The sequence below is a fragment of the Nitratireductor sp. ZSWI3 genome (genome assembly GCF_024655565.1).
GTDB lineage: Bacteria > Pseudomonadota > Alphaproteobacteria > Rhizobiales > Rhizobiaceae > Nitratireductor.
In genome coordinates, this window is record NZ_JANKOF010000028.1 from 1 (window position 1) to 52,371 (window position 52,371).

53 protein-coding genes are annotated in these 52,371 nt (G+C 66.1%); 34 read left to right on the forward strand and 19 right to left on the reverse strand.

Features of this window, described 5'->3' with window-relative positions:
- A partial coding sequence (locus tag NUU27_RS11035; RefSeq protein ID WP_374566456.1) for a hypothetical protein occupies positions 1-333 on the reverse strand: 333 nt, incomplete at its 3' end.
- Between the two features lie 220 nt (positions 334-553).
- On the opposite strand from NUU27_RS11035, the gene NUU27_RS11040 reads away from it, so the two are divergent.
- From NUU27_RS11040 to NUU27_RS11050, 3 genes are all read left to right on the forward strand, one after another.
- A complete protein-coding gene (locus tag NUU27_RS11040; RefSeq protein ID WP_257762153.1) occupies positions 554-1,510 on the forward strand; it encodes an L-threonylcarbamoyladenylate synthase in 957 nt (318 codons plus the stop codon).
- 21 nt (positions 1,511-1,531) lie between these two features.
- Entirely contained in the window at positions 1,532-2,947 is a 1,416-nt protein-coding gene (locus NUU27_RS11045) for an FAD-binding oxidoreductase (RefSeq protein WP_257762154.1), read from the forward strand.
- A 225-nt stretch (positions 2,948-3,172) separates the two neighbouring features.
- The gene (locus tag NUU27_RS11050; protein ID WP_257762155.1) at positions 3,173-3,736 is read left to right on the forward strand and encodes a DUF6101 family protein; all 564 of its coding nucleotides are present in this window, start codon (positions 3,173-3,175) and stop codon (positions 3,734-3,736) included.
- 69 nt (positions 3,737-3,805) lie between these two features.
- Here NUU27_RS11050 and ubiA read toward each other — a convergent pair whose 3' ends face one another.
- Positions 3,806-4,789 carry a 4-hydroxybenzoate octaprenyltransferase gene (ubiA, locus tag NUU27_RS11055; RefSeq protein WP_257762156.1) on the reverse strand — a complete coding sequence of 328 codons (984 nt, stop codon included), beginning with the start codon at positions 4,787-4,789 and terminating at the stop codon, positions 3,806-3,808.
- Positions 4,790-5,024: 235 nt separating this feature from the next.
- Between ubiA and purD the strand changes: the two genes are divergently transcribed.
- Positions 5,025-6,299, forward strand: a complete 1,275-nt coding sequence (gene purD / locus NUU27_RS11060) for a phosphoribosylamine--glycine ligase (RefSeq protein WP_257762157.1) — start codon at positions 5,025-5,027, stop codon at positions 6,297-6,299.
- Positions 6,300-6,319: 20 nt separating this feature from the next.
- Here the strand turns inward: purD and NUU27_RS11065 are convergent, their stop codons facing one another.
- Entirely contained in the window at positions 6,320-6,559 is a 240-nt protein-coding gene (locus tag NUU27_RS11065; protein ID WP_257762158.1) for a hypothetical protein, read from the reverse strand.
- A 330-nt stretch (positions 6,560-6,889) separates the two neighbouring features.
- Between NUU27_RS11065 and NUU27_RS11070 the strand changes: the two genes are divergently transcribed.
- Complete coding sequence (locus tag NUU27_RS11070) at positions 6,890-8,659, forward strand: acyl-CoA dehydrogenase (RefSeq protein ID WP_257762159.1); 1,770 nt, start codon at positions 6,890-6,892, stop codon at positions 8,657-8,659.
- 24 nt (positions 8,660-8,683) lie between these two features.
- Positions 8,684-9,430: a crotonase/enoyl-CoA hydratase family protein gene (locus NUU27_RS11075; protein WP_257762160.1), complete on the forward strand. Its 747-nt coding sequence runs from the start codon at positions 8,684-8,686 to the stop codon at positions 9,428-9,430.
- A 32-nt stretch (positions 9,431-9,462) separates the two neighbouring features.
- Here NUU27_RS11075 and pdxH read toward each other — a convergent pair whose 3' ends face one another.
- On the reverse strand, positions 9,463-10,080 hold the full coding sequence (gene pdxH, locus NUU27_RS11080) for a pyridoxamine 5'-phosphate oxidase (protein WP_257762161.1): 618 nt from the start codon (positions 10,078-10,080) through the stop codon (positions 9,463-9,465).
- 171 nt (positions 10,081-10,251) lie between these two features.
- Between pdxH and NUU27_RS11085 the strand changes: the two genes are divergently transcribed.
- The 4 genes from NUU27_RS11085 to NUU27_RS11100 all read left to right on the forward strand — a co-directional run bounded on the left by NUU27_RS11085 (position 10,252) and on the right by NUU27_RS11100 (position 13,193).
- Positions 10,252-10,566 carry an RT0821/Lpp0805 family surface protein gene (locus tag NUU27_RS11085; RefSeq protein ID WP_257762162.1) on the forward strand — a complete coding sequence of 105 codons (315 nt, stop codon included), beginning with the start codon at positions 10,252-10,254 and terminating at the stop codon, positions 10,564-10,566.
- Between the two features lie 112 nt (positions 10,567-10,678).
- A complete protein-coding gene (locus NUU27_RS11090; RefSeq protein WP_257762163.1) occupies positions 10,679-11,617 on the forward strand; it encodes a DnaJ C-terminal domain-containing protein in 939 nt (312 codons plus the stop codon).
- Positions 11,618-11,773: 156 nt separating this feature from the next.
- Positions 11,774-12,592 (forward strand): enoyl-ACP reductase FabI, encoded by an 819-nt coding sequence (fabI, locus tag NUU27_RS11095; protein ID WP_257762164.1) that lies wholly within the window; start codon positions 11,774-11,776, stop codon positions 12,590-12,592.
- A 13-nt stretch (positions 12,593-12,605) separates the two neighbouring features.
- On the forward strand, positions 12,606-13,193 hold the full coding sequence (locus NUU27_RS11100; protein WP_257762165.1) for a histidine phosphatase family protein: 588 nt from the start codon (positions 12,606-12,608) through the stop codon (positions 13,191-13,193).
- 2 nt (positions 13,194-13,195) lie between these two features.
- On the opposite strand, the gene NUU27_RS11105 is transcribed toward NUU27_RS11100, so the two are convergent.
- A complete protein-coding gene (locus NUU27_RS11105; RefSeq protein WP_257762166.1) occupies positions 13,196-13,444 on the reverse strand; it encodes a DUF1344 domain-containing protein in 249 nt (82 codons plus the stop codon).
- Positions 13,445-13,831: 387 nt separating this feature from the next.
- Between NUU27_RS11105 and aroC the strand changes: the two genes are divergently transcribed.
- Positions 13,832-14,929 carry a chorismate synthase gene (gene aroC, locus NUU27_RS11110; RefSeq protein ID WP_257762167.1) on the forward strand — a complete coding sequence of 366 codons (1,098 nt, stop codon included), beginning with the start codon at positions 13,832-13,834 and terminating at the stop codon, positions 14,927-14,929.
- A gap of 134 nt (positions 14,930-15,063) precedes the next feature.
- Positions 15,064-16,164 (forward strand): 3,4-dihydroxy-2-butanone-4-phosphate synthase, encoded by a 1,101-nt coding sequence (gene ribB / locus NUU27_RS11115; RefSeq protein ID WP_257762168.1) that lies wholly within the window; start codon positions 15,064-15,066, stop codon positions 16,162-16,164.
- A gap of 145 nt (positions 16,165-16,309) precedes the next feature.
- Here the strand turns inward: ribB and NUU27_RS11120 are convergent, their stop codons facing one another.
- A complete protein-coding gene (locus NUU27_RS11120) occupies positions 16,310-17,530 on the reverse strand; it encodes an MFS transporter (protein WP_257762169.1) in 1,221 nt (406 codons plus the stop codon).
- A gap of 119 nt (positions 17,531-17,649) precedes the next feature.
- Here NUU27_RS11120 and NUU27_RS11125 point away from each other — a divergent pair, with 119 nt between their 5' ends.
- The 7 genes from NUU27_RS11125 (at position 17,650) to NUU27_RS11155 (ending at position 25,817) form a co-directional block, all read left to right on the forward strand.
- Positions 17,650-18,255, forward strand: coding sequence for a TetR/AcrR family transcriptional regulator (locus NUU27_RS11125; RefSeq protein WP_257762170.1), 606 nt, complete (start codon positions 17,650-17,652; stop codon positions 18,253-18,255).
- Positions 18,256-18,572: 317 nt separating this feature from the next.
- Complete coding sequence (gene ilvD / locus NUU27_RS11130) at positions 18,573-20,408, forward strand: dihydroxy-acid dehydratase (RefSeq protein ID WP_257762171.1); 1,836 nt, start codon at positions 18,573-18,575, stop codon at positions 20,406-20,408.
- A gap of 188 nt (positions 20,409-20,596) precedes the next feature.
- Entirely contained in the window at positions 20,597-21,523 is a 927-nt protein-coding gene (locus NUU27_RS11135) for a histone deacetylase family protein (protein ID WP_257762172.1), read from the forward strand.
- A gap of 3 nt (positions 21,524-21,526) precedes the next feature.
- Positions 21,527-21,778 carry an exodeoxyribonuclease VII small subunit gene (locus NUU27_RS11140; RefSeq protein WP_257762173.1) on the forward strand — a complete coding sequence of 84 codons (252 nt, stop codon included), beginning with the start codon at positions 21,527-21,529 and terminating at the stop codon, positions 21,776-21,778.
- Positions 21,779-21,925: 147 nt separating this feature from the next.
- Positions 21,926-23,842 carry a 1-deoxy-D-xylulose-5-phosphate synthase gene (gene dxs / locus NUU27_RS11145; RefSeq protein ID WP_257762174.1) on the forward strand — a complete coding sequence of 639 codons (1,917 nt, stop codon included), beginning with the start codon at positions 21,926-21,928 and terminating at the stop codon, positions 23,840-23,842.
- 5 nt (positions 23,843-23,847) lie between these two features.
- Positions 23,848-24,579 (forward strand): TlyA family RNA methyltransferase, encoded by a 732-nt coding sequence (locus NUU27_RS11150; RefSeq protein ID WP_257762175.1) that lies wholly within the window; start codon positions 23,848-23,850, stop codon positions 24,577-24,579.
- Entirely contained in the window at positions 24,576-25,817 is a 1,242-nt protein-coding gene (locus NUU27_RS11155; RefSeq protein ID WP_257762176.1) for a class I SAM-dependent RNA methyltransferase, read from the forward strand. The genes NUU27_RS11150 and NUU27_RS11155 overlap by 4 nt, the downstream gene beginning before the upstream one ends.
- A gap of 135 nt (positions 25,818-25,952) precedes the next feature.
- On the opposite strand, the gene NUU27_RS11160 is transcribed toward NUU27_RS11155, so the two are convergent.
- Positions 25,953-26,186: a hypothetical protein gene (locus NUU27_RS11160; protein WP_257762177.1), complete on the reverse strand. Its 234-nt coding sequence runs from the start codon at positions 26,184-26,186 to the stop codon at positions 25,953-25,955.
- A 262-nt stretch (positions 26,187-26,448) separates the two neighbouring features.
- Here NUU27_RS11160 and NUU27_RS11165 point away from each other — a divergent pair, with 262 nt between their 5' ends.
- Positions 26,449-26,661, forward strand: coding sequence for a hypothetical protein (locus tag NUU27_RS11165; RefSeq protein ID WP_257762178.1), 213 nt, complete (start codon positions 26,449-26,451; stop codon positions 26,659-26,661).
- An 18-nt stretch (positions 26,662-26,679) separates the two neighbouring features.
- Here the strand turns inward: NUU27_RS11165 and tldD are convergent, their stop codons facing one another.
- Positions 26,680-28,098, reverse strand: a complete 1,419-nt coding sequence (tldD, locus tag NUU27_RS11170) for a metalloprotease TldD (RefSeq protein ID WP_257762179.1) — start codon at positions 28,096-28,098, stop codon at positions 26,680-26,682.
- A gap of 141 nt (positions 28,099-28,239) precedes the next feature.
- Positions 28,240-28,710 carry an invasion associated locus B family protein gene (locus NUU27_RS11175; protein ID WP_257762204.1) on the reverse strand — a complete coding sequence of 157 codons (471 nt, stop codon included), beginning with the start codon at positions 28,708-28,710 and terminating at the stop codon, positions 28,240-28,242.
- Positions 28,711-29,219: 509 nt separating this feature from the next.
- Here NUU27_RS11175 and coxB point away from each other — a divergent pair.
- From coxB to rnhA, 11 genes are all read left to right on the forward strand, one after another.
- Positions 29,220-30,080: a cytochrome c oxidase subunit II gene (coxB, locus tag NUU27_RS11180; protein ID WP_257762180.1), complete on the forward strand. Its 861-nt coding sequence runs from the start codon at positions 29,220-29,222 to the stop codon at positions 30,078-30,080.
- A gap of 41 nt (positions 30,081-30,121) precedes the next feature.
- Positions 30,122-31,774 carry a cytochrome c oxidase subunit I gene (gene ctaD, locus NUU27_RS11185; protein WP_257762181.1) on the forward strand — a complete coding sequence of 551 codons (1,653 nt, stop codon included), beginning with the start codon at positions 30,122-30,124 and terminating at the stop codon, positions 31,772-31,774.
- Positions 31,775-31,848: 74 nt separating this feature from the next.
- The gene (locus NUU27_RS11190) at positions 31,849-32,790 is read left to right on the forward strand and encodes a heme o synthase (protein ID WP_257762182.1); all 942 of its coding nucleotides are present in this window, start codon (positions 31,849-31,851) and stop codon (positions 32,788-32,790) included.
- A gap of 4 nt (positions 32,791-32,794) precedes the next feature.
- The gene (locus tag NUU27_RS11195; protein ID WP_257762183.1) at positions 32,795-32,950 is read left to right on the forward strand and encodes a hypothetical protein; all 156 of its coding nucleotides are present in this window, start codon (positions 32,795-32,797) and stop codon (positions 32,948-32,950) included.
- Between the two features lie 10 nt (positions 32,951-32,960).
- Positions 32,961-33,575 carry a cytochrome c oxidase assembly protein gene (locus NUU27_RS11200; protein ID WP_257762184.1) on the forward strand — a complete coding sequence of 205 codons (615 nt, stop codon included), beginning with the start codon at positions 32,961-32,963 and terminating at the stop codon, positions 33,573-33,575.
- Between the two features lies 1 nt (position 33,576).
- Complete coding sequence (locus NUU27_RS11205) at positions 33,577-34,461, forward strand: cytochrome c oxidase subunit 3 (RefSeq protein WP_257762185.1); 885 nt, start codon at positions 33,577-33,579, stop codon at positions 34,459-34,461.
- Between the two features lie 176 nt (positions 34,462-34,637).
- The gene (locus tag NUU27_RS11210; protein WP_257762186.1) at positions 34,638-35,063 is read left to right on the forward strand and encodes a DUF983 domain-containing protein; all 426 of its coding nucleotides are present in this window, start codon (positions 34,638-34,640) and stop codon (positions 35,061-35,063) included.
- Positions 35,060-35,806, forward strand: coding sequence for an SURF1 family protein (locus tag NUU27_RS11215; RefSeq protein ID WP_257762187.1), 747 nt, complete (start codon positions 35,060-35,062; stop codon positions 35,804-35,806). Before NUU27_RS11210 ends, NUU27_RS11215 begins: the two co-directional genes overlap by 4 nt.
- Positions 35,807-35,858: 52 nt before the next feature.
- Complete coding sequence (ispH, locus tag NUU27_RS11220) at positions 35,859-36,872, forward strand: 4-hydroxy-3-methylbut-2-enyl diphosphate reductase (protein WP_257762188.1); 1,014 nt, start codon at positions 35,859-35,861, stop codon at positions 36,870-36,872.
- 1 nt (position 36,873) lies between these two features.
- Entirely contained in the window at positions 36,874-37,842 is a 969-nt protein-coding gene (locus tag NUU27_RS11225; protein ID WP_257762189.1) for a homoserine kinase, read from the forward strand.
- The gene (rnhA, locus tag NUU27_RS11230) at positions 37,839-38,282 is read left to right on the forward strand and encodes a ribonuclease HI (protein ID WP_257762190.1); all 444 of its coding nucleotides are present in this window, start codon (positions 37,839-37,841) and stop codon (positions 38,280-38,282) included. Before NUU27_RS11225 ends, rnhA begins: the two co-directional genes overlap by 4 nt.
- Positions 38,283-38,412: 130 nt before the next feature.
- Here rnhA and NUU27_RS11235 read toward each other — a convergent pair whose 3' ends face one another.
- Positions 38,413-38,898, reverse strand: a complete 486-nt coding sequence (locus NUU27_RS11235) for a peroxiredoxin (protein WP_257762191.1) — start codon at positions 38,896-38,898, stop codon at positions 38,413-38,415.
- 45 nt (positions 38,899-38,943) lie between these two features.
- Positions 38,944-39,741 carry a protein-disulfide reductase DsbD domain-containing protein gene (locus NUU27_RS11240; protein ID WP_257762192.1) on the reverse strand — a complete coding sequence of 266 codons (798 nt, stop codon included), beginning with the start codon at positions 39,739-39,741 and terminating at the stop codon, positions 38,944-38,946.
- A gap of 137 nt (positions 39,742-39,878) precedes the next feature.
- Between NUU27_RS11240 and NUU27_RS11245 the strand changes: the two genes are divergently transcribed.
- Positions 39,879-40,481, forward strand: coding sequence for a YqgE/AlgH family protein (locus NUU27_RS11245; protein WP_257762193.1), 603 nt, complete (start codon positions 39,879-39,881; stop codon positions 40,479-40,481).
- Positions 40,482-40,520: 39 nt separating this feature from the next.
- Here NUU27_RS11245 and NUU27_RS11250 read toward each other — a convergent pair whose 3' ends face one another.
- From NUU27_RS11250 to thrC, 4 genes are read right to left on the reverse strand one after another with little or no spacing between them, the layout of a single operon-like run.
- The gene (locus NUU27_RS11250; RefSeq protein ID WP_374566490.1) at positions 40,521-43,394 is read right to left on the reverse strand and encodes an EAL domain-containing protein; all 2,874 of its coding nucleotides are present in this window, start codon (positions 43,392-43,394) and stop codon (positions 40,521-40,523) included.
- Between the two features lie 18 nt (positions 43,395-43,412).
- Complete coding sequence (locus tag NUU27_RS11255; protein ID WP_257762195.1) at positions 43,413-44,015, reverse strand: GNAT family N-acetyltransferase; 603 nt, start codon at positions 44,013-44,015, stop codon at positions 43,413-43,415.
- A 14-nt stretch (positions 44,016-44,029) separates the two neighbouring features.
- Complete coding sequence (locus tag NUU27_RS11260; protein WP_257762196.1) at positions 44,030-45,322, reverse strand: pitrilysin family protein; 1,293 nt, start codon at positions 45,320-45,322, stop codon at positions 44,030-44,032.
- Positions 45,323-45,346: 24 nt separating this feature from the next.
- On the reverse strand, positions 45,347-46,750 hold the full coding sequence (gene thrC / locus NUU27_RS11265) for a threonine synthase (protein WP_257762197.1): 1,404 nt from the start codon (positions 46,748-46,750) through the stop codon (positions 45,347-45,349).
- Positions 46,751-46,986: 236 nt separating this feature from the next.
- Between thrC and NUU27_RS11270 the strand changes: the two genes are divergently transcribed.
- The gene (locus NUU27_RS11270; protein ID WP_257762198.1) at positions 46,987-47,574 is read left to right on the forward strand and encodes a hypothetical protein; all 588 of its coding nucleotides are present in this window, start codon (positions 46,987-46,989) and stop codon (positions 47,572-47,574) included.
- Positions 47,575-47,618: 44 nt separating this feature from the next.
- Here NUU27_RS11270 and NUU27_RS11275 read toward each other — a convergent pair whose 3' ends face one another.
- Both NUU27_RS11275 and NUU27_RS11280 read right to left on the reverse strand, forming a co-directional pair.
- On the reverse strand, positions 47,619-48,308 hold the full coding sequence (locus tag NUU27_RS11275; protein ID WP_257762199.1) for an HAD family phosphatase: 690 nt from the start codon (positions 48,306-48,308) through the stop codon (positions 47,619-47,621).
- A 99-nt stretch (positions 48,309-48,407) separates the two neighbouring features.
- Complete coding sequence (locus tag NUU27_RS11280; protein ID WP_257762200.1) at positions 48,408-50,048, reverse strand: VWA domain-containing protein; 1,641 nt, start codon at positions 50,046-50,048, stop codon at positions 48,408-48,410.
- Between the two features lie 147 nt (positions 50,049-50,195).
- On the opposite strand from NUU27_RS11280, the gene NUU27_RS11285 reads away from it, so the two are divergent.
- Positions 50,196-51,329: a site-specific DNA-methyltransferase gene (locus tag NUU27_RS11285; protein WP_257762201.1), complete on the forward strand. Its 1,134-nt coding sequence runs from the start codon at positions 50,196-50,198 to the stop codon at positions 51,327-51,329.
- Positions 51,330-51,423: 94 nt separating this feature from the next.
- Here the strand turns inward: NUU27_RS11285 and NUU27_RS11290 are convergent, their stop codons facing one another.
- Together NUU27_RS11290 and NUU27_RS11295 are read right to left on the reverse strand one after the other, a co-directional pair.
- Positions 51,424-52,035, reverse strand: a complete 612-nt coding sequence (locus NUU27_RS11290; RefSeq protein WP_257762202.1) for an HAD family phosphatase — start codon at positions 52,033-52,035, stop codon at positions 51,424-51,426.
- A gap of 15 nt (positions 52,036-52,050) precedes the next feature.
- Positions 52,051-52,371: NUDIX domain-containing protein (locus NUU27_RS11295; protein WP_257762203.1), on the reverse strand; the 321-nt coding region annotated here is incomplete at its 5' end.

Below are 52,371 nucleotides of genomic sequence, written 5' to 3' on the forward strand. Positions count from 1 at the left end.
CTCGCCACTGCCTTCCCCGGGCTCCGCTGCGCGCTGCGGCGCCGGCGCGCTGACCGGGGCGGTGGCGCTCTGCGCGCCACGAATGATCATCGGCGTTCGTGCTCCGCGGCGCGGCGCCTGCGTTGTGATGGCCGCCGTGGTGTCGTCGGTCGCAGGCGTCGTCCGTGGCGGCGCGCCGACCGCTATCATCGAGGGTGCGTGGCCGGTCAGCGCGGTCCGCGTCGACGGGTCATCACCTCCCGTGGACGGCGGGTCGAGGACAAGGATCGACGAGGCGGCGGCACTCGCCGTCGAGAACAGGCCGATGGCCAAGGCATGATGGAGCCGACGCATTTCCAGTTTCCCTGCCGATCCGGCCGTCATGTGCCGGTTTCCTGACCGAAGCGATAGCGCGCAAGGAATTAACAAACACGCAAGGAACTGACAAAAACAGGCCCGGCAACGCCTGCGGGGGTCGGGGAGGGCTGTCGCCTCCCGCAATTCGTCGCCGGGGAACTTGCCCTGCGGCGCATGGCGGGATAGGCGTTTTCCGGACGTTGAAAGGACCTGACGTTTGGCCGAAATCCTGCCGGAAAGCGAGGCGCTGCCGCGCGCCGTCGACCTGCTTGGCGCGGGGGCGGTGGTGGCGATCCCCACCGAGACCGTCTACGGGCTTGCCGCCGACGCCACCAATGGCGAGGCGGTGGCGCGCATCTACGAGGCCAAGGGCCGGCCTCGCTTCAACCCGCTGATCGCCCATGTGGCCGACCTGGCCATGGCCGAGCGCATCGCGGTCTTCGACCCGCTGGCGCGCAAGCTCGCCGCCGCCTTCTGGCCGGGACCGCTGACCATGGTGCTGCCGCATCGGGCCGATTCGGGCATCCACCCGCTGGTGACCGCCGGCCTCGACACGATTGCGCTGCGCTGGCCGAGAGGGTTCGGCGCCCGTGTGATCGCCGCCCTTGGGCGACCCGTGGCAGCGCCCAGCGCCAACACTTCGGGCCGCATCAGCGCGACGACCGCGGCGGCGGTGATGGCCGATCTCGGCCCGCGCATCCCGCTTGTCGTCGACGGCGGACCGACGCCGGTGGGGCTCGAATCGACCATCCTCAAGGTGGAGGAAGGGCGCCTGACGCTGCTGCGTCCGGGCGGCGTGGCGGCCGCCGACATCGAGCGAGTGGCGGGAACGAGCCTGGCGCGCGGTGCAAAGGCCATCGAGGCTCCCGGCATGATGGCTTCGCATTATGCGCCCGAAGCGCAGATGCGGCTCAACGCGCAGAGCGTAGGCGAGGGCGAGGCGCTGCTTGCCTTCGGTCCGCATCGCGCCGCCGGGGCGGACAGGGCGCTCGCCGTCAGGAACCTGTCGGAGCGCGGCGATCTGCGCGAGGCGGCGGCCAACCTGTTCTCGCATCTCCTGGCGCTTGACCGTTCGGGCGCTGCCACAATCGCCGCCGAGCCGGTGCCCCTTGAAGGGCTGGGCGAGGCGATCAATGATCGCCTGGCGCGCGCCGCAGCCCCCCGCAACACGTAACCATCCAGGGCCAGTCCTGCCATGACCATCGATTCCGCCGTGCTCGACCGTTTCGCCGCCATCGTGGGGGAGCGCCACGCGCTGCGTGATCCCGACGCGATCGCTCCCTATGTGACCGAGCCGCGCGGCCTTTTCGCCGGCGTGACGCCGCTGGTGCTGCGGCCGGGCACGGTGGAGGAGGTGAGCCGCATCATGGCGCTGGCGAGCCAGACCGGCACGCCGATCGTGCCGCAGGGCGGCGGCACCGGCCTCGTCGGCGGCCAGATGCCGGACGCGACGGGCGGCGAGATCGTGCTGTCGCTGGCGCGCCTCAACCGCATCCGCGAGATCGATGTCGGCTCCAACACCGCCACCGTCGAGGCGGGCGTGGTGCTGCAGACCCTGCAGGAGGCGGCGGCGGAGAAGGACCGGCTGTTCCCGCTGTCGCTCGGCTCGCAAGGCTCCTGCCAGATCGGCGGCAACCTGTCGTCCAATGCCGGTGGCGTCGGCGCGCTCGCCTACGGCACGGCGCGCGACCTCTGCCTCGGCGTCGAGGTGGTGCTGCCGACGGGCGAGGTGTTCGATGACCTGCGCAAGCTGAAGAAGGACAATACGGGCTACGACCTCAAGGACCTGTTCGTCGGCGGCGAGGGCACGCTCGGCGTCATCACGGCGGCGGTGGTCAAGCTCTTTCCGATGCCGAAGGGCCGGGAACTCGCCTGGGCCGCGCTCGGCTCGCCCGAGGATGCGCTGGGCTTCTTCGAGATGGCGAACGACAAGGCAGGCAGCGGACTGACCGCCTTCGAGCTGATCGAGCGCACGCCGCTGGCCTTCACGCTGGCGCATATTCCCGGCAGCGTCGATCCGCTGTCCGAGGCGCATCCCTGGTATGTGATGCTGGAAATCTCCTCCGGCCGTTCGGCCGACGACGCCAAGGCCCTGATGGAGGAGGTGCTGACGACGGCCTTCGAGGCCGCTCTGGTGGCGGATGCGGCCATCGCCCAGAACGAGGCGCAGGCGGGGGCCTTCCGCCATCTGCGCGAATCGATGTCGGAGGCGCAACGCCCGGAAGGCGGCTCGATCAAGCACGACATCTCGGTGCCCGTGGCCAAGATACCGGACTTCATCCGCCGTGCCGGCGCGGCGGCGCAGGAGGTCGCTCCGGGCTGCCGTCCGGTCTGCTTCGGCCATATGGGCGACGGCAATCTGCACTACAACATCACGCAGCCCGTCGGCGCCGACAAGCTGTCCTACCTCGCCCTCTACCGGCCGATGAACGATGCGGTGCACGCCATCGTCCGTGAACTCGGCGGCTCCTTCTCGGCCGAGCACGGCATCGGCCGCATGAAGCGCGAGGAACTGATCGCCACGCAGCCGGCCATCGCCACCGAACTGATGCGCAGGATCAAGAGCGCCTTGGATCCGACCGGCATCATGAACCCGGGGAAGGTGATCTAGCCGGCGGGCCGTGGCGTTAGCCGGCATTTACGTTTCGGTGATACCCCTTGCCAGGTGGTTACGCGGGGTGGAAATCGCTAACCATCTGTCTGATCAGCAAAATTTAACCGACTTTCTAAGCCTGACGGTAACGAGCCCACGCTAGGGTGACCTCCATAACGAGGCCGAAAACGGCCCGGCGAGAGACCGGAAAACCGGCTCTCAGGAGTGACAGGAAGGCTAACAATGAACAGTGGGCTTAAGCCAGTCTGGGCGGGCCGCGCCATGCGGCTCGACCCGTTTCGTCTCCCGCAGGCTGTCAGCTACGCGGCACAGGACGATTTCGGCGAGGTGTCCTTCACCATCGATCCGCGCGGCGTGCGCATGAAGCGTATCCTGAGCCGCAGCGGGCTGCCGGTGACCTTCGCCCTGCCGCCACGCGCCTTTCGCGGCATCGCCGCGCGCGCCATCGAGGACGAATTCGGCGACGTGACGGTGACGCTGGAACTGCACCACATCGACCCGATGCTGTGCGTGCCGCTGCTGGTGGCCGGCGATCTCGACGATGTGGCCGCCGACTGGCGCGCCTGGTCGGAAGCCTACCATCTGCCGATGCTGATGATCGAGGCCGACGGCCTTGCCTATCCGCTCGAGGAAGCGATCGGCGAGGTGAGGGCGGCGGCGCCCAAGGACCGCCGCCAGGGCCGCGCCGTGCGCGCCCGCCGGCCGCGCTTCCTGGCCCGCCGCAAATGCGGCAGCCTCGGCGTGCGCGTGGTCGTGGCGGGCGAGGAGATCATCGCTCGCGAATAGCGCATTTGCAGTCAGAACATCTGACATCCGCACAAAGGCGCAAGAACAGGCCCCGCGAAGAGGCAATGTTCAGAAACTGGGGCTGATCACCGCCCACACGCTGCCGCCGACAAGGCCGAGGAAGATCAGCCAGCCCACCATGTTGTTGGACTTGAAGAGCGCCAGGCACTGATCCGCGTCGTCGATGTCGAGGACGCGGATCTGGCGCGCCATATGCGCGCCGGCGGCGACGAGGCCGGCAAGGGCCGGCATCGGCACCTCGGCCAGGGCGAAAGCGACGGCGAAGAACAGCAGGGCGCCGCCGTAGAGCACGATCAGCCATTGCTTCGTCCGGGCGCCGAACAGGCGGGCGGTGGAGCGCACGCCGACGATCGCATCGTCCTCCTTGTCCTGATGGGCGTAGATCGTGTCGTAGCCGATCACCCACAGGATCGATCCGAAATAGAGCAGCAGCGGCGCCAGCGTCAGGCTCTCGAAGGTGGCCGCCCAGCCCATCAGCGCGCCCCAGGAGAAGGCGAGGCCGAGGAAGAATTGCGGCCAGTCGGTGAAGCGCTTGGCGAAGGGATAGACCGCGACGACCGCCAGCGAGGCGAGGCCGAGGGCGATGGCGAAGGCATTGAACTGGATGAGCACCAGGAGTCCGGCAAGCGCCTGGGCGACGAGAAACGCCCAGGCCTGGCCGCGCGACACCTGCCCGGAGGGCAGCGGCCGCGAGCGGGTGCGCTCCACCTCGTTGTCGATCTTCTCGTCGACGATGTCGTTGTAGGTGCAGCCCGCGCCGCGCATGGCGATGGCGCCGACCAGGAACAGGGCGAGATGCCAGGGCGAAGGTGCGACCTGGAGAAGAGAAGCCCCCGGCTTGGCAAAGGCGCCGGCGGCCAGCGCCGTCGACCACCAGCAGGGCCACAGGAGCAACTGCCAGCCGATCGGCCGGTCCCAGCGCGCGAGCTGCGCATAGGGCCAGACCGCGCGCGGCAGGACGCGATAGACCCAATGTCCCGACGGAGCATCGGAAACACGGCCTTGGCCCTGCCTGGACTGGATCTGTTCCATGATGCGCCTTTCCTGTTCGACATGATCTTAGCACGGAGTGGCAAGGCCCGCCGCCCACGTCAAGCGCTTCGGCCGGGATCGATGCTGCGGACGGGGCTGAGGAAAGATCGCGCGCGGCGGCCGGAAATGCGACGATCGCCGGCGGCGCAGCCTGGGGAACTTGTCGGTGATCCCTTGACCTGACGGGCGTTCGGCCATAGCCGGAAGCGATATTGAACCAATGGGGATCGACAGCATGAAGGTTCTTCTCATCGGGTCCGGTGGCCGCGAGCATGCGCTGGCCTGGAAACTGGCTGCCTCTCCGGTGCTGACGAAGCTCTACGCCGCGCCCGGCAATCCGGGCATCGCCGGCGAGGCCGAGTGCGTGGCGATCGACATTGCCGACCACGCTGCCGTGGCTGCCTTCTGCCGCAAGGAGGCGATCGATCTTGTGGTGGTCGGGCCGGAGGCGCCGTTGGTGGCGGGCCTTGCCGACGTGCTCTCGCAGGCCGGCATTCGTGTGTTCGGCCCGAGTGCGGCGGCCGCGCAGCTCGAGGGGTCGAAGAGCTTCACCAAGGAATTGTGCGACCGGCAGGGCATTCCGACAGCCGCCTATGGCCGCTTCGACAACGCGCTGGCGGCCCGCGAATATGTGCGCGAGCACGGCGCGCCGATCGTCATCAAGGCGGACGGGCTGGCGGCCGGCAAGGGCGTCACCGTCGCGATGACGGTGGACGATGCGCTGAATGCGGTCGAAGAATGCTTCGACGGCGGTTTCGGCGCCGCCGGGGCCTCGGTTGTGGTCGAGGAATTTCTGCAGGGCGAGGAGGCGAGCTTCTTCTGCCTGTGCGACGGCAAGACGGCGCTTCCCTTCGGCACGGCGCAGGACCACAAGCGCGTGGGCGAAGGCGACACGGGGCCGAACACGGGCGGCATGGGCGCCTATTCGCCGGCCCCGGCGATGACCGACGCGCTGATCGAGCGCACGATGCGGGAGATCGTCGAGCCGACGCTGAAGGGCATGGCCGAGATGGGCTTGCCCTTCACCGGCGTGCTCTATGCCGGGCTGATGCTGACCGCCGACGGGCCGAAGCTGATCGAGTACAACGTCCGCTTCGGCGATCCCGAATGCCAGGTGCTGATGCCGCGGCTCAAGGAAGACCTCTTGGTGCTAATGAACGCCGCCGTCGACGGGCAGCTTGCGCACATGTCGGCGCGCTGGCGCGACGAGGCGGCGCTGACCGTGGTGCTGGCGGCGGAAGGCTATCCGGCGAACCCGCGGAGGGGCAGCGTCATCCGTGGCGTCGACGAGGCGGCGAAGGGCGAGGACGTGGTGATCTTCCATGCCGGAACGGCGCTTAAGGACGGCGCGCTGGTCGCCAATGGCGGGCGGGTGCTCAACGTGACGGCGCTCGGCGGCAGCGTGAAGGAAGCGCAGGCCCGCGCCTATACGGCGGTCGACCGGATCGACTGGCCGGAAGGGTTCTGCCGCCGCGACATCGGCTGGCGGGCGGTGCAGCGCGAGGGCTGAGTTTCAGCGCCGCGAGGCGCTCAGTCCCTCATGAAGGCAAAGTCCGATTCGAACGGATCGGGCGCCGGCTTGTCGGGCAGGGTGCCTTCGGCAACCCGCTTGCGGTGGTGGCTGAGCGAGCATTCGGCAGAACACAGAACGCCGCGGTCCGTCCAATAGGCCGGCCCGTTCTCGATGATCCCCTCGTGATAGGCGAAATCCGGCGAGCCGAACGCCTTGCCGCACTCGATGCAGCGATGTCTTTCCGGTCGTGCGAGCATAGGGCGCCCTGTTCGTATCCGCGGTTATCCAAGAGCCGTGACTTACAGGGCCTGTCGCTTGCCGGCAAGCGTTCTAGCGTTGACGTTTACGTAAAAAGAAAATAGCAATTGCGGGTGAGGATGGCGCCCAGGCGTTGTGCCACAGCGTTGCGTGTCCCGTCGGAGGTGGACAGGGCGCCCACATGTTCGAACCGCATCGTGCTTTCTGAAAATCGATTCCGATTTTCGAGCCGAAGCGCTGGAGCATTTTGCAGCCGGATGAGATCATCTGACGGCGAATAAATGCGGCTAAATGGTCCAGGCTGGCCCGGATCTTGAGGAGGATTGCAGATGTATCGAGCGCCCGTCGACGAAATCGCCTTCACCCTGAAGCACGTGACGGGCTTTGCCGCCGATCTGGAAGCCGGCCGGTTCGGCGATCTTTCGGAGGATCTTGTGGATGCGATCCTGACCGAGGCCGGACGTTTCGCGGCCGAGGAGATCGCGCCGCTGGCCAGGATCGGCGACGAGACCGGAGCGGTGCTGAAGGACGGTCAGGTGACGACGCCGCCCGGCTGGGCCGATCTCTACCGGCGCTGGTGCGAGGGCGGCTGGAACGGGCTGTCGGCCCCCGAAGAGTATGGCGGCCAGGGCCTGCCGACGCTGCTCGCCGTGGCGGCCATCGAGATGTGGAATTCGGGCTCGATGGCCTTCGCCATAGGCCCGACGCTGACCATCGGCGCCATCGAGGCGCTGCACCGGCACGCGACGCCCGAACTGCAGCAGACATATCTCGAAAAGCTCGTCTCCGGCGAATGGATGGGGACGATGAACCTGACCGAGCCGCAGGCGGGCTCCGATCTCAACGCCCTGAGGGCACGCGCCGAGCCTGCCGGCGACGGCACCTACCGCATCTTCGGCCAGAAGATCTTCATCACCTATGGCGAGCACGATTTCACCGACAACATCGTGCATCTGGTGCTTGCCCGGCTGCCCGACGCGCCGGCGGGAACGAAGGGCATCTCGCTGTTCCTGGTGCCGAAATTCCTGGTCGGCAAGGACGGGACGCCTGGTGCCCGCAACGATGTTTTCTGTGCTTCGATGGAGCACAAGCTCGGCATCCACGCTTCGCCGACCTGCACGATGATCTATGGCGACGGCCGGTTCGGCGATGCGCCGGGCGCCATCGGCTGGCTGATCGGCGAGGAGAATCGGGGCCTTGCCTGCATGTTCACCATGATGAACAACGCGCGGCTCGCCGTCGGCATGCAGGGGGTCGGCATCGCCGAGGCGGCGACGCAGAAGGCGATCGCCTATGCGGCCGAGCGCCGCCAGGGTCGCGCGCCCGGCTGGACCGGCGAGGGCATGAGCCCGATCGTCGAGCATCAGGACGTCAAGCGATCGCTCCTGACGATGAAGGCGCAGACCCAGATGGCCCGCGCCATCACCTATTGCTGCGCGCACGCACTCGACATGGCCCGGCTGGCCGACGGCGAGGAAGCGAAGGCCTGGCAGGCGCGCGCCGATATCCTGACGCCGATGGCGAAGGCGTTTTCCACCGATGCCGGGGTCGAGGTGGCCTCGCTCGGCGTGCAGGTGCATGGCGGCATGGGCTATATCGAGGAGACGGGAGCGGCCGTCCTCTATCGCGATGCGCGCATCGCACCGATCTACGAGGGCACCAACGGCATCCAGGCGATCGATCTGGTGACGCGCAAGCTGCCGCTCGACGGCGGCGAGGCGATCGCGCGTCTGCTGGCCGGGCTGCGCGAGGACCAGAAGGCGGCAGCGCGTGCCGACGGCCTTGGCGCGACGGGCAAGCGGCTGGCCGCGGCGCTCGACGACCTGGAGGAGGCGACGGCTTTCCTGATGGAGGCGATGAAGACCGGCCACATGGCGACGGCGCTCGCCGGTGCGACGCCGTATCTGCGCCTCTTCGCGCTGACCGTCGGCGTGGCCTTCAACGCCCGCGCGGTGGCCGCCAACGCCAACCCGGGCCACGCGGCATTGGTGCGTTTCATGGCGGAAAACCTGCTTGGCGAGACGGCGGCGCTGAAACAGCGCGTGGTGGACGGCGCGGGCAGCCTGGAGGCTGCTGCGGCAAGCCTCCTCGGCGCCTGAGATCCAAAGGGAAGGGGACGAGCGATGAGCGAACATGTCGCTGTCGAACGGCGTGACGCGCTGCAGGTGATCCGGCTCAACCGGCCGGAAAAGAAGAATGCCATCACGCGGGCGATGTACGCCACGATGGCGGCGGCGCTGAAGGCGGGCGATGCCAACGACGGCGTGCGCTGCCAGGTGATCCTCGGCCAGCCGGGCGCCTTTTCGGCGGGCAACGATCTTGCTGATTTCCTGGCGGTCGCCACGGGCGGTGAAGGCGGCACGGAGGTCTATGATTTCCTGCTGGCCCTGGCCGGGTCCGCCAAGCCGCTGGTGTCCGGGGTCGACGGGATCGCGGTCGGCATCGGCACCACCATCCATCTGCATTGCGACCTGACGCTGGCGACGCCGCGCACCGTGTTTTCGACGCCCTTCGTCGATCTCGGCCTGGTGCCGGAGGCAGGCTCCAGCCTGCTCGCGCCGCTCGCGCTCGGGCATCAGCGCGCCTTCGCGCTGCTGGCGTTGGGCGAGGGGCTGCCGGCACAGGAAGCCAAGGCGGCCGGGCTCGTTCACGCCGTGGTCGAGCCGGAGGCGCTGGACGACGCGGTGTTCAGGACGGCCGAGACGCTTGCCGCCAAGCCGCCCGAGGCGCTGAAGATCGCCCGCGATCTGATCCGTGGCCCGCGCGAGGCGGTGGTCGCACGCATCCACGAGGAGGCCGGGCATTTCCGCGCACGGCTCCGATCCGAAGAGGCGCGCGCCGCCTTCATGGCCTTCATGAGCAGGAAATAGCGTGCAGGGGCGATGCCCTTGCACGCACCTTCTTACGGATAGAGCCGCCTCGTCTGCCAGGCACCCTTGTCGTCGCGGCTGAAGACCACCCGGTCGTGCAGGCGGAAGGGGCGGTCGTGCCAGAACTCGATGGTCTGCGGCACGATGCGGAAGCCGGACCAGTAGGCCGGCCGCGGTATCGTGCCGACGGCATATCGGGCGGTGTACTCGGCAACCGCCTTTTCCAGGGCGAAGCGGCTTTCCAGCGGCCGCGACTGCTTTGAGGCCCAGGCCCCGATGCGGCTGCCGCGCGGGCGTGAGGCGTAATAGGCGTCGGCCTCCTCGGCGCTCACCTCCTCCACCGGCCCGCGCACGCGCACCTGGCGGCGCAGGCTCTTCCAATGAAAGCACATCGCCGCCTTCTTCGACGACAGGATCTCGCGCCCCTTGGTGCTCTCGAAATTCGTGTAGAAGACGAAGCCGCGCTCGTCGAACCCCTTGAGAAGCACCATGCGAACATTGGGCATGCCGTCCTCGTCGACCGTCGCGAGCGCCACGGCGTTGGGATCGTTCGGCTCCGACTGCCCGGCATCGTCCAGCCATTCGGCGAACAGCCGGTAGGGCTCGTCGCGTTCGGTGAAGTCACCGGATTTTAACGTCTCGTCAATCATCATGGATGCCTGAATTCGTGAGTTCCGTGGGGAGAATGCCGATTGCCGGGGGCAAAGCAAGCACCAGTTTGCAGGAGTGCTTTGGGTCTGCGCGGGTTTTGCCTTGTGGCAGGGCTGTTCGCGGGGCTTCTTCTGGCCGGCTGCAGCGTCTCCGCGCTCGACCCTCGCGGGATGCAGCCAGACTACACCGCGGTCACCGGAGGGATCCCGGTGCCCGACGAGGAAGGGGCCGCGCAGACGGCCCGGGAAGGGCACGCCGTGCTGGCGGCGCTGGCTGCCGGAGCGCAGACACCCTTCGGCTGGGAAGCCCCGGATGGCGAGTCGCGCGGCACTGTGACCTGGATCTCGGACGAGAGCGACGGGCCCTGTCGCAGCTTCGTGACGACGCGCGAAAGCTTCGACGGCGTGGCGCTTTACCGCGGCTCGGCCTGCCTGGACGAGCGCACAGGCTGGCGGCTGCAATCCTTCGAGCGCTCCGAGGGCTGAACGCAGCGGGCGGTCTGGAATTTCTTCCTAGCCGACCGCATATTATGAACGACATCCCGATTTCACGAACGTTTTGCCCTATAGTGCGGAACGATCAGCGATAGAGCAGCATATGCGTGACCCTTACGACATACTGGGCGTGGCCAAGAGCGCCTCGACCAAGGACATCAAATCGGCCTACCGCAAGCTGGCGAAGAAATATCATCCGGACCAGAAGCCGGACGACCCGAAGGCCAAGGAGCGGTTCAGCGAGATCGGCCAGGCCTACGAGATCCTGGGCGACGAGAAGAAGCGTGCCGCCTTCGACCGCGGCGAGATCGACGCCGAGGGCAAGCCGCGCTTCCAGGGCTTCGAAGGTGCGGGCGGCGATCCGTTCGCCGGCTTCCGCCGCGCAGGCCGGGCAGGGCCTGGCGCCCAGCGTTTCGAGTTCCGCACCGGCGGTCCCGATGGCGCGGGCTTTGGCGGTGCCGACATCTTCAGCGAGATCTTCGGCCATGCCTTCTCGCAGGCCGGCACCGGCAGCAAGCGCCAGACGGCCGGCGCGGGCCAGCGCCCGAGCGGCATGGGCGACCTCAACGCAACGCTCGACGTCGACATCGAGGACGTGGCGAAGGCCGCCAAGGTGACGGCGATCTTTCCCGGTGGACGGCGCATCGCCGTCAAGCTGCCGCATTACGTGGAAGACGGCCAGGTGATCCGCCTGAAGGGGCAGGGCGAGGAGACGGTCTTCGGCGAGCGCGGCGACGCCCTCGTCACGCTGCGCTTCCGCAGGCATTCGCGCTACCGGGTCGAGGGGCGCGACCTGCATGTCGACCTGCCGGTCAGCCTCCGCGACGCGGTGCTCGGCGCGAAGGTTCCCGTCGAGACGCCCACCGGCCGCCTCGCGGTCACCGTTCCGGCATGGTCGAGCTCCGGCCGGACGCTGCGCGTCAAGGGCCGCGGCCTGCCGCACAAGGTCGAGGGGCATGGCGATCTCTACGCCCACGTGCAGATCATGTTGCCGGAGGGGGGAGATCCAGCGCTCGAGGCATTGTTCCGCCAATCTGCTTGATGCCGCCGTTGGGCTGTGCGATAGGGCTGCCGGCTTGTAGCATCGCGCGGCAGGGGAATCGCTCCCTTGCGCCGATGCGAGAAGATGGAGTGATGAAGCGCCGCGCCTTCGGGTGAGAGCGGGACGCTTCGGCAACAGAATGCGGAGAACCGTTCCATGGCAAATGGCAATGGCCTGATGGCCGGAAAGCGCGGGCTCATCCTGGGGGTCGCCAACAACCGCTCGATCGCCTGGGGGATCGCCAAGGCCTGCGCCACACAGGGCGCGGAACTGGCGTTGACCTATCAGGGCGATGCGCTGAAGAAGCGTGTCGAGCCGCTGGCCGAGGAACTCGGCGCGATGGTCGCCGGTCATTGCGACGTGACCGACATGGACAGTGTCGACGCGGTGTTCGAGACCGTCCGCAAGGCCTGGGGCCGGCTGGACTTCGTCGTCCATGCCGTTGCCTTTTCCGACAAGGACGAGCTGACCGGCCGCTATGTCGAGACGAGCCGCGACAACTTCCTGCGCAGCATGGACATTTCCGTCTATTCGCTGACGGCCGTCGCCAAGCGCGCCGAGCCGCTGATGACGGATGGCGGGTCGATCCTGACGCTGACCTATTACGGCGCCGAAAAGGTGATGCCGCACTACAATGTGATGGGCGTCGCCAAGGCGGCGCTCGAAGCGAGCGTGCGCTACCTGGCGGTCGACCTCGGCGGCAACAACATCCGCGTCAACGCGATCTCGGCCGGCCCGATCAAGACGCTTGCCGCCTCCGGCATCGGCGATTTCCGCTACATCCTGCGCTGGAACGAATACAACTCGCCGCTGAAGCGGGTGGTGACCACCGACGAGGTGGGCGATTCGGCCCTCTATCTCCTGTCGCATCTGTCGCGTGGCGTGACGGGCGAGGTGCTGCATGTGGATTCGGGCTATCACGTTGTCGGCATGAAGGCCGTCGACGCGCCGGATATCTCCGTGGTGACGGAATAGACACGGCCGCATCTTGCTTCCACTGCTCTACATCGTCCGTCACGGCCAGACCGACTGGAATGTCGAGGAGCGGCTGCAGGGGCAGGCCGACACCGATATCAATGCCGTCGGCCGCCGGCAGGCCGACGCCAACGGCAGGCGCATGGCCGAACTCATCGCCGACGCCGCGGTGTTCGATTTCGTGGCGAGCCCGCTCAGGCGCACGCGCGAGACCATGGAGCGCGTGCGCGCCGGCATGGGCCTGCCGCGCCAGGGCTACCGCACTGACGACAGGCTGATGGAGCTGCATTTCGGCGACTGGCAGGGGTTCACCTATGCCGAGCTGGAAGCGGCAAATCCCGGCTGCACGCAGGCGCGGTCGCGCAACAAGTGGCGCTTCGTGCCGCCCGGAGCGCAGGCGGAAAGCTATGAGATGCTGGCGGCGCGGGTGAAGCCGTGGTTCGAAGGGGCGAGCCGGCCGACGGTGTGCGTCACCCATGGCGGGGTGATCCGCTCGTTTCTGTTTCAGGTGGGGCAGCTTTCAGCCGACGAGGCGGCGAGCCTCAGTATTCCGCAGGACAAAGTCCTGCGCTTTCGGCATGGTAAGGCGGAGTGGCTCTGAGCCTATTCGGGCAGGACCATGTCGGTGATCTGCTTCTCGCCGTTCTCGACATCGCGATAGGCGATCACCACGTCCATGCCGGGCTCGATGACCGAGGCATCCATCTCGGCCGGCAGCTTGTAGGTCTGGCCGTTCTCCAGCGTGATCGTCAGATTTTCCTGGTCGACCTTGGTGACCGTGCCCTCTGCGTCGGCGGCGAGAGCCGGAAAGACAAGGGCACATAAAACCACCGCTGCTGCAACAATGCGCATTCGCTATCTCTCCCAGATAAAGGCTCATCGCGCGCGCTCGAGACGCGGAATCATACCGTCGATAGAACAGCCAGAATGTGTCAAAACTGGTGCGGAACGCAACACGGCGCGGCCGCCAGGCGCCATCACGGATGATTTCCTCTGCTTACGGGGCGATACGCGGTTTCCCTGTTGCACTTGTGCGCCGCCGGGTGTTTCCCCAAGGCGCCAAACCGCTTTACAGCGCCGTGCGTCCATCAGGACACACAAAGGACGCTGTAAGTCCTTGAATCTGCGCATCGTGCTTTCCGAAAATCGGTTCCGATTTTCGGGCCGATGCGCTAGAAGCGGGCGATCGGTTCCGGCTTTTCGGAAAACCGGTTCGTCCGCCGCAGAAGAGTTCCGTCCATGTCGCACAACACCTTCGGCCATCTGTTCCGTGTCACCACCTGGGGCGAAAGCCACGGGCCGGCGATCGGCTGCGTGATCGACGGCTGCCCGCCCGGCATCCGCTTCACCCGGGCCGAGATCCAGGCCGAGCTCGACAAGCGCCGGCCGGGCCAGTCGCGCTTCGTCACCCAGCGCCGCGAGCCGGATGCGGTGAAGATCCTGTCGGGCGTTCTGCCGGAGGAGGACGGCGACACGCTGACCACCACGGGCACGCCGATCTCGATGCTTATCGAGAACGTCGACCAGCGCTCAAAGGATTACGGCGAGATCGCCCGGCGCTTCCGGCCGGGCCATGCCGATTTCACCTATGAGGCCAAATACGGCCTCAGGGACTATCGAGGCGGCGGCCGCTCCTCGGCGCGCGAGACGGCGACGAGGGTCGCCGCCGGCGCGCTCGCCCGCAAGGTGGTGCCGGGCCTGACGGTGCGCGGCGCGCTGGTCGCCATGGGCGACAAGGCGATCGACCGCGCCAATTGGGATTGGGATTTCATCGGCCACGCCGACAACCCGTTCTTCACGCCGGATCCGGCCTCTGTGCCGGTCTTCACTGATTATCTCGATGGCATCCGCAAGGCGGGGTCCTCCGTCGGCGCGGTGATCGAGGTGGTGGCGGAAGGGGTTCCGGCGGGCCTCGGGGCGCCGATCTATGCCAAGCTCGACCAGGACATCTGCGCCAATCTGATGTCGATCAACGCCGTCAAGGGCGTGGAGATCGGCAACGGCTTCGAGGCGGCGCGCATCACGGGCGAGGAGAATGCCGACGAGATGCGCATGGGCAATGACGGCCGCCCGCATTTCCTGAGCAACAATGCCGGCGGCATCCTGGGCGGGATTTCCACCGGCGAGCCCATCGTGGCGCGCTTCGCGGTCAAGCCGACATCGTCGATCCTGACGCCGCGCAGGAGCGTCGACAAGGACGGGCACGACGTGGATGTGCTGACCAAGGGGCGGCACGACCCCTGCGTCGGCATCCGCGCCGTACCGATCGGCGAGGCGATGCTTGCCTGTGCCATCGCCGACCACTATCTGCGCCATCGAGGGCAGACGGGAAGATGAGTGAATAGAGCGAATAGGGAGTAGCGAATAGCGAATACGGTGAGGAGCACTGCCAAACCGCCGGGAACATGAGTTCTATTCGCTATTCGCTACTCCCTATTCGCTCTTCACCTACAATAACGGACCAACCAGCCATGCCTTACGATCAAAAGAAAGTCGTCGAAGCCCTGCGCGCCTTCGAGCGTGGCGAGATCGTCGTCGTCATGGACGATGACGGGCGCGAGAACGAGGGCGATCTGATCGTTGCGGCGGTGCACTGCACGCCGGAGAAGATGGCCTTTATCGTGCGCCATACCTCGGGCATCGTCTGTGCGCCGATGCCGCATCAGGAGGCGAGGCGCCTGAACCTTGCGCCGATGGTCGCCGAGAACGATGCGCCGCATTCGACGGCCTTCACCGTCAGCGTCGATTTCAGGCACGGCACGACCACCGGCATCTCGGCCGAGGACCGCACGCTGACCGTGCGCAATCTTGCCAATCCCAATGTCGGACCCGGCGATTTCGTGCGTCCGGGCCACATCTTTCCGCTGGTCGCGCGCGAGGGGGGCGTGCTGATGCGCTCGGGCCACACCGAGGCGGCGGTCGACCTGTGCAGGCTTGCCGGCCTGCCGCCGATCGGCGTCATCTGCGAACTGGTCAATGACGACGGCACGGTCAAGCGCGGCCCGCAGGTCGTGGCCTTCGCCGAGGAGCATGGGCTGAAGCAGGTCTCCGTCGCCGATCTGATCGCCTATCGCCAGCGCCAGGAGACGCTGGTCGACCGGGTGGCGAGCTTCGACATCGAAACGCCCTCTGGGCCGGCCAAGGCGCATGCCTATACGCTGCCTTGGGAAGCGATGCAGCACCTGGCGATCGTCTTCGGCGACATCCGCGACGGCCAGGACATCCCGGTCCGGCTGCACACGGAGGACGTGGTCGCCGACGTGTTCGGCAAGGAGGAGCGCCTGCGACAGGCGATGGCGCGGATGGCGGGGCTCGGCCGCGGCGTTCTCGTCTATCTGCGCGAGGGCTCGGTGGGCGTCGCCCACCAGAACCGCCGCCGCCCGGCCGGCGAGGGCCGCGAGGATCACGACGAGGCGTTGCGGCGCGAGAGCGAGTGGCGCGAGATCGGCCTCGGGGCGCAGATCCTCAAGGACCTGGGCATTTCCTCGATCAAGCTGATGGCCTCGCGCGAACGCCACTATGTGGGCCTGGAAGGCTTCGGCATCGAGATCGCCTCGACCGACATCGTTTAGGGCATTCTGCGGTCAGGTGGAATCAACTGACGACCGCATAAATGCGGAAAAACAAAGAGATAAAACGGGACAACGTTTCCATGAAACGATGAACCGGTCTGGAAGGAGGCAGGCCCCGGCTGTCCGGGGCCCGCTGCGGCGGCAATCACTCCGCCGGCTGTGCCAGGGCTTCGGGCGGCGTGCCGGCCCTCGCGCCGGCGAGGCTCCCCTGGCCGAACAGCACCGTCAGGAACGAGCCTGCACCGGCTGCCACCGACACCCAGAAGCCGTTCTGCGGCCCGTAAGTATCGACCACCCAGCCGGCTGCGAACGAGCCGAACGCCATGCCGATGCCGATGCCGGTCATCACCCAGGTGATGCCCTCCGTCAGGATGGTCGGCGAAACGCGGCGCTCGATCAGCCCGAAAGCGGTGATGAAGGTCGGCGAGATCGCCATCCCACTGACGAAGACGGCGAAGGCCAGCAGCGCCACCGTGTCGGCGAAAAGCAGGGGCACTGTGGTGAGCGCGATGATGGCGACGGCGATGGCGAGCTGGCGCTGCAGGGGCAGCTTCAGGTTCAGCGCACCGACGATCAGGCCGACGACGAAGGAGCCGACGGCGTAGACGCCGATGACGAGGCTCGCCGCGCCCGGCTGGCCGAGCTCCTTGGTGATCGCTACCGCACTCACCTCTGCCGTGGCGAAAATGGCGCCGACGAAGATCAGCGCGAGGGTGACGATCTGCACGGGCCGCTGGCTGATCGCCGAGCCGGCGGAGCTGTCGTCGGCGGGGCGCACGGGCGGCTCCGTCGAGCGCTGCGCGACGAAGGCGGTCGTGCCGACGGCGAGGAACAGGGTGCTGACGAGCATGCCCGCTTCCGGAAAGAGCGCCACGCTGAGGCCCACCGAGAGCGACGCGCCGGCGATGTAGACCAGTTCGTCGGCGACCGACTCGAAGGCGAAGGCGGTGTTGAGCTCGGGCCTGTCGTGGAAGATGCCTGTCCAGCGGGCCCGCACCATGGCCGGAATGCTCGGCATCAAGGCCGCCGGCAGCGCCGCGGCGAAGAGGGTCCAGGCGGGCCAGTCCAGTCTGGCGGCGGCGATCAGCACCAGGAAAGCGGCGACGGAGAGCGCCGTGGCCGGCGTCAGGATGGCCGCCTGGCCGCGCCGGTCGACGAGGCGGGAGATCTGCGGCGAGAGAAAGGCATTGGTGAGTGCGAAGGTGGCCGAGACGGCGCCGGCGAGCCAGTATTCGCCATGCGTCTGGGACAGCATGGCGACGATGCCGATCGGTGCCATGGCGATCGGCAACCGGGCGAGGAAGCCGGCGGCGGCGAATCCCTTGGTGCCCGGCGCCTTGAAGATTTCGCGATAAGGGTTAGGCATTGGAGCGATCCTTGATAAGGGGATAGATCGAGTTTACATACGCGGCGTATGTTGCTCAGATAGTGACATACGTCGCGTATGTCAAACTAATATACGTGGCGTATGTGAATGAGGAGCCGATGGCACACAAACCACGCAGCGAAATGATTGCCGAGACCCGCGCCAAGCTGGTGGCGGCCGCCCGCCACGCCTTCGGCACGGTGGGGTATGCCGCTGCCTCCATGGACGATTTCACCGCCGAAGCCGGCCTGACGCGCGGCGCGCTGTATCATCATTTCGGCGGCAAGGAAGGGCTTCTGCAGGCGGTGATCGCTGAGGTCGACGCAGAGATGAGCGAACGGCTCAACGTCATCTCGGCAAGCTATGCCGACCCCTGGGAGGGCTTCGTCGCCGAATGCGTGGCCTATATCGAGATGGCCCTCGAGCCGGAGATCCAGCGCATCATGCTGCTAGACGGGCCGGCGGTGCTGGGCGACCCCTACAACTGGCCGAACCAGACGGGCTGCATCCGCTCGCTTTCGCAGAGCCTGACGAGACTGGCGCAGGCCGGCCTGGCGGACGTGGCCGATCCGGAGGCGACGGCGCGCATGATCAACGGCGCCAGCCTTCACGCCTCGCTGTGGATCGCCAATGCCGACGATCCCGCAGCCGTGTCGAAGCGGGCGGTGGCGGCCTTCAAGAGGCTGCTCGAGGGGCTGCGGACGCAGAGCCGCGACCGCTTGTGACGAGCGCCGTCGGGCTCGGGTTGATGCGGCGCACATCACCCCACTCCGACTGCTTCGCGGCCACCTCTCCACTGCCCGGGGGAGAGGAAGGGCGCCAAGCAGTCCGCCTGATGCTTCCTCTCCCCGGTCGAGCGGGGGAGGTGGCCGCTGGCCGAACCGGATAGATGGGTGACAGTTTTCTTGTTTGCCGGAGCCGCTTTCATGAATGTGGCGGCTCCTGCGCGCGCCGGTGTTTATGTGCGCTGAAACTTCGGCTACATGGTCCTGGTGACCCTGCTCTCGCTCAGAGCGACATTTAAGTGAAAGATGACAGCCCAATGCCAGATTATCGTTCGAGAACAACCACCCATGGCCGCAACATGGCAGGGGCCCGCGGCCTCTGGCGCGCCACCGGTGTGAAGGACGGCGACTTCGGCAAGCCGATCATCGCCGTGGTCAATTCCTTCACCCAGTTTGTTCCCGGTCACGTCCATCTGAAGGACCTCGGCCAGCTTGTGGCACGCGAGATCGAGGTGGCGGGCGGCATCGCGAAGGAGTTCAACACCATCGCCGTGGACGACGGCATCGCCATGGGCCATGACGGCATGCTCTATTCGCTGCCCTCGCGCGAGATCATCGCCGACAGCGTCGAATACATGGTCAACGCCCATTGCGCCGACGCCATGGTCTGCATCTCCAATTGCGACAAGATCACGCCCGGCATGCTCAACGCGGCGATGCGGCTGAACATCCCCGCCATCTTCGTCTCCGGCGGGCCGATGGAAGCCGGCAAGGTCGTTCTCAACGGCAAGGCGCATGCGCTGGACCTGGTGGACGCCATGGTCGCCGCCGCCGACGAGAAGATCTCCGATGCCGATGTGGCGGTCATCGAGCGCTCGGCGTGCCCGACCTGCGGGTCGTGCTCGGGCATGTTCACGGCCAATTCGATGAACTGCCTGACCGAGGCCCTCGGCCTTTCGCTGCCGGGCAACGGCTCGACGCTGGCCACCCATGCCGACCGCAAGCGGCTGTTCCTCGAGGCCGGACGCCTCGTCGTGGATCTCGCCAGGCGCTACTATGAAGAGGACGACGCGTCGGTCCTGCCGCGCAATGTGGCCAACAAGCGGGCCTTCCAGAACGCCATGTCGCTCGACATCGCGATGGGTGGCTCCACCAACACGGTGCTGCACATCCTCGCCGCGGCGTATGAGGGCGGGATCGACTTCACCATGGACGACATCGATACGCTGTCGCGCAACGTGCCCTGCTTGTCGAAGGTCGCTCCCGCCAAGCAGGACGTGCATATGGAGGATGTCCACCGCGCCGGCGGCATCATGGCGATCCTCGGTCAGCTCGACGAAGGCGGGCTGATCCACCGCGACACGCCGACGGTGCATGCGTCCACCATCGGCGAGGCGATCGACCTCTGGGCGATCGACCGCACCGACAGCGAGAGCGTGCGCGATTTCTTCAAGGCGGCGCCGGGCGGCATCCCCACCCAGACCGCCTTCAGCCAGGATGCGCGCTGGGACGAACTCGACCTCGACCGTGAGAAGGGCGTGATCCGCTCCACCGCCCACCCCTTTTCCAGGGACGGCGGCCTGGCGGTGCTGAAAGGCAACATCGCGCTCGACGGCTGCATCGTGAAAACCGCGGGCGTCGACGAATCCATCCTGATATTCACCGGCCCGGCCGTGGTGTATGAGAGCCAGGATGCCGCCGTGAAGGGCATTCTCGGCAAGGAGGTGAAGGAGGGCGACGTGGTGGTGATCCGCTATGAGGGCCCCAAGGGCGGGCCGGGCATGCAGGAAATGCTCTATCCGACCAGCTACCTGAAGTCGCGCGGCCTCGGCAAGGCCTGCGCGCTGGTCACCGACGGGCGGTTCTCCGGCGGCACGTCCGGGCTTTCCATCGGTCACGCCTCGCCCGAGGCGGCGCAGGGCGGAGCGATCGGCCTGGTGCGCAACGGCGACGTCATCGAGATCGACATTCCCAACCGGACGATCAATCTTGCCGTGTCCGACGAGGAGCTGGCGGCGCGCCGCGCCGAGCAGGACAAGCTCGGCTGGAAGCCCGCCGCCCCGCGCAAGCGCAACGTGACCACGGCTCTGAAAGCCTACGCCGCCTTTGCCGCATCCGCCGACAAAGGGGCGGTTCGCATCCTGCCGGAATGACGCGCTGTTCGCGGAGCCCCGTCGACGCACATGCTCCAGATCGACCGGCACCATGGCCAAGCCACGGTCCGGTCCTTAAACTGACATAAGGGCCGTGTTCGCTCGCGTCGAGCGCTTCGGCTTGTTCGAAAACCGGCATCGGCTTGCGAGGCCGATGCACCAAAAGGTCAGGGGTGGCGATATCCGAAATGAAGACCCGTTTCTACACGCACCGCCTGTGCCGCGAGCACCTGACGCCGCCCGGCCATCCCGAGCGGCCGGACCGGTTGCGCGTCGTCGTCGATACGCTCGATGACGAGCCCTTCGCCTATCTGGAACGGCTGGAGGCGCCGCGCGCCGACGAGGCGGCGGTGCTGCACGCACATCCGCAAAGCCATCTGGACAAGGTGAAGGCGGCTATCCCCGAGGAGGGGCTGGCGCGCATCGACGAGGACACCACCGTCAGTCCGAAGAGCCTGGAGGCGGCGCTGCTCGCCGTCGGCGGCGCCACGGCCGCCGTCGACGACGTGTTTTCCGGCGCCGCCGGCAATGTCTTCGTCGCCGCCCGCCCACCCGGCCATCACGCCGAGAGGAACCGGGCGATGGGCTTCTGCCTGTTCAACAACGCGGCCATCGCCGCCCGCCACGCGCAGCAGAGGCATGGGGCCGAACGTATCGCCATCGTCGACTGGGACGTGCATCACGGCAACGGCACGCAGGACATCTTCTGGGACGATCCCTCCGTGCTCTATTGCTCGACGCATCAGATGCCGCTCTATCCCGGCAGCGGCGCACGCGAGGAGACCGGCGCCGGCAACATCGTCAACGCGCCGCTGCCGCCCGGCTCCGGTTCGGATGCCTTCCGCGAGGCTTTCGACACGCTGGTTCTGCCGGCGCTCGACCGATTCGCCCCGGACCTGATCATCATCTCTGCCGGCTTTGACGCGCATTGGCGCGATCCTTTGGCCGAGATCAATCTGGAGGCTCACGATTTCGACTGGGCGACGGGCGTGCTGCTGGAGAAGGCCGACCGTTTGTCACAGGGGCGCCTTGTCAGCCTCCTTGAAGGTGGCTACGACCTGCAGGGACTTTCCGCTTCGGTCGCCGCCCATGTCGGCCGCTTGATGAAGGGATGAGAGATGGCCGAGGACGCCAACAACGACATCAGGGCCATGAGCTTCGAGCAGGCGCTCGAGGCGCTGGAGAAGATCGTCGAGGATCTGGAGCGCGGCGACGTGCCGCTCGATCAGTCGATCAGGATCTATGAGCGCGGCGAGGCGCTGAAGAAGCATTGCGACCGCCTCCTGAAGGCGGCCGAGGACAAGGTGGAGAAGATCCGCCTGTCGCGCGAGGGCCAGCCGACGGGCAGCGAGCCCCTCGACGAGGGTTGAGGGGCAGCGTCCGCGCCGCGTCTCATCGGGCTGCCCGGCCGTCCACGGAGCGGGGGTGACCCCAGCCTCTCCGCGACGCCGCGCCAGATTTACTTTGATCGCCCGAAGTCCTATGTCGGGTGACAGCCAACAGCCGAGGTGAGGCGCGTGAAATCGCCACCCGACACACCCCTTCTCGACACGGTCGTCCATCCGAGCGACTTGAAACGCCTTTCCGAGGACGCGTTGCCGCGGCTCGCCGACGAGTTGCGCGCCGAGCTGATCGACGCCGTCTCCAGGACGGGCGGCCATCTGGGCGCCGGCCTCGGCGTGGTCGAGCTGACGGTGGCGCTGCACTATGTGTTCGACACGCCGGACGACCGGCTGATCTGGGATGTCGGGCATCAGGCCTATCCGCACAAGATCATCACCGGCCGCCGCGACCGCATCCGCACGCTGCGCCAGGAGGGCGGCCTCTACGGTTTCACCAAGCGTTCTGAAAGCGAATATGACCCGTTCGGCACGGCGCATTCCTCGACCTCCATCTCCGCCGGCCTCGGCATGGCGGTGGCGCATGGCCTGGCGGGCCGCAAGCGCAACGTGATCGCTGTCATCGGCGACGGGGCGATGTCGGCCGGCATGGCCTATGAGGCGATGAACAATGCCGGTGCGCTCGACGCGCGGCTGATCGTCATCCTCAACGACAACGACATGTCGATCGCCCCGCCCCAGGGAGCCATGAGCGCCTATCTGGCGCGGCTCGCCTCCGGCCGCACCTATCAGGGCGTGCGCGAGCTCGGCAAGAAGCTCACCTCCTATCTCGGCAAGGGCGTCGACCGAGCCGTGACGCGGGCGGTGGAGCATGCGCGCGGCTACGTGACCGGCGGCACGCTGTTCGAGGAGATGGGCTTCTTCCACATCGGCCCCATCGACGGCCACAATCTGAAGCACCTCGTGCCGGTGCTGAGGAACGTGCGCGACAATGGCAACGGCCCGGTGCTGATCCATGTGGTGACCAAGAAGGGCAAGGGCTACCCGCCGGCAGAGGCCGCCGAGGACAAGTATCACGGCGTCAACAAATTCGACGTCATCACCGGCGCGCAGGCCAAGGCACCGGCCAACGCGCCGAGCTACACCAAGGTGTTCGCCCAGTCGCTGATCACCGAGGCGCGCGAGGACGAGCGCATCGTCGCCGTCACCGCCGCCATGCCGTCCGGGACCGGGCTCGACCTGTTCGGCAAGGAATTTCCGCAGCGCACCTTCGACGTCGGCATCGCCGAGCAGCACGCGGTGACCTTCGCCGCCGGCATGGCGACCGAGGGGCTGCGACCCTTCGCGGCGATCTACTCCACCTTTCTGCAGCGTGCCTATGACCAGGTGGTGCACGACGTGGCGCTGCAGAACCTTCCGGTGCGTTTCGCCATCGACCGGGCCGGCTTCGTCGGCGCCGACGGGCCGACCCATTGCGGGGCCTTCGACGTCACGTTTCTTGCCAGCCTGCCGAACATGGTGGTGATGGCGGCGGCCGACGAGGCGGAACTGCGCCACATGGTGCGCACCGCCGCCGTGCACGATGCCGGCCCCATCGCCTTCCGCTATCCGCGCGGCGACGGCGTCGGCGTCGATCTGCCGGAGCGCGGCGAGGTTCTGGCGATCGGCAAGGGGCGCATCCTGCGCGAGGGCACGAAGGTGGCGCTCCTGTCGCTCGGCGGACGGCTGCAGGACTGCCTGAAGGCCGCTGAGGAGCTGGACGCCGCGGGGCTCTCGACCACGGTTGCCGATGCGCGCTTCGCCAAGCCGCTCGACAAGGAGCTGATCCGCAGGCTGGCGCGCGAGCACGAGGTGCTGATTCCCATCGAAGAGGGCTCGATCGGCGGCTTCGGTTCGCATGTGCTGCATTTCCTGGCGCATGAGGGATTGCTCGAAACCGGCCTCAGGGTGCGCCCGATGGCGATGCCGGACCGCTTCGTCAACCACGCCAAGCCGGAACGGATGGTGGAGGATGCCGGCCTCGACGCGGCGGCGATCGTGCGCACCGTGTTCGTCGCGCTGGGCGGGCGTGCCGAGCGCGTCGCGCGCGCTTGACCCTCATGAGGCTCGATCAGGTCCTCGTCGAGCGCGGTCTGTTCGACAGCCGGGCCCGCGCCCGCGACGCGATCCTGCGGGGCACGGTGTCGGTCGACGGAAAGCCGGCGAGGAAGCCCGGGCAGACGGTTTCCGGTGATGCAGGAATCACGGTCGACGATCCCGCCAGCGGCTATGTCTCGCGCGCGGCGCTGAAGCTCAAGCACGCGCTCGACCTCTTCGGCCTCGACCCGACCGGTGCGGAGGCGCTGGACATCGGCGCTTCGACCGGCGGCTTCACGCAGGTGCTTCTGGAGCGCGGCGCAAGGCATGTGACGGCCATCGACGTGGGCAGCGGCCAGATGGACCCGCGAGTCAGCGAGGATCCGCGCGTCACCTCGCTCGAGGGCGTCAACGCGCGCCACCTGACGCTCGACGCGATGGGTGGCCGCAGGCCGGATTTCCTCGTCTCGGACGTCAGCTTCATTTCCCTGAAGCTGGCGCTGCCGCCGGCCCTGTCGCTGGCGGCGCCGGGTGCCCGGGGCGTCTTTCTGGTCAAGCCGCAGTTCGAGGCGGGGCGCCAGGCGATCGGCAAGGGCGGTCTGCTGCGCGACCCGCAGCAGGCAGAGGCCATCGCCGCCGACCTGCATGCCTGGCTGGAGACGAACGAAGGATGGCGGGCCGTCGGGCTGGCCGCCTCTCCCATCGAGGGCGGCGACGGCAATCGCGAATTTCTGCTGGCGGGACAAAAGGCATGACGCGCCAGACGCTGCTGATCGACCGTCTCGGCGCGCAGGGCGACGGGATCGCCGAGACCCCCTCGGGTCCCGTCTACGTGCCGTTCGCCCTGCCGGGAGAGACGGTCGAGGCGCTGGTGCAGAAGGGCCGCGCGCAGAAGGTGGAGCTGCAGGCGGCCGCGCCGCAGCGGGTGAAGCCTGTCTGCCGCCATTTCGGCGAGTGCGGTGGCTGCGCGGCGCAGCATCTGGAGGCGGGTGCTTATAGTGAATGGAAGCGTGACAAGCTGGTGCGGGTGCTTGCCGCGCGCGGCATCGCGGCGGATGTGGCGTCGCTCGCCGCTTGCCCGCCGGCATCGCGCCGCCGCGTGATGCTTTCGGCGCGCCGGCTCGGCGCCGGCGTCGTGCTCGGCTTCAACGCGGCGCAGTCGCACCGCATCGTCGCCATCGAAGATTGTCCCGTTGCAGTCCCGGAGATTGTCGCCGCCCTCGATGCGCTGCGGGATCTCGCAAAAGTCGTCGCTGCGACGCCGAAGGCGTTCCACATGGCGGTAACGGCCACCGCAACCGGGCTCGACATCGCCGTGGAGGGTTCCGGCCGGCTGGGCGCGAAACAGCGCCGTGCGGCCGTCGATTGCACTCTGGCCAAGGGGTTCGCGCGCCTGACCGTCGATGGCGAGGTCGTCGTCGAGGCGCGCCAGCCGACGGTGCTGTTCGGCGACGTGCCGGTCATCCTCCCGCCAGGCGGCTTCCTGCAGGCGACCGCCGGCGCCGAAGCGGCGATGGCCGGACTTGTCGAGACGCATCTCGAAGGCGCCGGGCATGTCGCGGATCTCTTTGCCGGCAGCGGCACCTTCGCCCTGCGCCTGGCAAGGCGTGGGCGCGTCTATGCCGTCGAAGGGGATGCGGCGGCGCTTGCCGCGCTCGATCGGGCGGCGCGACAATGGCCGGCCCTGAAGCCCGTGACCGCGGAAAAGCGCGATCTTTTCCACCGGCCGCTGACGGCGAAGGAACTCGCCGCCTTCGACGGCCTCGTCTTCGATCCGCCGCGCGCCGGCGCCGAAGCCCAGTGCCGGCAGATCGCCGCCTCCGGCATTCCCCGCGTGGCGGCCGTCTCGTGCAATCCGGGCACGTTGGCGCGTGACCTGGCGATCCTTTGCGAAGGCGGCTATCGGGTGAGGGTGGTGGTGCCCATCGACCAGTTCCTGTGGTCACCGCATGTGGAGGCGGTGGCCCTGCTGGAACGGACCGGCCGTTGCTGAAGGCGCGGGCGTCGGTGCCACGCGGGGGCCATGCCTGGAGCATTCTGCCGTCAGGCAGAATCACCTGATGACCGCATAGATGCGGAAAAACAATGAGATGGAACGGGCAACGTTTCCATGAAACGATGAATCGGTCTAGGGCGCGCCAATGTATGCGGCGCCGGTCCTGCGCGACCGGCCCAGCATCTCCAGGATCGCTTCTTCGTCGGTCACTCCCGAGCGGAATATCTCGATGATCTCGAGCGCCAGCGCCTCTTCCTGCTGCGGGGTACCGGCGAAGTGCCGGGCACGGGCGAAAACGCGCCCCAGAAGGTCGATTTCATCAGGACCGAAAATTCCGTTCGCTGCAATGGCAGCACGCATAGGCATGGCTACACCTTTTAACCGATCCCGACCCTACACCAGTATTTCAGCTTTGCGCTGCGCGATCAATGAAATTCTAGAAAAAATAAAATAAATACAAATAGTTAGCATTATTGTCATCGTGCCCCGGCGCCTCATAGCTTGCCGCTTCCGCAAGAGGCGAGAGGTCAGACACTTACTGTCTTGACAGAGTTACCGTCACAGCCGAATAGTTAGCAACTTACTCAATCAACTTCTTCGCTTGGCGAAGCCTCCAGTGGTGCTGTGAATGTCCGAGAGCGAGCGTGGTGAACGGCTGCAGGTCATGCTCAACGCAGAAGAGCTGCGTGCAATCGACAATTTTCGCTTCGAAAACAGAATGCCGAGCAGGGCCGCAGCCGTGCGGGAGCTTTTACGGCGAGGGTTGTTGGCGGAAGGGTTCCTGAGCGCGCAGGGCGGCGAGAAATCGCAGGATTTCGGCGTCGTCTCCAACCGGAGCTGACACGGGACCCGGACGCCCTTACGTCCGCGTGCCGCCCACCGTCATCTGGTCCATCCTCAGATGCGGCTGGCCGACACCGACGGGTACGCCCTGGCCGGCCTTGCCGCACATGCCGATGCCGTTGTCGAGCTTCATGTCGTTGCCGACCATGGAGACCCGGTGCATGGCGTCAGGCCCGTTGCCGATCAGCATTGCGCCCTTCACCGGCTGGGTCACCTTGCCGTCTTCGATCAGGTAGGCCTCGGTGCAGCCGAACACGAACTTGCCGGAGGTGATGTCCACCTGGCCGCCGCCGAAAGAGACGGCGTAGATGCCTTTCTTCACCGAGGCGATGATCTCCTCGGGCGCCGTGTCGCCGCCGGTCATATAGGTGTTGGTCATGCGCGGCATCGGCTCATGGGCGTAGGATTCGCGCCGCCCGTTGCCGGTCGGGCGCATGCCCATCAGGCGGGCGTTCTGGCGGTCCTGCATGTAGCCGACCAGCTTGCCGTCCTCGATCAGTACATTGTGCGCCGACGGCGTTCCCTCGTCGTCGATGGTCAGCGAGCCGCGCCGCTCGAGGATCGTGCCGTCGTCGACGACGGTGACGCCCTTCGCAGCCACCTGCTGCCCCATCAGCCCGGCGAAAGCGGAGGTCTTCTTGCGGTTGAAATCGCCTTCGAGCCCGTGGCCGACGGCCTCGTGCAGCATGACGCCCGGCCAGCCATTGGCCAGCACGATGTCGAAGGTGCCGGCCGGCGAGGGGACGGCCGAAAGGTTGACCAGCGCCTGGCGCAGCGCTTCGCCGGCGGCGAATTGCCAGGAGTCCTCGGCCAGGAACTCGCCAAAGCTCTTGCGTCCGCCCATGCCGTAGGATCCGGTTTCCTGCCGGTCGCCTTCGCCGACGATGACGGAGACGTTCATGCGCACCAGCGGGCGGATGTCGCGGGCGATCTGGCCGTCGGCGCGCAGGATCTCCACATGCTGCCACGAGGCGGCCAGCGAGGCGGTGACCTGACGGACACGCGGGTCCCTTGCCCTCAGCCAGGCGTCGATCTCCTGCAGGAGCCTGGCCTTCGCCTCGAAACCTGGATCGGCGATCGGATTGTCTTCGCCGTAAAGCCGCTGATTCGTCCGCGAGGGTGCGGCGGCGAGCGTGCCCGCATAGCCGCCCTTGACGGCTGAGACGGCATCGGCGGCACGCCGCAGGGCAGCCTCGGAAAGGTCGCTCGAATGGGCATAGCCGGTGGCCTCGCCCGCCACGGCGCGCAGACCGAATCCCTGGTCGGTGTTGAAATTCGCCGTCTTCAGCCGCCCGTCGTCGAAGACGAGCGCTTCCCCTTCCCGGTATTCGAGGAACAGTTCCCCGTCATCGGCGCCGTGAATAGTGTCGGCGACGATGCCCTTCAGCCGGTCGGCAGAGCAGTCGAAGGCGTCCAGAAGCGATTTGGCGGTCATGAAGCTATCCTGTCGAAACGTCCTTCCTCATTTAGGAAGGAACGCGCTTTCGATCCAGTGGTGGCCGATCCGGTGGCGGCGCGATGCGAAGCGGTCGGCGCCTGCCTTGCCCCGCCGCAAGCCTGACGGACGTAAAATGCGTTACCGCGGCAGAGCGTCGAAGCCCTCGGCGAAACCATTGAGGTCGACCGGGATGCCGATGCCTTCCTCCGGCGTCTGGAAGACGATGAAGGTGGCCGCTTCGCCGGTCTTCAGCGTGTTGATGAGCTGCTCCTCGAGGATCACCTCCGCATAGCAGCCGTCCTGGAAGCAGCGCACGAAATAGGCCCGACCGATGTCCTTGCCATCGACATTGAGGCCGAGGCCATTGGGCAGCAGGACGCCGAGCGGCGCCAGCACGCGCAGGATCTCCGCCTTGCCGTCGGCGGTTCTCAGCACGACCACGGACAAGCCCATTTCCGGACGGTCCTCGGCGACGACGTTCTGCATCATCGCGCATTGCTCGCTGGAAGCGCCGGCCGGCGTGTCGCACAGGATCGACCAGGCACCATGGGTGGAGCGGACCGTGCCGCTCTGCTGCGCGCCGGCACTCATGGCGGGAAGGACGGTCATGGCGAGCGCGAGCGCTGCACGTGTTACGAAAGACATGGTCATGCTTCCTGCTCCCGGACGAATCAGGGCAATTTATCCTGCGTTGGCTCTCGCCGAAAAGGGATTGTGTCGGCAATGGTCGGAAAAACCTGTTCACTCAGGTTCGTCGTGAACAATTTCGGGCGATTCCGACGGAAATGGGACGGTCTCGCATTTTGTGCTATTGCGCGGGTGCAAGTCTCGGCGTTATGAGCCGGGCTTGGTGGTGCGATCCGGACAGATGGTGTCATCTGTCTGGAAAAGTCTTTCCACCGGACCGATAGCCGGTGGGCCGACTTTTCCAAACGGATGGACATCAGCCGTTTGGGGCGGTCCGCCGGGGCGCAAAAATGCCGCATGCGGCATCGAACGCCTTTCTTGCGGTTCAGATGAGAGTATGGTTTGAACGCGCCATAAAAAGCCAGAATTCCCTTTGCGGCAAAATCGGTTCCGCCGGCTTTGCCGTATCGCCACGGGAGATGACGAGGGTTATGAAGAATATCGCTGTTGGCCTTGCCACTCTGCCATTTCTCGCAACGGGCGCCTTCGCTGCGCAGCCCGAGCCTTGGCAGTACCGGTTCCAACCGGCCGCCACTGGCATCATGCACGAGATCACCTGGTTCGAGCAGTACACCTTGTGGTTCATCGTTCCGATCACGATTCTCGTCATGCTCCTGCTTGCCTGGTGCATCCTGCGTTTCCGCGCCAGCGCCAACCCGACGCCGTCGCGCACCAGCCACAACACGCTGATCGAGGTGCTGTGGACCGTCGGGCCGGTGATCGTGCTTCTGTTCCTGGCGGTGCCGTCGTTCCAGCTTCTGACGGCCCAGTACACGCCGAGCGAGGAGCCCGAGCTGACGATCAAGGCGACCGGCGTGCAGTGGTACTGGGACTACGAATACCAGTTCGACGAGCCGCTCTCCTTCACCTCGCTGATGCTGCAGGAAGGCGACCGCGCCACCGCCGGCAAGGAGGACAAGGGCGAGTATCCGCGTCTTCTCGCCGTCGACAACGAGATCGTCGTGCCGGTCGACACGACCGTGCGTGTGCTGGTCACCGCGAGCGACGTGATCCATGCCTTCGCCATGCCGGCCTTCGGCGTGAAGGTGGACGCGGTGCCTGGTCGCATCAACGAGACCTGGTTCAAGGCGGAGAAGGAAGGCCTCTACTATGGCCAGTGCTCCGAACTGTGCGGCAAGGACCACGCCTTCATGCCGATCGCCATCCGCGTCGTGGCAAAGAACCAATATGACACCTGGATCGCGGCCGCCCGCGATGACCTTGCCGGCGCCAACAGGGCGCTGATGGCTGCGATCGAGGCAAAAACGAAAGTCGCGTCTGCCGGGCAGTGATTGCCCGCAGACGTTCGAGAGAGGAAATGGAGCGGTAGGAAATGGCAGGCGCTGCAACCCATGACGCCCATGGCGAACACAAGCCGACCGGATGGACCCGGTGGGTTTATTCCACCAACCATAAGGACATCGGCACGCTCTATCTGATCTTCGCCATTTGCGCGGGCGTCATCGGCGGCTTCCTGTCCGTCATGATGCGCTGGGAGCTGGCAGAGCCGGGGATCCAGATCTTCCACGGCCTGGCGGCCATGGTCTACGGTTTCGAGGGCGATGCGGCGCTCGATGCCGGCAAGCACATGTTCAACGTGTTCACCACGGCGCACGGCCTCATCATGATCTTCTTCATGGTCATGCCGGCGCTGATCGGCGGCTTTGCCAACTGGATGGTGCCGATCATGATCGGCGCGCCGGACATGGCGTTCCCGCGCATGAACAACATCTCGTTCTGGCTGCTGCCGCCGGCCTTCATCCTGCTGCTCATGTCGCTGTTCGTTCCCGGCCCCGCCGGCGGCTTCGGCACGGGCGGCGGCTGGACGATCTATCCGCCGCTGTCGACCTCCGGCCAGCCCGGACCGGCCATGGACCTGGCGATCCTGTCGATCCACATCGCCGGTGCGTCGTCGATCCTCGGCGCCATCAACTTCATCACCACCATCTTCAACATGCGCGCGCCGGGCATGACCCTGCACAAGATGCCGCTGTTCGCCTGGTCGGTGCTGATCACGGCCTTCCTGCTGCTGCTCTCCCTGCCGGTGCTGGCGGGTGGCATCACCATGCTTCTCACCGACCGCAACTTCGGCACGACCTTCTTCGCCCCCGAAGGCGGCGGCGATCCGATCCTGTTCCAGCATCTCTTCTGGTTCTTCGGCCATCCCGAGGTGTACATCCTGATCCTGCCGGGCTTCGGCATCATCAGCCACATCGTGTCGACCTTCTCGCGCAAGCCGATCTTCGGCTATCTCGGCATGGCCTACGCGATGGTCGCCATCGGCGCGGTCGGCTTCATCGTGTGGGCGCACCACATGTACACGACCGGCCTGTCGCTCGACACGCAGCGCTACTTCGTCTTCGCGACGATGGTCATCGCGGTGCCGACCGGCGTGAAGATCTTCTCGTGGATCGCCACCATGTGGGGCGGCGCCATCCAGTTCCGCACGCCGATGCTGTGGGCGATCGCCTTCATCTTCCTGTTCACCGTCGGTGGCGTGACGGGCGTGCAGCTTGCCAATGCCGGCCTCGACCGGGCCATGCACGACACCTACTACGTCGTCGCGCACTTCCATTATGTGCTGTCGATGGGTGCCGTGTTCGCCATCTTCGCGGCCTGGTACTACTGGTTCCCGAAGATGACGGGCTACATGTACAACTCGTTCATCGCCCGCATCCACTTCTGGATCACCTTCATCGGCGTGAACGTCATCTTCTTCCCGCAGCACTTCCTGGGTCTGGCCGGCATGCCGCGCCGCTACATCGATTACCCGGACGCCTTTGCCGGCTGGAACATGGTGTCGTCCTACGGCTCCTACCTGGCGGCCATCGGTGTCCTGGTGTTCCTGTTCGGCGTGTTCGAGGCCTTCGCCAAGAAGCGCCCGGCCGGCGCCAACCCGTGGGGCGAGGGCGCCACGACGCTGGAATGGCAGCTTTCTTCGCCGCCGCCGTTCCACCAGTGGGAACAGCTGCCCAAGATTCGCTGATCGGCGGGCAGATATTTCAACAACAGGCCGCGCGCCCGACGCGCGGCCGATGTCAATGAAGCAGAAGGCTGAACATGGCGCTGGTCGAACAGAAGCATCTGGATGACGCTGGCTATCGCCTCTCCGAGGCGCAGCCGGGCGATTTCATCGCGCTTTTGAAGCCGCGCGTCATGTCGCTGGTCGTGTTCACCGCCTTCGTCGGCCTGGCCATGGCGCCGGCCACACCCAATCCCTTCCTGGCGCTCATCGCGATCGCCGCCATTGCCGTCGGCGCTGGCGCCTCCGGCGCCCTCAACATGTGGTACGATGCCGACATCGATGCCGTCATGAGCCGCACCGCCAAGAGGCCGGTGCCGTCCGGGCGCGTGACGCCGGGCGAGGCGCTCTCCTTCGGGCTGATTCTGTCGTTTCTGTCGGTCATGATGCTCGGCCTGATGGCGAACTGGGTCGCCGGCGCGCTGCTCGCCTTCACCATCTTCTTCTACGCAGTCATCTACACCATGTGGCTGAAGCGCTCGACGCCGCAGAACATCGTCATCGGCGGCGCCGCCGGCGCGCTGCCCCCGGTCGTCGGCTGGGCCTCTGTGACGGGAACGGTGAGCCTCGAGAGCCTGATCCTGTTCCTGATCATCTTCCTGTGGACGCCGCCCCATTTCTGGGCGCTGGCCCTCTTCAAGTCCTCCGACTACGAGCGCGCGGGCATCCCGATGCTGCCGAACGTCGCCGGACATGCCGCGACCAAGAAGCAGATCTTCATCTATGCGCTGCTGCTGGCGGCGAGCGGCGTGCTGCCGGTGTGGGCCGGCTTTGCGAGCCTTGCCTATGGCGCGGTCGCCGCGGGGCTCGGCGCGGGCTTCGTCTGGTATTCCTGGCGCGTTCTCAAGATGCCGCAGGACGATCGGTCCATGAAGCCGGCGAAGGCGCTGTTCGGCTATTCGCTGCTCTATCTCTTCGCAATCTTCACCGCCTTGCTGGCCGACCGTCTGGCGGCGAGCTTCGGGCTCCTTGGAGGCTGAGCGGATGGAGCAGGATTACATCAAGCCGACGGAGGCGCAGCTCAAGGCGCGGCGCAAGCGGTCCGTCGCCATCGCCCTGGCGCTGGCCGCCTTCGTGGTGATCGTCTATGTCGGCAGCCTGGTGAAGCTCGGGCCGTCCCTGTTCGACCGTGCAATGTAGAGGTTCGGCGATGAGCGACGAGCAGACCAAAAAGGCCGCAGAGGCAAGCAGCAGGAACCGCAACGCGGCGATCCTTTGCCTTGCCCTGGTCGGCGGCATGGTCGGCATGGCCTATGCGGCGGTGCCGCTCTACCAGCTCTTCTGCCAGGTCACCGGCTATGGCGGCACGACACAGCGCGTCGAGCAGTATTCGGACACGATTCTCGACCAGACGATCACCGTGCGCTTCGACGCCAACACCAACGGCGTTCCGTGGGAATTCGAGCCGGTGCAGCGCGAGGTGACGATGCGCATCGGCGAGACCAAGCAGATCTCCTATATGGCGCGCAACCTTTCCGACAAGGCGACCTCCGGGACGGCGACCTTCAACGTCTCGCCGGCGCGTGCAGGCGCCTATTTCAACAAGGTGGAATGCTTCTGTTTCACCGAACAGGAGTTGCAACCGGGCGAGTCCTATGACATGCCCGTCGTATTCTTTGTCGACCCGGAGATCGTGAAGGTGCCGGAGCTTAAGAACCTGAAGACGATAACGCTTTCCTACACATTCTTCCCGCTTGAGAAGAAGGCGCCGGTTGCCGCCGCGCCCAACAGCAACGCAAATCAGAACGACAATCTCGGGGGCTGACATGGCCGACGCGCACGCAAAACACCACGACTACCACATCATCGATCCGAGCCCCTGGCCTTTCCTGGGGTCTTTCGGCGCGCTCATCATGGCCATCGGCGGCATCGCCTGGATGAAGGCTGCCAACGGCGCCGAGTTCTCGATCTTCGGCATCGACCTTGCCGCGACCAATTTCTGGCTGTTCGTGATCGGCCTCTTCATCGTGCTCTTCACCATGTATTCCTGGTGGGCCGACACGATCAAGGAAGCGCATGAGGGGCACCACACGCGCGTCGTCTCGCTGCATCTGCGCTACGGCATGATCATGTTCATCGCCTCCGAGCTGATGTTCTTCGTGGCCTGGTTCTGGGCGTTCTTCGACGCCAGCCTGTTCCCGGCCGACGGGCCGCAGGTGGCGCGCACCGAGTTCACCGGGGGCGTATGGCCGCCGCATGGCGTCGAGGTGCTCGATCCCTTCCACCTGCCGCTCTACAACACGATCATCCTGCTTCTGTCGGGAACGACGGTGACCTGGGCGCACCATGCGCTGCTCGAGAACGACCGCAAGGGCCTGGTCTGGGGCCTCGTGCTGACCGTGGCGCTCGGCGTCCTGTTCTCCTTCGTGCAGGCTTACGAGTACATGCACGCGCCGTTCCAGTTCTCCGAATCGATCTACGGCGCCACCTTCTTCATGGCGACGGGCTTCCACGGTTTCCACGTCATCATCGGCACCGTCTTCCTGCTCGTCTGCCTGTTGCGCGCCATGGCCGGCGATTTCACGCCGAAGCAGCATTTCGGCTTCGAGGCGGCTGCCTGGTACTGGCACTTCGTCGACGTGGTGTGGCTCTTCCTGTTCACCTTCATCTATGTGTGGGCTTCGGCCGGCGCCACCATCGCCCACGGCTGATCAAGCCTTGCGATCTTGCAGAACGGCCGGGGAGACCCGGCCGTTTTTCTTTGCGGCAAGGCCGTCCCACCTTGCCTGGTAATAAACCTCCTGCGGCATCGCGCGGCGTCGACCGGTGGGCACGGCTGTGATACCACGGCCGGCGATACCGGCAGACGACAGGGAAGCGGGTCCATATGACCGACGACAAGGAAGGCAATGCGGGTCCGAGCCCGAACGGGGGAGAGGATCAGGCTCTTTGGCCGCCGGTCGATCCCGTCTCGGCCGGTCTCGGCGGGCGTTGCCCGCGCTGCGGGGAGGGGCGGCTCTTCTCCGGCTTCCTGACGGTCGGCAGGAGATGCGGCAATTGCGGGCTCGATTACGGCTTCGCCGATGCCGGTGATGGCCCCGCGGTGTTCGTCATCCTGATCATCGGCTTCATCGTCGTCGGGCTGGCCCTGTGGATGGAGGTGACGCTGTCGCCGCCGCTCTGGGTCCATTTCCTCTTGTGGATCCCGCTGACGCTGGTGCTCGCGCTGACGGCGCTGCGCCTCATCAAGGGGCTGCTGATCGCCCTGCAATACCGGAACAAGGCTGCCGAAGGGAAACTCGACCATCCATGACGGAAACACGCAGCGCCTTGAGGCCTGCCACGACCTGGCTGCTCCTGCTGCTCAGCGTGCTCGTGCTGGCGGTGCTTCTGGCGCTCGGCACCTGGCAGGTGAAGCGCCTGCAGTGGAAAGAGGCCCTGATCGAGCGCATCGAGGAACGCATCGCCGCCGAGCCTGCAAACCTGGAGGCGATGGAACGCGTCTATGCCGAGACCGGCGACGTCGACTATCGGCCGGTCGAGGTGAGCGGTGCCTTCACCCATGATGGGGAGCGGCACTACTTTGCCACCTGGAAGGGCGAGTCGGGCTATTTCGTCCACACGCCGCTGCGCCTCGCCGACGGCCGCTACATCTTCGTCAACCGCGGCTTCGTGCCTTTCGATCGCAAGGAACAGCAGACGCGAGGCGAGGGGCAGATTGTCGGCGGTGTGCGCGTCACCGGCCTGGCGCGGCGTGCGCCGCAGGAAAAGCCGTCCTTCATCGTCCCGGAAAACGACCCGGCGAAGAACATCTTCTATTGGAAGGACCTGGGCGCGATGGCGGCGACGGCCGGCCTGCCGCAACCGAGCGAGGTGCTGCCCTTCTACGTGGATGCCGACGACACGCCGAATCCGGGCGGGCTGCCGATCGGCGGCGTGACGCTCATCGACCTGCCCAACAGCCACCTGCAATACGCGATCACCTGGTATGGTCTGGCGGTGGCTTTGTGCGCGGTCCTGGCGGTCTGGTGGTGGCGCGACCGCCGCCGCTCTTGACATCTTCGCCTCATCGCCTCCATTTCGCGGCACGAACAAAGGACACGTGACCATGGCTGCTGCGGACATGCCCCGAAAGAAACTGACGATACGGCTTTGCGGGCCGCGCGGTTTCTGCGCCGGTGTCGACCGCGCGATTCAGATCGTCGTCCTGGCGCTCAAGAAGTACGGCGCGCCGGTCTATGTCCGGCACGAGATCGTCCACAATCGCTACGTGGTCGAGGGGCTGCAGGAGCGTGGGGCGGTGTTCATCGAGGAACTCGACGAGATTCCTGCCGAGCATCGCCAATGTCCCGTGGTCTTTTCGGCGCACGGCGTGCCGAAATCGGTGCCGGCCGACGCCGAGACGCGCAACCTCTTCTATCTCGATGCCACATGCCCGCTCGTCTCCAAGGTGCACAAGCAGGCGATGCGCCACCACCGCCTCGGCCGGCACGTGCTGCTGATCGGCCATGCCGGCCATCCCGAGGTGATCGGCACGATGGGACAGCTTCCCGACGGCGCGGTAACGCTCGTCGAGACGGTCGAGGGGGCCATGGCGCTGACCCCGCCGGCGGGCAGCGAGCTCGGTTTCGTCAGCCAGACGACTCTGTCGGTCGAGGATACGGCCGATATCCTGCGCGCGCTGGAGGAGCGGTTTCCGGACCTGCACGCGCCGGCCGCCGAATCGATCTGCTATGCCACCACCAATCGCCAGGAAGCGGTGAAGATGGCGGCCCCGGGGGCCGATCTCTTCCTCATCGTCGGCGCGCCCAATTCATCGAACTCGCGCCGCCTGGTTGAGGTGGCGGAGCGGGCGGGGGCGAAGCGCTCCCTGCTGGTGCAGCGCGCTTCGGAAATCCCATGGGACGAGATCGGCGAGCCCAAGGTGCTGGGCCTGTCGGCCGGCGCCTCGGCGCCCGAGATCATCGTCAACGAGATCATCGACGCCTTCGCCGAGCGCTATGACGTGACGGTCGATCTTGCCGTGACCGCCGAGGAGACGGAGAACTTTCCCGTCATGCGCGCCTTGCGCGACGTGGAACTGACCAGCGCCGACATGGCCTTTGTCAACGGTAACGCATAGAATGGCCGTCTATACCGACATTTCGGAAATCGAACTCGAAGCCCTGCTCGAAGCCTATGACGCGGGCAAGCTGCTCTCCTACAAGGGCATCGCCGAGGGGTCGGAGAATTCCAACTACATGCTGCACACGTCGCAGGCGGCCTACATCCTGACGCTCTACGAACGACGTGTCGACCGGGCCGACCTGCCGTTCTTCCTCGGGCTGATGGAGCACCTGGCACGGCACGGCGTGAGCTGTCCGCTGCCGGTGCGCCGGCGCGACGGTGAGGTGGTCAGCGAGATCGCCGGCCGCCCGGCTGCCCTCATCACTTTCCTGGAGGGCATGTGGATCCGGCGTCCGACGCCGCAGCATTGCCGCCAGGTCGGCCGTGCGATGGCGCAGATGCATCTGGCGGCACGCGGGTTTGCGCTGTCGCGGCAGAACGCTTTGACGCTCGATGGCTGGCGCGAGCTCTGGGACAAGGCCAGGCCGCGTGCCGACGAGGTGGAGAAAGGGCTGAGCGCCGAGGTCGAGGCCGATCTGGAGGTGCTGGCGCAGTCCTGGCCGCGTGATCTGCCGGCCGGCATCATCCATGCCGATCTCTTCCCGGACAATGTGTTCTTCCTCGGCGGCGAAGTCTCCGGCATCATCGACTTCTATTTCGCCTGCAACGACCTTCTGGCCTATGACATCGCCACCTGCCTGAATGCGTGGTGCTTCGAGAAGGACGGGTCATACAACCTCACCAAGGGGACGGCGCTGCTGGAGGGGTATCAGGAGGTGCGGCCTCTTGAAGCCGGCGAGGTTGCCGCCCTGCCGATCCTGGCGCGCGGCTCGGCGCTGCGCTTCATGCTGACCCGGCTCTACGACTGGCTGACCATTCCCGACGGAGCGCTGGTGAACAAGCGCGACCCGATGGAATATGTGCGCCGGCTGCGCTTCCATCGCCAGATTGGCGCCCCTTCGGAATACGGGATCGGACTTCGGTGACCAGCGTCGAGATCTTTACCGACGGAGCCTGTTCGGGCAATCCGGGGCCGGGTGGTTGGGGTGCGCTGCTGCGCCACAACGGCGTCGAGAAGGAGCTGTCCGGCGGCGAGGCGGACACCACCAACAACCGCATGGAGCTGATGGCGGCGATCAACGCGCTCAACGCGTTGAAGCGCCCGTGCGATGTCGATCTCTACACCGACAGCGTCTATGTGCGCGACGGCATCTCCGGCTGGATCGAGGGCTGGAAGCGCAATGGCTGGAAGACGGCCGCCAGGAAGCCGGTGAAGAATGCCGAGCTGTGGCAGGCGCTGGACGAGGCGCGGCGGCGCCACAAGATCAGGTGGCACTGGATCAAGGGGCACGCCGGGCACCCGGAAAACGAAAGAGCCGACGCGCTGGCGCGCGCCGGCATGGAACCCTTCAAGAAGAAGAGATAGGCCGTGCATTTTGCAGTCAGGTGGAATCACCTGACGTCCGCATAAATGCCAGGAGCAAAAGACGGGCGCGCTGTGCACCCAAAAGGACGCACGGCGTGCCCGCCGGATTTTCGCATCCGGCGCTGAAGCGTCAGAGCTGCTCGAGAATGCGCGCCGCGCCGCTCGTGACGGCCTCGCCGGGATTCTCCTCGACGTTGATCGCCGTGACGGTACCGTCGTCGACGATCATCGAGTAGCGCTTGGAGCGGCTGCCGAGCCCACCCTTCGACAAGTCGATGTCGAGGCCGAGCGCGCGCGTGAAGTCGCCGTTACCGTCGGACAGGAAGATCAGCTGATCCTCAGCGCCGGTGAAACCGGCCCAGGCCCGCATGACGAAATGATCGTTGACGGAGACGACGGCGATGCCGTCGGCGCCGCGCGCCCGGATCGCATCGCCATTCTCCACGAAGCCCGGCAGGTGGCTGTTGCTGCAGGTCGGCGTGAAGGCACCCGGCACCCCGAAAAGAACGATCTTGCGGCCGGCGAAGAAATCGGGGGCGGCGACGTCCTTGGCTCCTTCGGAACTGACCTGCTTGAGCGGGGCTGCGGGAATGCGATCGCCTACGGAAATGTGCATTGACTATACTCCTGATGCAAAAAGAGAAATTGTTATAGGTACTTGTCAGCGAATCTGAAACTTCCCTTCGACGGCCCGCCCGCCGCTCGAGAGGGTATAGTTCAGCCAGCTCTCCGCAAGGGCCTGGCCGGGACTTGCGAAGATTTCAACAGCGAATTCCGCCACGCCCCCGTCGAAGCTGGAAAGAACCGGCGTTCCGAAAAGATAGGGCTTCTCGTGGTCGATGAAGAGCTCGGGCCGGTCCGCGCCGGCGGGCAGATGCGCCTCGACGACAAGCACCCCGTCCTGCAGCTCGAGGCCGGTGATGCCGAACATGTCGTCGGCCGGAGCGGGGAGCGCGGCGTGAGCCATCTCCACCGTGAAGGCATCGCTCTGGTTGTCCGGGTCGGCGCCGGGATCGAAGACGAACGAGGCCTGGAAGGGGATGCAGATGGTCTCACAGATGCCGAGCAGGACATCGGCATCGATGAGCGTCACCGCATCTGCCTGATCGAGGGTGAAGGTGACGGGCAGGCGGACCGAGTGCTTGTAGCCTGCCCAGACGGTCTCCCCGTCGTGCACGCGCTCGGGGGCTGGAAAGCGGATTTCCGCCGCGGTGATGTGGGGGCTGCGCGACAGGTCGATCTCCGGCGGGATGCCCGAGGCGCCGGGGTTGCGCCAATAGGTTTTCCAGCCGGGCTTGAGGTTTATCTCCAGCGCACCGCGCAGGCGACCCTGGGCATCCGGCAGGCCGGAGGTGACGAGGCGCACGGAGCCGCCTTCGCTGCTCTGCCATTGGCTGGAAGCGGCAAAGGACGGGGAAGCCGCCAGCAGCGGCAGGATCAGGGCGACATGGCTATTCATGGGCAGACATTGCCGATCCTTTGTGGCGAGATCAACGCAACCCCGGCCAGGATTGCTTCATAAATGCGTGAAGCTCCCACGATAAGGGGTATTACATCCGCCTTTCATGGCTCGGAGAAAAGAGCTACCCTGTGCACATGGACAGCGAGAAGCGCGACAAGGGGCCGGCCCCCTATCTGGAAAACCATTTTCTGATCGCCATGCCCGGCATGCGCGACGAAAGGTTCTCGCGCTCGGTAATCTATCTGTGCGCTCACAGCGAGGAGGGCGCCATGGGGCTGATCATCAACCAGCCCCAGCAGATGGCCTTTCCCGACATTTTGGTGCAGCTTGGCATCCTCGACCAGCAAGAGGCGATCCGCCTGCCGCGCGAGGCGCGTGAACTGCCGGTGCGCAATGGCGGGCCGGTCGACCGCAGCCGCGGCTTCGTGCTGCACACGGACGACATGATGGTCGAATCCACCATGCCCGTGTCGGAGCATATCTGCTTGACGGCGACGGTGGACATGCTGCGCGCCATCTCGCTCGGCCGCGGCCCGCGCCACGCGATGATGGCGCTCGGCTATGCCGGCTGGGGTGCCGGGCAACTCGAGATGGAGATCAGCGAGAATGGCTGGCTGACCTGCCCGGCAACGCCCGAGCTGCTGTTCGAAGGGAACATCGAACGCAAATATGAGGGCATCCTGGCCGCCATCGGCATCGATGCCGCGCATCTCAGCCAGTTCGCCGGCCACGCCTGACGACACCACGGCAGCCGCGCCCGCATCGGGGCCGGTCGGTCAAGACCGTGCGGCGGTCGTCTGCTCGAAGAGCAGCTTCTGGATGGCCTCGGCGTTTTCCGGCACCCCGAAGAGGAAGCTCTGGGCGTATTCGCAGCCCATCTTGCGCAGTTCCTCCGCGTCGTGCTCGTCGGCGACGCCCTCGGCGACCACCGACAGCCCCAGCTCGTGCGCCATCTTGACCATCGAGCGCACCAGCACCTCGCCGCGCGGCGTGGTGTCCTCCAGAAAGCTCTTGTCGATCTTGATCGTGTCGAAGGGGAAGCTCGACAGATAGGAGAGCGACGAATAGCCGGTGCCGAAATCGTCCAGCGACAGGCCGATGCCGATCTGCTTCAGCTTCTGCAGGACATGGGCAGACTGCTCGGGATTGTCCATGACCAGGGATTCGGTCAGTTCGAGGCGGAAACTGTCGGGCCTGATGCCGGAGCGGGCGATGACGGAGCGGACGTCGCTGACGAGATCGCGGCGGATCAGTTGCCGGCTCGACAGGTTCACCGACACGAAGAGCGGTATGCTGCCGATCTGCTTCTGCCAGCGATAAAGGTCCTCCGCAGCCTGCTGCATGGCGAAGAGGCCGAGCTGGACGATGAGGCCGGAGCTTTCGGCGACCGGGATGAAGTCGGCCGGCGCGATGGTGCCGCGGCGCGGATGCTCCCACCGCAGCAGCGCCTCGAAACCGGCGATCGATTCGTCCTCGAGGCGGATGATGGGCTGGTAGACGAGCTTCAGCTCGGAGCGGTCGATGGCGCGGCGCAGGTCCGATTCGACCCGCAGCCGGTTGTTGCCGATCGAGCGGAAGGCCGGCCGGAACGGCTCGATCCGGTCGCCGCCGAAACGCTTCGCCTGGTACATGGCAAGCTCGGCATCCTTGAGCATTTCCTCGGCCGAGGTCTGCGCCGATGTCCAGGAGATGAGGCCGATGGAGGGCGTCAGGACGATTTCGCGCCGGGCAAAGGTGACGGGCGTGCGGATCGCCTGCTTGATCGCATCGGCGACGGCGGCGATCCTGGCCGGCTCCTGCTCCGACAGGACGATCATGGCGAACTGGTCGCCCGACAGGCGCGACAGGGAATCGCGCGGCTTCAACAGGCGATGCAGGCGGCGCGCGATGGTCAGGAGGATCGTGTCGCCCACGGAGATGCCGAGCTCGTCATTGACCTGCTTGAAGCGGTCGATGTCGATCACGAAGACGGTCGGCCGCACCTTCTGCTCGGTGCGGGCGATGGCGATGATGGCATCGAGGCTGTTGAGGAACAACTCGCGGCTCGGCAGGCCCGTGAGATTGTCGTGCACCGCATCGTGCAGCAGCCGCTCTTCGGCCTTCTTCTGCTCGGTGACGTCGACCATCGTGCCGACGCAGCGGATCACCTGGCCGTCGGAGCCGATGACCGGCCGTGCGCGCAGCGCGAACCAATGGTAGTGGCCGTCCGCGCCGCGCAGCCGGAAGCTCTGCGAGATGCGTCCGCGGCGGTGCTCCAGGACCACGTCGAGCGTGGTGCGGAAGGTGTCGCGGTCGTCGGAATGCAGGAGCGACAGCCATTCGCGGGCCGGGCCGTGCAGGCTGCCGGAGGGCTGGCCGAGCTGCTTGCTGATGTCGGGCCGTGTGACGATGCGGTCGCGCGCCACGTCCCAGTCCCAGACGACGTCGCCCGACCCGGAGATCGCCAGCGCCTGGCGTTCCATGTCGCTGAACAGGCCCTGGAAGATCGCGCCGCCGGCAAACGCATGCTGCATGACGGTGAAGCCGATCAGCAGGATGATCAGGATCAGGCCGCCGCCGATGGCCGGCTGCACGATGTCGTTGTCGAGCGCACCGGTGATCGCCATCCAGGAACCGATCAGCCAGGCGATGATCATGACCCAGCTCGGCACCAGCATGATCGCCCGGTCGTAGCCCTGCAGGCTCAGATAGACGATGATGCCGAGGCCGACGACCGCCGTCGCGGCGAAGGACAGCCGGGCGATGCCGGCCGAGGCGGCGGGATCGATGATAGCGAAGCCGGCGATCATGCCGAGGCCGAGGATCCAGGCAAGCACGCCGTAGCTGAAATGATCGTGCCAGCGGTTGAGATTGAGATAGGCGAACAGGAAGACGACGAGCGTCGCAGCCAGCCCGACCTCGGTGCCGGCCCGCCAGATCTGCTCGTTGCCGGGCGAGATCTCGATGACCTTGTTCAAAAAGCCGAAATCGATGGAGATATAGGCGAGCACCGCCCAGGCAAGGGCCGCCGTGGCCGGGAACATGGAGGTGCCCTTGACGACGAAGAGGATGGTCAGGAACAGGGCGAGGAGACCGGCAATGCCGATGACGATGCCGCGGAACAGGGTGTAGGCGTTGACCGTGTCCTTGTAGGCGGACGGGTCCCACAGATAGACCTGCGGCAGGTTGGGCGAGGAGAGCTCCGCCACGAAGGTGACGACGGACCCGGGATTGAGGGTGACCAGGAATTCGTCGGCGTCGGGACTGTCCTGCCGGTCGAGGGTGAAGCCGGCGCTCGGCGTGATGGCGGCGATGCGCTGCGAGCCGAGATCGGGCCAGAACAGGCCCGATCCGACAAGGCGGAAATGCGGCGCGACGATCAGCCGGTCGAGCTGCTGGTCGGTGGTGTTGGCGAGCGCGAAGACCGCCCAGTCGCCCGTCGAGCGCTCGTCCTTCGCCTCCACCTCGATGCGGCGGACGATGCCGTCGACATCGGGCGCCGTCGATACCTGGAACGTGTCCCCCTGGCCGCGGTGGATCTCGACCGCCTTCGACAGGTCGAGCGCGACATCCTCGCGGGAAATCTTGATGGGCTCGATGGCGAAGGCCGTTGTGGCGGCACCGATGATGGTGAGGAAAACGGCGGCGATCGTCGCCAGGGCTGCGAGGATGTGGGATCGCGACAAGAATCAGCCTCGTTGTTCAAATGCTGGCACGCGACGCTCCTCGGCGATCAGTGCGTAAAGATAATGATCCCGCCAGGAACCGTTGATCCTGAGGTAGGATTTGAGAAGCCCTTCGCGCTGAAATCCGGCTTTTTCAAGTAACCCGACCGAACGGTTGTTGTCTGGAATACAGGCCGCCTCCAGACGGTGCAACCGCAAGGTTTCGAATGCATAGGGAATAACCAGCCGAACGGCATCAAGCATCATGCCGCGGCCCGCATAGGGCTCGCCCATCCAGTAGCCCATGCTGGCGGTCTGGGCGACGCCGCGCCTGATGTTGGAAAGGGTGAGGCCGCCGACAAGCGCCTTGCTGCGGGTCTCGAAGAGGAAGAAGGAGACCCCCGTGCCCTGGTCGAAATCGCTGCGGTAGCGGCGGAGCCGCTGGCGAAAGGCGCTTCTCGACAATTCGTCCGGCGCCCAGCGCGGCTCCCATGGCTCGAGGAAGGAGCGGCTGTTCTGACGCAGCGCTGCCCATTCGCCGTGATCGTGCATGCTGGGCGCGCGCAGGAACACCTTCTCCCCCTTGAGCGCCGGAAGCGGGCGGCGAAAGAAGGGTACGTCCAGCATGTTGTCCCGTCTGCCTAGACGGCGAGCTTGCGCGGCGTCGGACCCTGGTCGGCAAGCGCGTCCTGGATCGCCTCGAACGGAGCGAGCGCTCCCACCGGGCCGATCGCGGTGACGGTGGGCTTCGAGGTGAAGAGGCGGTTGGAAAGGTCGGTGAGGCGATCCACCGTGAGATTCGAAAGGCGGTCCATCAGCTCGTCGACCTCGATGGGCCGTCCGTAGAGCAGCAGCTGGCGGGCGATCTGCGAGGCACGGCTAGCCGGATTTTCACGGGCCATCATCAGGCCGGCCCGATACTGGGCGCGGGCACGGTTGAGCTCGTCCGGGCCGATGTCCTGGCCGGCGCGCTGCAACTCGCCCAGGATGAGCGGCACCAGTTCCTCGATGTCGCTCTTGCCCGTCGCGGCGTGGACGCCGAAGATGCCGGTATCGGAAAAGCCCCAATGGAAGGCGTAGACCGAGTAGCACAGGCCGTGCTTTTCGCGCACCTCCTGGAACAGGCGCGAGGACATGCCGCCGCCGAGGATCGACGACAGGACCTGCGAGGCGTAGAAATCGCGCACGTGATAGGCCCGTCCCTCGAAGCCGAGGATGATCTGCGCGTCCATCAGCTCGCGATGTTCGCGATAATCGCCGCCGACATAATGGGCGTATTGCGGCATGACGCCCTCCGCCTTGGCGCGGAAGCCGCCGAGCCGCGACTCCACCTCGCGCACGAAATCATCGTGCTTGAGGCCGCCGGCGGCGACGATCACCATGCGATCGGCCGAGTATTGCCGCTCCAGGAAGGCGCGCAACTGATCGGAGGTGAAGGACTGAACCGTTTCGGGCGTGCCGAGAACCGAGCGGCCGATCGCCTGATGGCGGAAGGCGGTCTCGGTGAAGCGGTCGAAGACGATGTCGTCCGGCACGTCGTGAGCGGCGCCGATCTCCTGCAGGATGACGTGCTGCTCGCGCTCGAGCTCGTGCGGGTCGAATTTGGAATCGTTGAGGATGTCGGAGAGAATGTCGATCGCCAGAGGAACATCGGCGCTCAGTACCCGGGCGTAGAAGGCGGTGGTCTCGACGCTGGTGGCCGCATTGATCTCGCCGCCAACATCCTCGATATCCGTCGCGATCTGACGGGCGCTGCGCTTGCTAGTGCCTTTGAACGCCATGTGCTCGAGCAGATGGGCGATGCCGTGCTCGTTCTCATACTCGTTGCGCGATCCGGATTTGACCCAGATGCCCAAAGCGACGGTTTCCAAGTGTGGCAGGGTTTCGGTGGCGACCGTCAGGCCGTTCGACAGACGGCTTACCTCAACACCCATATGGCTGGACTCCCTAGAACTGACTTAACGCGCCGCTCTCGCACGGCTGAAGATGTGATCTTCTATTATTTTTAAATTTGAGGGAAGCGCTGTAAAGGCCTCTTCCTTCTCCATCAATCCGCCGAGCCAATCGGGAAGGGCGGGAACGATGCCGCTGGCATCCTCGACCGCCTTCGGGAACTTGGCCGGGTGGGCGGTGGCGAGCACGACCATCGGCGTCGGTGAGGCGGGCTGCGCTCGGGCGACCTTGATGCCGGTTGCCGTGTGCGGGTCGAGCAGATAGCCGTCTTCGTTCCACACCGCGCGGATCGTCTCGGCGGTCTCGGCCATGTCGGAGCTCGCGGCGCCGAATTCGGCGCGGATGGCTGCAAGGGTGTCGGCCTCGATGGTGAAGCGGCCGGACTGCTTCAGGCGGTCCATGTAGCCGCGGATCTCCTGCGCATTGCCGCCCGAGGCGAAATAGAGCAGGCGCTCGAAGTTGGACGAGACCTGGATGTCCATCGACGGCGAGGTGGTGGCGACAACCTCGCGCGTCGCGTAGTCGCCGGTGGCGAGCGCGCGGGCGAGAATGTCGTTGTCGTTGGTCGCCACGACCAGGCGGTCGATCGGCAGGCCCATGCGCTTGGCGGCGTAGCCGGCGAAGATGTCGCCGAAATTGCCGGTCGGCACGGTGAAGGAAACCGCCCGCTCGGGGGCGCCGAGCGACACGGCGGCCGAGAAGTAATAGACGATCTGCGCCATCACGCGCGCCCAGTTGATCGAGTTGACGCCGGACAGCGCAACGCCGTCGCGGAAGCGATGGTCGTTGAACATGTCCTTGAGCAGGCCCTGGCAGTCGTCGAAATTGCCCTTCACGGCGAGCGCGTGGACATTGGCGGCCGCCGAGGTGGTCATCTGCCGCTGCTGGACCGGCGACACGCGCCCTTCGGGAAAGAGGATGAAGACGTCGGCGCGCTCCTTGTCGGCGAAGGCCTCGATGGCGGCGCCGCCCGTATCGCCGGAGGTGGCGCCGACGATCGTCACGCGTTCCCCGCGCTCGGCAAGCACGTGGTCCATCAGCCGCGCCAGCAACTGCATCGCCACGTCCTTGAAGGCGAGGGTGGGGCCATGGAAGAGTTCGAGGACGAATTCGTTGGCCCCGGTTTGCACCAGCGGGCAGACGGCGCGATGGCGGAAGGTGGCGTAGCTCTCCTCGATGATGCGGCGCAGCGTCGCCTGGTCGATCTCATCGCCGACGAAAGGCGTCAGCACCCGCAGCGCGATCTGCGTATAGGAAAGACCGCGCATGGCGCGGATGTCGTCAGCCGAGAAGCGGGGCCACTCGCGCGGCACGTAGAGCCCGCCGTCGCGCGCAAGTCCTGCCAGCATGGCGTCGGAGAAGCCGAGCGCCGGTGCATTGCCGCGCGTGCTGATGTAGTCGGTCGCCATTCGTCGCATAGCCTCATGACTGCGAGGGAGAGCGGTTCATGCAAATGCGGGGTGCCCCGTCGCATTCTGGCCGCGCGTTTGATATAGAGCATCTTCCCGACGGGTGGAAACCGGTTTTCCGCCCGCAATGGTGTGAAATTCGTCGTCGACCGCGGACGCAATGGCGTTCGCCGGCGAAATCTGGCATCTGGCTTCGTCTTCGATTGAGGGACGTACAGTTTTACGAGGCTTCTCACTTGATCAATTATCGTATTTTAGCCGGTTCCATCCTGTTGGGCGCCAGCGTGTTCATTTCCGGTTGCCAGTCGGGCAATCCGGTCGGCAATGCCTTCAATCTGGGCGACAAGAACAATCAGCAGGCGGCGCAGAGCACCGATCTGCCGGAAGGCGCCATACGCGAAAGCGAGCTGCGGGCCTATTGCCCGCCGATCACGCTGCGCTCCGGCACCACCTTCTTCCGCACCTATCAGAAGGGCGGGCAGGACGATCCTGCCAAGATCATATACCAGGCCTCCATCACCGACGTGACCCGGGCCTGCACCTACAACAACGGATCCTTCGGCGTCACCGTGGCGGTCGCCGGCAAGGTGGTGCCGGGGCCTGTGGGCACCACCGGCTCGATCACCATGCCGATCCGCGTTGCCGTGCTGCGCGGCGACGAGGTGGTCTATTCGAAGCTTTTCCCGCACACCGTGGCGATCTCCGATACTTCCGGCGCGACGCAGTTCATCTTCAACGATCCGAGCATCGTCGTTCCGGGCAATGCCGACCGCAGCGTGCAGATCATCGTCGGCTACGATGAAGGGCCGACCCGCAGCCGCTGAAGTCGCTGGCCGGGCCGCCTCGAGCTGGTCCGACGGCGCCGGCTTCAGACGGCGCCTTCCCATTCCGACAGGGCGGCAATGACGCCGGCCAGATCCCGGAAGCGGTGGATCACCGTCTCGGCGCCCGCTTCCATGAGCAGGTCGGCGTGGCCCGGCTGGATGTGTGCGGCGCCCGTGAAACCGATGACGCGCATGCCGGCGGCCTTCGCGCCGGCGATGCCGTGCACCGAATCCTCGATGACGAAGGTGCGTTGCGGCGCGGCCTGCATTGCCTCGGCGGCGAACAGGAAGACGTCGGGCGCCGGCTTCGGCAGCCGCGACGGCGTCTCGAGCGACGAATAGATGAAGCCGTTGAAGAATGGCAGCAGACCCGTCTTGCCGAGCATCGCCTCAAGGCGAGCCTTGCTCGAATTCGAGCAGATGCACTTCTTGCCGGCAATGGCCGCTGCCGCCTCACGCGCCCCCTCGATCGCGCGGACCTCCTTGCGCAGCCGCTTGTCCACTTCGCTCTCGGCAAGCTCGATCAGCGAAGCCTGAAGCGGCGTTGCGGCCTCCTTCTCGATCTCGAACAGGATGTCCTTGAACGTGAGGCCCGAATAGCGGCTGGCCAGGTCCTCTGCGGTGATCTCGAAACCGGCCTCCGTCAGGAGGCGGGCCTCGACGCGCGCGGCGATGATTTCAGAATCGACGAGAACGCCATCGCAGTCGAAGATGACGAGATCGGGAGCTGGCATGGGACGACCTGTGAGCTTGGAAAGGGAAACGGCTTCGGGGATAGACCCGAAGCCGTGCCGAAAGCAACCGCATTGCGCGGGAAGCGGTCGCTGGAAGGGCTATTCCACCGCGAGTTCGGTGCGCTCGCCGGCCGTGACGACGGCCTTCTGGCGTTTCTCCGCCTTGTCGCCCTCATAGGTGACGCGCACTTCGTATTCGCCGGGATTGAGCGTTTCCTGCATCTCGCCGCCATAGGTGCCGCCGAACTCCACCTGCTTGCCCTGGATGTCCTTCCTGGCGCCGAAGATGTCGATGCGGTAGGCGCCCGGCGCGGCAATGGCGAGCACGCCGGCATCGATGTTGATCGTTGCCTCGGTGCGCTTGCCGGCCTCGACGGTGATCGGGGCGGTCGCTTCCGTCTGGCCGAGACGGGCGTGGAGCAGATAGTCGCCGGGCGGCACGTTCATGCCGCGGCCGGGGCCATACTGACCGGCGAGCGTGTCGCGCTTGCCGGCGATGTCCGCCTTGGCCTCGCGCACCTCGAAGCGGATGCTGTCGCCCTCGACGGCCGGACCGCCCTGCGCATAGACGGCGGCTGGCACCACGATGCCCGAGGCGATGACGAGATCGGCTTCGACGGTTTCGCCGGCCCTGACGGTGAACGATGTTTCAGCCTTCGATTTGTCGATCTTGCCGGTGACGGTGACCGGCCCGGCCGCCACATAAGCCTCGGTCGGGCCGTAGCCGCCGTCGCTGGCGCCCTCGAAGGCGATGTCGATGCGCGCACTGTCGTCCGCCTCGCCGTCCGCCGTCCGCTTCGGCGTGATGCGGATGAAGCCGGCATCGAGGACGACCGGCAGCTCGGTCTGCCTGTCATCGGCAAGCTCTGCCGGAAACTCCCGCATGACATTGCCGATCTTGACGCGGGTAAGGTAGCGGCCGGCCGGCAGGCTGTCCTCGAACACGCCGCCATAGCCGCCCGCCGCACTGCGCGTCTCCGGCTCGCCATTGGCGCCGACGGCAAACAGATCCCAGCGGACCGGAGCGTCCTCGGGCAGGTCGGGGCCGTCCTCGGCCAGCCGGGCGATGCCCTTGAAGTTGGAGTCCAGGGCGGCGGGTTGCGGTTCGGGTGCCGGCTCGGGGGCCTTGGCAACGGTTGCCGTCAGCGCCTCGGCGAGCTGGCCCGCATCGGCGGCCTTGAGATAAAGACCGCCGGTGTTCTCGGCGAGACAGGCGACCTGCCTGCCGTCTTCGTCGGACAGGCCGAAGCCGACCACATGGGTCGTGAAGTTCACGCCGGTGGCTTCCAGCTCCTTGCCGAGCGCGCAGGGATCGGCGTTGCAGGTCTCCAGCCCGTCTGTGACCAGGATGACCGTCGCCTCGTTCTCCTCGATGCGCAGCTCCTGCGCGGCGACGCGGACGGCTTGCGTCAGCGGTGTCTTGCCCTTCGGGTTGATGCGGTCGGCGAAGGCCGTGATGGCCGCCGCCGTGCCGCTGCCGGGCGGCACGGCGATCTCGATGTCGGAGCAGGATCCCTTCTCGCGATGCCCGTAGGCGACGAGGCCGAGCTCCGTATCGTCGGAGATGGTGCCCAGCACCTGGCGCAGCGTGTCGCGCGCGATCTCGATCTTCGTCGTGCCGTCGATCTGGCCCCACATGGAGCCGGACGCGTCGAGAACGATGATGGTCTTGCCGCCGGCAAGGGCGGGCACGACCAGGAACAGGGCCGCAAGAAGCGTGAACATCGGCAGGCGAACCATGCGGCCTCTCCACTCGGGGCAGGAATTGACGTTACGGAAGATTGCATAGCTTTCATGAGCCCGCAATTCGAGGCGGCGCATTACGGAATATTTACCATCGTCGGTAACCATAACGGCAGGTAAACAGTCCGAGTGAGAGAGCAGCATATGTCCGCCGTGCGTCGTATCAGTGAGCTTGCCCCGCAGTCCGAGAAAGCCGCCTGGCTCGATACGATCCTGAAGGGAGACTGCGTTGCCGCCCTCGATCGCCTGCCGGAAAAATCCGTCGACGTGATCTTCGCCGACCCGCCCTACAACCTGCAGCTCGACGGTGAGCTGCACCGTCCCGACCAGTCGCGCGTCGATGCGGTGGACGACGCCTGGGACCAGTTCGAGAGCTTCGCCGCCTATGACGCCTTCACCCGCGCCTGGATGCTTGCCGCGCGCCGCGTCCTAAAGCCGAACGGCACCATCTGGGTGATCGGCTCCTACCACAACATCTTCCGCGTCGGCACGGTGATGCAGGATCTCGGCTACTGGTTCCTGAACGACATCGTGTGGCGCAAGACCAACCCCATGCCGAATTTCCGCGGCCGCAGGTTCCAGAACGCGCATGAGACGATGATCTGGGCCTCGCGCGACAAGACCTCCAAGGGCTACACCTTCAACTACGAGGCCATGAAGGCGGCGAACGACGATCTGCAGATGCGTTCGGACTGGCTGTTCCCGATCTGCACCGGCAAGGAACGGCTGAAGACGGAGGAGGGCGACAAGCTGCATCCGACCCAGAAGCCGGAAGCGCTTCTGGCGCGCATCATCATGGCGTCGACCAAGCCCGGCGACGTGGTGCTCGATCCCTTCTTCGGCTCCGGCACGACGGGCGCGGTGGCCAAGCGCCTCGGCCGTCATTTCGTCGGCATCGAGCGTGAGGACGCCTATATCGCGGCCGCCGCCGAGCGCATCGCCGCGGTCGAGCCGCTCGACGACATCGATCTTGCCCAGGTGCAGGGCAAGCGTGCCGAGCCGCGCGTCGCCTTCGGCAGCCTCATCGAGGCGGGGCTGATGCAGCCGGGCATGCTGCTGTTCGATTCAAAGCGCCGCTGGACGGCCAATGTGCGCGCCGACGGCACCATCGCCATCGGTGACGAGGCCGGCTCCATCCACCGGGTCGGCGCCAAGGTGCAGGGGCTGGAAGCCTGCAATGGCTGGACCTTCTGGCACTTCGAGGATGCAGGCAGCCTGAAGCCGATCGACGAACTGCGGCGCGTCGTGCGCCAGGGCATGCAGGTGGCGGCGGCCTGAGATCGCCCGTTTCGCGACGCTCCGTCTCCTTGCCTTCCGCATGGATGCCGGAGCGCGCGAATCCTTCGATCTGCCCGTGTCCGCCATCGGCTTTTCAGGACAGCAGACCCAATCCCTGCAGATCGCCGCGCAGCTTTTCTGTGCCGGTGAAGTGAACCGCCTGCCACCCGGCGGTTCTGGCACCCTCCACGTTCTTCTGGCTGTCGTCGATGAAGAGGGTCGCCTCGGGCTCGAGCCCGAAGGCTCTCGCGTGCGTGTCGTAGATGACGCGATCAGGCTTGATGGCGCCGATCTCGCCCGAGACCGTGACGCCGCGCGGCCGCTTCAGGAAGGGAAAGCGCTCGCGCGCCTCGGCAAAGGTGTCGGCGGCGAAATTGGTCAGCATGGTCACGTCGTGGCCGTTGTTGATCAGCGTCTCGAGCAGGTGCACCGACTCCTCATAGGCATGCGGCACCATTTCGTGCCAGTTCTGCCGGAAGGCGCGGATGTTGTCGGCCTCGTGCGGATGCTCGGTGATCAGCAGCGCCTCGGCCTCGCTCCAGCTGCGTCCGCGATCCTGCTCGACGTTCCAGTCGCCGGTGCAGACGTTTTCCAGGAACCAGCGCCGCTGTTCCTCGTCCGGGATCAGGCGCCGGTAGGGGATTTCGGGATCGTAGTGGATCAGCACCTGGCCGATGTCGAAGACGATATGGCGGATCTGGCTCATGGGGTTTTACGGTCCTCACGGTTTTCGCGTGGCGCCGGGTATGGCAGCCTCGATGGCCTTTTTCATGACGGAAGGCAGCGCTTCGCCGGGAAGATCCACAGGAAGCGACCACCATCCCTGACGAGCCGGCGGGTCTTGCGCGATCTCGGCCCTGAAAATGGAAAGTTCGAGCGCAAAATGCGTGAACACGTGACGGATCGACCCCGAGGCGCGCCAGTCGGCCGCAAAGGGGGCGGCGCTCACGTCGGCGACGCCGTCCTGGCGGGCGGTCCAATGGCTCGTCGGCACCTCCGTCATGCCGCCGAGGAGGCCGCGCGGCGGCCGCTTGCGCAGCAA

Coding starts and splice junctions, on each gene's coding strand:
- ribB (WP_257762168.1), top strand. CDS start 15,064: ATGCCTTACGATCAAAAGAAAGTCGTCGAAGCCCTGCGCGCCTTCGAG.
- NUU27_RS11210 (WP_257762186.1), top strand. CDS start 34,638: ATGACCGACGACAAGGAAGGCAATGCGGGTCCGAGCCCGAACGGGGGA.
- NUU27_RS11165 (WP_257762178.1), top strand. CDS start 26,449: ATGTCCGAGAGCGAGCGTGGTGAACGGCTGCAGGTCATGCTCAACGCA.
- NUU27_RS11240 (WP_257762192.1), bottom strand. CDS start 39,741: ATGAATAGCCATGTCGCCCTGATCCTGCCGCTGCTGGCGGCTTCCCCG.
- NUU27_RS11260 (WP_257762196.1), bottom strand. CDS start 45,322: ATGGGTGTTGAGGTAAGCCGTCTGTCGAACGGCCTGACGGTCGCCACC.
- NUU27_RS11280 (WP_257762200.1), bottom strand. CDS start 50,048: ATGGTTCGCCTGCCGATGTTCACGCTTCTTGCGGCCCTGTTCCTGGTC.
- NUU27_RS11235 (WP_257762191.1), bottom strand. CDS start 38,898: ATGCACATTTCCGTAGGCGATCGCATTCCCGCAGCCCCGCTCAAGCAG.
- NUU27_RS11215 (WP_257762187.1), top strand. CDS start 35,060: ATGACGGAAACACGCAGCGCCTTGAGGCCTGCCACGACCTGGCTGCTC.
- NUU27_RS11160 (WP_257762177.1), bottom strand. CDS start 26,186: ATGCCTATGCGTGCTGCCATTGCAGCGAACGGAATTTTCGGTCCTGAT.
- NUU27_RS11205 (WP_257762185.1), top strand. CDS start 33,577: ATGGCCGACGCGCACGCAAAACACCACGACTACCACATCATCGATCCG.
- ispH (WP_257762188.1), top strand. CDS start 35,859: ATGGCTGCTGCGGACATGCCCCGAAAGAAACTGACGATACGGCTTTGC.
- pdxH (WP_257762161.1), bottom strand. CDS start 10,080: ATGATTGACGAGACGTTAAAATCCGGTGACTTCACCGAACGCGACGAG.
- NUU27_RS11050 (WP_257762155.1), top strand. CDS start 3,173: ATGAACAGTGGGCTTAAGCCAGTCTGGGCGGGCCGCGCCATGCGGCTC.
- NUU27_RS11065 (WP_257762158.1), bottom strand. CDS start 6,559: ATGCTCGCACGACCGGAAAGACATCGCTGCATCGAGTGCGGCAAGGCG.
- NUU27_RS11175 (WP_257762204.1), bottom strand. CDS start 28,710: ATGACCGTCCTTCCCGCCATGAGTGCCGGCGCGCAGCAGAGCGGCACG.
- NUU27_RS11090 (WP_257762163.1), top strand. CDS start 10,679: ATGCGTGACCCTTACGACATACTGGGCGTGGCCAAGAGCGCCTCGACC.
- NUU27_RS11275 (WP_257762199.1), bottom strand. CDS start 48,308: ATGCCAGCTCCCGATCTCGTCATCTTCGACTGCGATGGCGTTCTCGTC.
- thrC (WP_257762197.1), bottom strand. CDS start 46,750: ATGGCGACCGACTACATCAGCACGCGCGGCAATGCACCGGCGCTCGGC.
- fabI (WP_257762164.1), top strand. CDS start 11,774: ATGGCAAATGGCAATGGCCTGATGGCCGGAAAGCGCGGGCTCATCCTG.
- aroC (WP_257762167.1), top strand. CDS start 13,832: ATGTCGCACAACACCTTCGGCCATCTGTTCCGTGTCACCACCTGGGGC.
- NUU27_RS11120 (WP_257762169.1), bottom strand. CDS start 17,530: ATGCCTAACCCTTATCGCGAAATCTTCAAGGCGCCGGGCACCAAGGGA.
- NUU27_RS11155 (WP_257762176.1), top strand. CDS start 24,576: ATGACGCGCCAGACGCTGCTGATCGACCGTCTCGGCGCGCAGGGCGAC.
- purD (WP_257762157.1), top strand. CDS start 5,025: ATGAAGGTTCTTCTCATCGGGTCCGGTGGCCGCGAGCATGCGCTGGCC.
- NUU27_RS11085 (WP_257762162.1), top strand. CDS start 10,252: ATGCAGCCAGACTACACCGCGGTCACCGGAGGGATCCCGGTGCCCGAC.
- NUU27_RS11150 (WP_257762175.1), top strand. CDS start 23,848: ATGAGGCTCGATCAGGTCCTCGTCGAGCGCGGTCTGTTCGACAGCCGG.
- NUU27_RS11140 (WP_257762173.1), top strand. CDS start 21,527: ATGGCCGAGGACGCCAACAACGACATCAGGGCCATGAGCTTCGAGCAG.
- NUU27_RS11200 (WP_257762184.1), top strand. CDS start 32,961: ATGAGCGACGAGCAGACCAAAAAGGCCGCAGAGGCAAGCAGCAGGAAC.
- ctaD (WP_257762181.1), top strand. CDS start 30,122: ATGGCAGGCGCTGCAACCCATGACGCCCATGGCGAACACAAGCCGACC.
- NUU27_RS11190 (WP_257762182.1), top strand. CDS start 31,849: ATGGCGCTGGTCGAACAGAAGCATCTGGATGACGCTGGCTATCGCCTC.
- tldD (WP_257762179.1), bottom strand. CDS start 28,098: ATGACCGCCAAATCGCTTCTGGACGCCTTCGACTGCTCTGCCGACCGG.
- NUU27_RS11255 (WP_257762195.1), bottom strand. CDS start 44,015: ATGCTGGACGTACCCTTCTTTCGCCGCCCGCTTCCGGCGCTCAAGGGG.
- NUU27_RS11070 (WP_257762159.1), top strand. CDS start 6,890: ATGTATCGAGCGCCCGTCGACGAAATCGCCTTCACCCTGAAGCACGTG.
- NUU27_RS11135 (WP_257762172.1), top strand. CDS start 20,597: ATGAAGACCCGTTTCTACACGCACCGCCTGTGCCGCGAGCACCTGACG.
- NUU27_RS11225 (WP_257762189.1), top strand. CDS start 36,874: ATGGCCGTCTATACCGACATTTCGGAAATCGAACTCGAAGCCCTGCTC.
- NUU27_RS11125 (WP_257762170.1), top strand. CDS start 17,650: ATGGCACACAAACCACGCAGCGAAATGATTGCCGAGACCCGCGCCAAG.
- coxB (WP_257762180.1), top strand. CDS start 29,220: ATGAAGAATATCGCTGTTGGCCTTGCCACTCTGCCATTTCTCGCAACG.
- NUU27_RS11285 (WP_257762201.1), top strand. CDS start 50,196: ATGTCCGCCGTGCGTCGTATCAGTGAGCTTGCCCCGCAGTCCGAGAAA.
- NUU27_RS11290 (WP_257762202.1), bottom strand. CDS start 52,035: ATGAGCCAGATCCGCCATATCGTCTTCGACATCGGCCAGGTGCTGATC.
- NUU27_RS11045 (WP_257762154.1), top strand. CDS start 1,532: ATGACCATCGATTCCGCCGTGCTCGACCGTTTCGCCGCCATCGTGGGG.
- NUU27_RS11075 (WP_257762160.1), top strand. CDS start 8,684: ATGAGCGAACATGTCGCTGTCGAACGGCGTGACGCGCTGCAGGTGATC.
- NUU27_RS11105 (WP_257762166.1), bottom strand. CDS start 13,444: ATGCGCATTGTTGCAGCAGCGGTGGTTTTATGTGCCCTTGTCTTTCCG.
- ubiA (WP_257762156.1), bottom strand. CDS start 4,789: ATGGAACAGATCCAGTCCAGGCAGGGCCAAGGCCGTGTTTCCGATGCT.
- ilvD (WP_257762171.1), top strand. CDS start 18,573: ATGCCAGATTATCGTTCGAGAACAACCACCCATGGCCGCAACATGGCA.
- NUU27_RS11195 (WP_257762183.1), top strand. CDS start 32,795: ATGGAGCAGGATTACATCAAGCCGACGGAGGCGCAGCTCAAGGCGCGG.
- NUU27_RS11245 (WP_257762193.1), top strand. CDS start 39,879: ATGGACAGCGAGAAGCGCGACAAGGGGCCGGCCCCCTATCTGGAAAAC.